The organism is Microbulbifer guangxiensis, from assembly GCF_021729075.1.
Lineage (GTDB): Bacteria > Pseudomonadota > Gammaproteobacteria > Pseudomonadales > Cellvibrionaceae > Microbulbifer > Microbulbifer guangxiensis.
The window spans coordinates 114,541-172,211 of the sequence record NZ_JAJSAQ010000006.1; the positions used below are offsets into that span (position 1 = coordinate 114,541).

Consider the following 57,671-nt stretch of genomic DNA (forward strand, 5'->3'; position numbering starts at 1 on the left):
ACGATGTTTTCCGCCATGTCGTGCTCACCGGCGGAGATAAAGATCTTGGTACCGGTGATGGCATAGGAGCCATCCGCGTTGGGCTCGGCCTTGGTGCGCAGAATCCCCAGGTCGGTACCGCAGTGCGGCTCGGTCAGGCACATGGTGCCGGTCCAGGAGCCCTCGACCAGCTTGGTCAGGTAGGTGGCCTTCTGTTCGTCGGTGCCGTGCGCCTGAAGGGTATTCATGGCACCGTGGGAGAGGCCCGGATACATACCCCAGGACCAGTTGGTGGTACCCACCATCTCGCTCATGATGGTACCGAGGGACGGTGGCAGACCCTGGCCACCGTGCTCCGGGTCATGGGCCAGGGAAGGCCAGCCGGCCTCCACGAACTGCTGGTAGGCTTCCTTGAAACCTTCCGGTGTGGTGACTTCGCCATCTTTCCAGGTACAACCCTGCTGGTCGCCGACGGCGTTCAGCGGTGCCAGGACGTTTTCACAGAACTTGGCGCCCTCTTCCAGGATGGCATCCACCAGGTCCGGTGATGCTTCGTCATATCCCAGGGAGGCGTAGTGCTGGTCCCAGTCCAGCAGCTCGCGCATGGCAAAACGCATGTCACGCAGTGGAATCTTGATATCGGTCATCCTGCTACCCTCAGTTCGCTGTTTTTTCTCCGACCCGGCCGAAACCGTCCGGTCAGTTTTGTGACTAGTATCTAGGTTTCGTTCATCATAGTAGTAACGGACAAATTCGCTCTATGGCGAAATCCGTCCAAAGCAATGACAAATAGAGGCGTGACCAAATGGTTGCGCAGACAGTGAGCAGCGCCAGGGGGATTGGCACGGCAGTGGGTGGATCATCCCGCCTTGCGGCTGCGATATTCCCCCGGCGTGATACCGGTCCATTTCTTGAAAGCGCGGAAAAAAGCGCTGGATTCATCGAACCCAAGCATCTCCGCAATCTGGGCATTGGAGAGATCCGGGCAGCTCAGGTAGTGGAAGGCGGCCTCCATACGGCACTCGTCCTTCAGCTTCTGGTAGGAGGTGCCCTCCTGCTGCAGGCGGCGCCGCAGGGTGGTGACCGACATATTGAGACGCTCAGCCACCACTTCCGCCGCGGGCATGGACTCGCTCACATCGCGGTTGAGAATGGTTTTGACCTTGGTCTTGATGCTGTTGGCGCTGCCATCACTGATCACCAGATGATAGGGAGCGGTGCGGATAAAGTCCTCGACGGTCTGTGGATTCTGCACTACCGGATAGTCGAGATAGCGGCTGTCGTATTCCAGGGCATTGCAGGGCTGCTCGAACAGCAGCTCCCCCGCCTCGCTCTGTGCCAGGGTCTGGAATTCCTCCGGACAGGGAAAGGAAAAGTGCAGCCTCGCCAGGGGAATTTCACGGCCCACCAGCCAGCAGTAGAAGCGATGCCAGACGGCCAGAGTGGTACGGATAACACTGGGCGTGGTATCGGCGATCAGCCCTTCAAATTCGCCCTCTTCCAGTAAGCTGATACCACGGATCGCCACGCGTTCACGGCCATCGCCGACGGGCTCCAGTACCGGCTTGACCTTGAAGCCGCGGCAGATTTCCATGAATTCGGCACTCAGAGTGATCGCCTGCCTGACCGTCGCACAATTGACCACCGTCAGGCACAGCAGGCGAAAGGAGCCGGAACGCACCCGGCCGCCACTCAGCATACCGAACCACTCGTCCTGCACTTGCCACATGACGCGCTGGTAGAGGCGCCCGTACTTGAGCGCGGAAAAGGCCGCGGCACCAACGAGTTCGTCCTCGGTGATGTCCACCGCAGCAAGCAGCTCTTCCCGGCGACAACCATGCCGCCCGGCCTCATCGAGCAGGCGCTCGAGGTAGGCAATGGGGATGCGAATATCCTTATCCGGCTCGGCCATCTACTTTTTGCGTCCGCGCAGCCAGTTCAGCAGGGCACCGAATCCGAAAGCGGCGGCGATGATGACGGCGAGAAAGACCAGCAACAACACCAGATAAGAAAGAACATCCCGCACCGGCAGATCCCAGCTCCAGATCGCAGCTGCGACGAAGGCGGCACAGGCGAGAACGCTGGTCACAAACGAACGTCGACTTTTCTTTGCCATGGTCTCGCCCCACTGCCGGATTGAATGTGAACACTTGGTCGCATCTTGGTCGCGACACTAAACTCAGAGTATCGAGGAAGATACCCGTGCGGCGCGGCATCGTGATGCATCGAGCTGATACTGTCAACGCCGGAGGAGGCAAGCATGGCCAAGAGACTTCTTTATCGCAGCGACGACCGCCTGGCCCTGCGGCGGCTCTTCCGCGTTTGCGAAGTGCTGACCGCGGTCATTGCCACCATCATCGTCGGCCTGCTGGTGCTGACCTGATTGCCGACCTCCCGCTTGCGCCGCCGACAGCAGCCTACATGCTAGCCTTTTCCACTCCCATCCCCAATCAGGCCACCGGCGGCGAGCCGGGCGGGATCAAGCAGGGTCCTCAGCTTTTCCTCATCAAGATCGGTCATCTCTTTCGCTACTTCGATGACTGGCCTGCCCGTGCGATAGGCCTCCTTGGCGATTTCGGCCGCTTTTGCATAACCGATAACCGGATTGAGGGATGTCACGAGAATCGGATTGCGGGACAAAGCCCTGTCGATATTGCCTTTATTCACTGAGAAAGTGGCAACTGCCTTGTCCGCCAGCAACCCGGTGCTGCTGGTCAGTAAACGGATACTTTCCAGCAGGGTGTACGCGATCACCGGCAACATGACATTGAGCTGGAAATTGCCGCTTTGCCCCGCCACGCCGATGGTCGCATCATTGCCCATCACCCGGGCGGAAACCATCGCCACAGCTTCCGCAATCACCGGATTGACCTTGCCAGGCATGATACTGCTGCCCGGCTGCAACGCCTGCAGTTCAATTTCCCCCAAACCGGCCAGCGGACCGCTATTCATCCAGCGCAGATCGTTGGCAATTTTCATCAGTGCTACTGCCAGCACACGCAACTGCCCGGAGAGCTCCACCGCCGTATCCTGACTCGCGATGGCTGCGAAGTGGTTGTCGGCAGGGGCAAACTGGTGGGTGGTGTTCGCGCTGAGCTTCTGTGCAAACAGCGCGGCGAATCTGGGGTGGGCATTGAGTCCCGTGCCGATTGCCGTACCGCCCTGTGCCAGTTGCGCGAGCCTCGGCAACGTCCCGCGGATTCGTTCCCGGCACTGCTCGATCTGCGCCGCCCACGCCTCTACTTCCTGGGTCAGGGTGAGTGGCAGTGCATCCATCAGGTGTGTACGGCCGGTCTTGACCACCCCGTTGACGGACATGGCCTTTTCGTGGAGGACACTGTGCAGATGGCGCATGGCAGGAAGCAGCCCGTCGCGCACCCCAAGCAGTGCAGAAACATGGATCGCCGTCGGGATTACATCGTTACTACTCTGGCCCATGTTGACATGGTCGTTGGGGCTGATCTCCAGGCCGCTGTCGCACCGGGCAATGTGCGCGAGCACCTCGTTCACGTTCATGTTGGTGCTGGTGCCGGAGCCGGTCTGGTAGACATCGACGGGAAACTGGCGCTGGTAGTCCTCCTCAGTCAGGCTGTCACAGGCCTCGACAATGGCCGTCACCATTTCCTCGGACAGCTGTCCGAGATCACCATTGGCCTGTGCCGCCGACTTCTTGATCAGTACCACGGCGCGGATGAACTCCAGCGGCAGCCCCTGCCCACTGACCGGGAAATTGTCGACCGCCCTCTGCGTTTGTGCACCATAAAGTGCGGAGTCTGGTACCCGGATCTCTCCCAGGCTGTCTTTCTCTGTGCGGAATGTTTCGCTCATAAATTGAGTGAGCCTTGTTGGTAGAAGAAGTAAAAGACTAGCAAGCAAAAGCCAGAAATCAGAAAACCCGCATGATAAAGCGGACTTCTGGTACCCATGGCGAGAAGGCTTCCAACGATGAAAAACAGATTGAAATATACATAAAGGCTACCCAAGGCGATCAGGTAGTTCCCGCCCTTCAGCAGGGTATCACCAAAATCGATGACGAATACCAGCGCCAGCACCGCAAAAAACCACTTTCTCCTCAGGTAAAACAGCACAAAGTAGTCCTTGGGATCGCTGCTCTTCTCAGGAAAAAGAAGCGCACAGAGCACATAGAGCAGAGAGGCGTAGCTGATCAGGTACAGATAGGTGCCCAGGCCAATTTCACTGGTTTTCGTGAAGCGGAACTCCCACCACCAGAACTGAAGCAAATAAAACAGGACAAAAGCCACCCAGCCAAGATGAACCCAATACACACGGTCAGACCTCGGCTCTTCGACAACTTTGACGAGATTCCGCAGCAGGTGCGTCAGGCCAAGCCCCACCACAATGCCGAGGATGACCCGGATGTGCATGTACAGGGCGGCGTAATTGACATTGCCGGTAGCGAGGGATGGGGCTGAGTCCAAGCGATTCTGCTCCTCAAGCCATCAGAAGAAAGTTCGACAGTTGGCGGCCGAAGATAGCTAAAGCATAGCAGGAGGAAAATAATGCCAGGTGGTGGGAAAAGATTCGGAAGGGTACTCGATAGCCGCTTCTCCGGGCAGTAAACCCGGTTCAGGCGCAGATCAAATACTGACCCTTCCCTCCTGGGTCCACTCGCAACGAACCTGCATATCACCGCAGCCGGGCTCGTGGTAGAGGCCGGGGGCCTCCCAGGTAAAGGAATGGGTTCCGGAGAGTTCGGTTTCCAGGTGCACCGTTGCAGACACCCAGTACATTTTCTGTAGCAGCTCCTCGAACTTCTGGATCCAGTGACGCCACTCATACTCCACCGCGCGGTAGGAAGCGCCGAAGTGGATCACATCGGTCTGGTACTGGGATTGTTTCAGCTTGATGGTAGGGATAGAGAACATATCCCGGCACAGGAATGGCCATTCATCGGCGCTGGGCAGGGACAGCACCGCCTCGCGATTGACGCGCCGACGGTCGGCACCGCCCGCAAGACTGTTACTGTCTTTGATGCATCCGTAGACAATGGATTCCTGATCGCCCACCTGTTCCTTCCTCAGCACCGCTCGACCGGACAAAAAATATCCGGTCAAAATTCTCAGGAGCATCCACTTTAACGGGGCAGCGACAATAAAGCTACAACCGGCATCGCACAGCGGAGAGATTGCCGACGCGCTTCAGATTTCCACGCCCCGCTCACGCAGGAAGTCCAGGAACTGGTCCTCGTCCATCACAGGAATATCCAGCTCCCGCGCCTTGTTGAGCTTGGAACCTGCACCGGGCCCGGCTACCACTGTATCGGTGTTGGCAGAAACACTGCCAGCCACCTTTGCCCCCAGCCGCTGCAGGTAATCCTTGCCCTCACTGCGGGACAGGGTTTCCAGCTTGCCGGTCAACACCCAGGTCTGGCCGGCCAGCGGCTGCGACTCACCTCCGGTCTCCTCCGGCTGCCAGTGCACCCCGGCCTGGCGCAGCGCCTCGATCTCTTCCTGGGCATGGGTTTGCTGGAAAAACTCGGCGACAAAGTGCGCCACCACAGGCCCGACATCCTCGACCTCCTGCAGGGCCTCTTCACCGGCCTGCATCAGCGGCTCCAGGTCACCGAAGTGACGCGCCAGGTTGCGCGCAGTGGCCTCGCCTACTTCACGGATACCAAGGGCATAGAGGAATTTTGGCAGGGTCGTATCTTTACTGCGCTCCAGGGCATCGAGCAGGTTCTGCGCAGACTTCTCCCCCATGCGCTCGAGTCCGGCCACCTGGTCTTTTGTCAGGTGATAGAGCCCGGAAACCGAATGGAGCAGTCCCTCGTCCACCAGCTGCTCCACCAGCTTGTCACCGAGACCATCGATATCCATCGCCTTGCGCGAGGCAAAGTGCTTGATCGCCTGCTTGCGCTGGGCGCTACAGATCAGGCCACCGGAGCAGCGGGCCACGGCTTCGCCCGGGGTGGACTCAACCGGGGAACCACAGACCGGGCAATGATCCGGGAACACAATCTCGCGTGCATCGGCCGGACGTTTGTTCTCCACCACAGAGACCACCTGGGGAATCACATCCCCCGCCCTGCGCACCACGACGGTATCGCCGATCTTGACGCCGAGGCGATGGATTTCGTCGCGGTTATGCAGCGTGGCGTTGGACACGGTCACGCCGCCGACGAAGACCGGCTTCAGCCGCGCCACGGGTGTCACGGCGCCCGTGCGTCCCACCTGGAACTCCACATCCTGCAGTTCCGTCATCTCTTCCTGGGCAGGGAACTTGTAGGCCATTGCCCAGCGCGGGGCACGGGCCACAAAGCCCAGGCGACGCTGCAGGGGAATACTGTTGACCTTGAATACGATGCCGTCGATATCGTAAGCGAGCCCCTCGCGTTTCTCGCCCAACTGGCGGTGGTACTCGATACAGGCCTCGATATCCGGCGCAACGAGCATTTCGCTGTTGATACGGAAACCCCAGAGGTTCAGCTGCTTGAGGATTTCCGTGTGCCGGTCCGGCAGTTCAGCGCCCTCGACGAGCCCCACCCCATAGGCACAGAGTTCCAGCGGGCGCTGGGCAGTCACGCGGGAATCCAGCTGCCGCAGGCTGCCCGCAGCCGCATTGCGCGGGTTGACGAAGGTTTTCTCTCCCGCTTTGCGGGCCTTCTCGTTCAACTCAGCAAAGCCGGCCCTGGGCATGTAGATCTCGCCGCGCACCTCCAGCACCGCCGGCACATCTTTCTCCCGCAGCCGCAGGGGCACTGAGCCGATAGTGCGGACGTTCTGGGTGATATCCTCTCCGGTGGTTCCGTCGCCGCGTGTTGCAGCGCGCTCCAGCACGCCATCCCGATACAACAGGCTGATGGCGATCCCGTCGAGCTTCGGCTCACAGGCATACTCCACCGCACCAGGGCTGTTGAGCCGGTCGTGCACGCGGCGATCAAATTCCCGCAGTTCGTCATCATCGAATGCGTTGTCGAGGGAAAGCATTGGCACCTGGTGCCGTACTTCAGCGAATTCCGTCAGCGGCGCCGCCCCGACCCGCTGGGTAGGGGAGTCGGCGGAAACCAGCTCCGGGTACTCCGCCTCAAGGTCCTGCAATTCCCGCATGCGGCGGTCATACTCCGCATCCGGAAGCTCCGGTGCATCGAGCACATAATATTGATAGTTGGCACGCTGCAGCAGGTCGTGCAGTTCCTGCGCACGCTCACGTTTCTCTACGGGGACTTTCTTATTGGTCATCGTGTCTCGGCAAAACAGGAGTATCTGGCAGGGAGCGCCGGCCCGTCAGGAATTGGGCCGGCACCGGCCTGAACCGGCAGGGGTTTCAGGCAAGCGCGCGGGCGAGGGCCTTGCGGCGCCGGAATTCGACCACGCGCTGACGGTAATGCTCGGCGGTCTGGGCAGTGAAAACACTGCGGTTTTCATCCTTGAGCTCTCCGCCCAGCTGGGTGGCGATTTCACGGGAGACCGACAGCATCAACTCGAACGCCCGGATCGCTTCCATCTCCACCGGCAGCGCCAGGAACAGGCTCACACCCGGAGTAGTGAAATCTTCCATCTGCCCCAGGTCGAAGACGCCCGGCACCACCATATTGGCCAGGCTGAAGACCACCGGCCCATCATCACTGCCATTTTCGTGGTAGTGGAAAATGTTCATTTCGCCAAAGCGCATCCCTGAAGACAGCAGGACCCGGAGCAGATCGTTGCCCTCGAAATGATCGCCTTCCGGCGCCATGATATTGATGATCAGGACTTCTTCCACGTGGCTGCGCTCGCGACGGGTGGTTTTGGGCTTTTTGCGTGGCTCCGGGCGCGGAGCAGGCTCAGGCTCCTCGGCGGGTTCCTGGTGCGGCTCCGCCACGGCCTGCCGGGCTTTTGGTTCAGTGGTCTCAGCCTGCTCAACGGAATCACCGGATTCGACCGTGCTCTCCAGCACACCGAGGCTCGCGGATTCGTCCAGCTCCGGCTCGCGACGGCCCTCATCCACTGGCACTGAATCCATCAATGTCGGCACCTGGTCATCCAGGTTGAGGGACGCCTGTTCCGGTGCCTCCCGCTGCGGGCGACTGCCGGCCAGGGGTTTGCGTGAGGACTGGAAACTCTCCTGCACCTGCCGGTTGACGTTGAACGCCTCTTCCAGCGCGCGGCGCTGTACTACCCGCACGCGGCCGGGCAGCTCGGCGGCAATCTGCTGGCGCCGTGCTTCCTCCTCCGGGTCAACGAAATCGTCCGCCTCCGGCTCTACACTCCGCGCCGGCGACAGCACGTCCTCGTCATCATCGTATGCATCCTGGCGCATGGCCCGGGAAAGGTCGTCCGATTCCCGCAGCGACGCACGGTGACGCAGGTAGGCCCTGCGCGCGCCGTCCAGCACGGCCAGCAGCAGAATCAGAGCCAAAATTGTGATCAGCCAGTTGCCCATGATCGCGTCTCTCCCTTACGCGTCCTCAAGCCGAAGCCAGCTCGGCGGCCTCTTCCACGTTGACGGATACCAGTCGGGATACACCCGGCTCGTGCATGGTCACCCCCAGCAGCTGGTCCGCCATCTCCATGGCGATCTTGTTGTGGGTGATGTAAATGAACTGCACGTGCTGGGACATTTCCTGCACCATGCGCGCATAGCGACCCACGTTGGCGTCATCCAGCGGTGCGTCCACCTCATCGAGCATACAGAACGGGGCCGGATTCAGGCGGAAGATGGAGAATACCAGCGCGATCGCGGTCAGCGCCTTTTCCCCGCCGGACAGCAGGTGAATGGTACTGTTCCGCTTGCCGGGGGGCCTGGCCATGATCGCAATACCGGTATCCAGCAGGTCCTCGCCGGTGAGTTCCAGATAGGCATGGCCGCCGCCGAACACTTTCGGGAACAGTTCCTGCAACCCGGTATTCACCTGGTCGAAGGTCTCTTTAAAGCGGGTACGGGTCTCGCGGTCGATCTTCCGGATCGCATTTTCCAGCGTCTCCAGCGCGTCGGTCAGGTCGCCGTACTGGCGATCCAGGTAGTGCTTGCGCTCGGCTTCCTGCTTGTATTCATCAATGGCCGCCAGGTTGATGGCACCAAGGCGTGAGATACGGGCAGCGACTAGCTCCAGGTTCTCCTGCAGCTGGGCAATGGTCAGGTCGTCCGGCAATTCTTCGAGCAGCTGCTCCACGTCGTGATCGCTTTCCCGCAATTGCTCCACCAGCCCATTGCGCTGCACTTCCAGGGTCTGGGCACCCAGGCGCTCCTGCTCCAGCTGGGCACGAACGCCCTGCAGTGCAGACTCCACCTTGTGGCGCTCCTGTTCCTGCTCGCGCAGGCCGCTCTCCACCTCTTCCAGTTTCTTGCGGGCGTCGGCCAGCTCTGCCTCCACATCGAGGCGGGTGGCCAGTTTTTCTTCCAGCTCGGCCTGGTAGTCCTGGGACGGATCCTGGGCTTCAGACATCTGCTCCTGCAGCAGCTCGCGGCGGCTGCTCAGGCGTTCCACCTGCTCGCGCATCACCTGCAGGGTGCGCTCGAGGGAAATTTTCTGGGTGCGGACCGACTGCTCGCGCATGGCAAGCTCGTGGGCCCGGTCCTTGTCCTCGCGGGCGCGCTGGCGGGCCCCATCGAGAGCTTCCCGCAGCTCGTCACGGCGGGCCAGCATGGTCTCCCGGCGATCCGTATCCTCGCTCATCGCCTCGACCGCTTCCTGCAGCAACAGGCGGGCCTCCGAGAGGGATTCCGCCTCCAGCTCCAGCTGCTCACGCACCTCTGCCAGCTCCTGATCGATGCGGGTGCGGCGCTCATTCATCTGTTCGGCGCGGGCACGGCGGGCGGACAACTGGCTGCGCAGCTCTGCCTCGCGGCGGCTGAACTGCTCCACCTCAGAACGGGCCTGCTCGATCGCCTCATCCAGCTCCGCCAACTTGCCGCGTACCTCTTCCCGTTCGCCGGCAAGTTTCTCGATCTGATCCTCGCAGCTGGCAATCGCCTGCTCCAGCTCTTCCAGCTCCTGCTTGCGCGCCAGCACGCCGGCTTCCGCATCGCTGGCGCGGCTCACCCGCAGCCAGTTGGGGCCCAGCCACAGACCGTCACGGGTAACGATGGATTCGTGGGCTTTCAGCTGGCTGCGCATGCCCAGCGCCGCGTTCAGATCCTCGGCGGTATAGATTCCGGCAAGCACACCCGAGAGCGCCGCGGGACCATCCACCACCTCGGCCAGTTTCGGCAGGGAACCGGCTTCGGACGGGCTGACCGCAGCGCCGTCCACAAACACTGCCTGACCACTTTCCAGGCTGGCCAGGCTGTCAGAGAGGCTGTCCAGCTGATCGACGCAGATGGCCTGTAGCTGGGAGCCGAGCACGGTTTCCACCGCTTTCTCCCAGCCGGCACGGGCACTGATCTGGTCGGCAAGGCGCGGCTTGTCCGCCAGCGCCTGCTGCTGCAGCCAGTTCTCCACTGCCTTGCCCTGCCCCAGCGCCGCCTGCTGCAGCGCCTCCAGTGAAGCCTGGCGACCGCGGGAGGTCTGCAGTTGCAGCCGCAGCTGGTCCAGCTCGCCGCCCAGTTCGCGATCGCGGGTGCGCAACTCGCTCAGCTGTTCGTTTTTCTCGGCAACGGACTCGCGGCGCTCCAGCGCCTGCAGCTCCAGCTCCGCCAGCTGCTCACTGAGCTGCTCGGACTCGCTGTCGTCGCCACTGTCCTGCAGGCCGGACTGTTCCGCCTGCAGCTTGTTGATACGTTCCTGCAGGCGCTGGCGCGAAGTTTCCAGGTGCTGGATACGGGACTGCTGCACCTCCGCCTTCTGGCGGGAGCCGGAGGCACCCTGGTTGAACTGGTCCCACTCGTTCTGCCACTCGCGCATCTGCTCTTCGGCAGCCAGCAGGGCCTCGGCGGACTCCTCCTCCGCTGCCTGGACCATTTCCAGGTCCGGCAGGATGACTTCCAGTTCCGCCTCGAACTGTTCGGCCTTCTCCCGGTCTGCCTCGAGGCCGGTCTCCGCCTCGCGGAACTCCTGCTCGGTCTGCTGCAGGTCGGACTGCAATCGGGTATTGCGCTCGCGGGCGTGGGCGATGCTCTGCTCGATACGGGCAATATCGGCCCCCACGGCGTAGAAACGCCCCTGGACCTCGTTGAAGCTGTCGGACAGCTCGTGGTAGCCCACGCGCTTCTGCTCGATCTCGGAATCACAGGTCACCTGGCGGGTGACCAGCTCTTCCACGGTCAGTTCCAGCTCACCGATCTGCTGCTCTTTGGTCTTGGCCTGCTCGTTCAGGTCGCGGTACTTGAGCGCCTGCAGGTGCGCCTTGTGAGAGCGCTCTTCCTCTTTGAAGCGGCTGTACTTCTCCGCCGCGGCGGCCTGGCGCTCGAGTCGCGCCAGCTGGCGATCCAGCTCGTCACGGATATCGGTCAGGCGCTCCAGGTTCTCTTTGGTGCGGCGCATGCGGTTTTCGGTATCGCGGCGGCGCTCCTTGTACTTGGAGATACCGGCTGCCTCTTCGATATAGACCCGCAGCTCCTCGGGCTTGGCCTCGATCAGCTTGGAGATCATCCCCTGCTCGATGATGGCGTAGCTGCGCGGACCGAGGCCGGTACCCAGAAACAGGTCGGTCACATCGCGGCGGCGGCACTTCTCACCGTTCAGGAAATAGGTGTTCTGGCCGTCGCGGGTCACGCGACGCTTGACGGAGATCTCGGAGAAAGCGGCGTAGGCGCCGGTCAACTTACCCTCGGAGTTGTCGAACACCAGCTCGATGGAGGCCTGGCCCACCGGCTTGCGGCCGCTGGAACCGTTGAAGATCACATCGGTCATGGAGTCGCCGCGCAGGTTCTTCGCGGAGGACTCCCCCATCACCCAGCGCACGGCATCGATGGTGTTGGACTTGCCACAGCCGTTGGGGCCCACCACGGCACTGAGGTTGGACGGAAAATGGACAGTGGTCGGGTCAACAAAGGATTTGAAACCCGCAAGCTTGATGCACTTCAGACGCATGTATTCTGTAACTCGGTATTTGTTTTATGCCGGCGAGCTGTGGCCACACCAACGGCTGATTGTACATGGGGGCGCCGGCGGTTTCAGCGCAAATTTACCGCCGGCTGCGGGGTCCTGCCCCGGCTTCCCGCTACAGTTCGTGATCGATGCGGATGGCCTGCGGCTCTCCCCAGCGCGCCTCCGGCAAAATCTCGATCATGCCCTGCCAGTCTCCCGGTGCCGGCCGCGCGTCGCCGTGCAATGCCAGGCGAGCCACCAGCTGCACGGAATCCACCGTGGCGAGGGAGCGGCCGGGCATCATCGCCCGCGACTCGTCCAGCACCACTTCTGCCGGCAACTGCCCCGCCTGCAGGCGCACGATCGCCAGCGGCATGGGGCTCTCCGCAGAGCGGGCGTAGACAAATACCGGCGTATCCGCGGCCGCAGAAACGCTGTCTGCCAGACTGACACTGACCCGTATTGCCGGCCCCTGATCGGCAACTGCTGCCGCGGTTGCCGCCGGCTTCGCACTCGACTCACCGCCGGCTTCGGCCAGGGAGCGCTCTGCACGAGCGACACCGGCAGCCAGAGCCTGCGCGGCCATGGAGTCCGGACTCAACTGGCGCAGGGCGAGTTGCCAGTGGTCGCGGGCCGCACGGTAATCGCCATCTTCAAACGCCGCGATACCGGCCAACCCCAGTGCGGTGCCGTTATTGGGCTGCACCGACAGGGACTCTTTCACCAGGCTGCGCACTTCATCGGTAATCTTTGAGTTGGCCGCAAAGAACAGGGCCTGGGCCAGCTGCGCCTTCACGTCGGCGGCCTGGGGCTCACGTTCGGCCACATAGCGGTAGGCCGCAACGGCACCCGGCAGGTCGCCGGTCGCCATCAGGCGCTGGGCAAGCACAAAGCGGCTGGTCAGGTCATCCGGGTTGGCCTCAGTCCACACCTGCAACTGTCTGGTCAGCTGCTTCTCCGCAGCGGCATCCATCCCCCCCTGCTGGCTGACCAGCAGGCTCTGGTGCAACCGGAGGCCCTCATAGTGCCCTGAAACCAGGTACAGCCCGCCTGCCGCCAGCGGCAGTACCAGCGCCAGGCCGATCAGGAGTCCGCGTCCGCTGGCGCGACCGGAGACGCGACCAGAGTCGCCTTCTGCAGCCAGCAGGTTGCGGGCCATTTCCGCCTCGAGCGTTTCGAACTGGTCCCGGTCAATAGCACCAGACTCCAGTGAGGCCCGCAGCTCCGTGTGCTGCTCGTGGTACAGGGCAGCCAGCGCCTCGCGCCTGGCCGCCGCCCGCGCAGTGCCGGCTCCGCGAAGCGCAGGCCACAGAACAACGAATGCCAGCGGCAGCGCCAGCAGCGCCAGGCCCAACCACAGCTCAGTCATTGCGATTCTTCTCTTCTTTTGTGTTCAGTTCTTCCGCATCCGCGCCCAGCAGCTGCTGGAGGCGCCGGCGCTCCTCATCGGTGAGCCCGGGGCTCGCATCCGCCTGAGCGGCACCGCGGCCACTGCGTGAACGCACCACGATCACCACCAGGGCCAACAGGCCCAGCGCGGCAAACACACCCGGCGCCAGCCAGAGTGCCACCGTATTGCGTTGCAGCGGCGGCCGGTAAAGGACGAAATCCCCGTACCTGGCCACCATGTATTCGGTGATCTCCGCATCGCTGAACCCCTCCTCCAGCAACCGGCGGATTTCACGCCGCAGGTCGTTGGCCACCGGGGAGTCCGACCCCGCCAGGTTCTGGTTCTGGCACTTGGGGCAACGCATCTCCTCGATCAGTACCTTGTAGCGCGCCTCGAGTTCTGGCGTCGACAGGGGTTCGGCATCCACGGCGGCGGCCGCAGACAGGGACAGGCACAGGGCGACGAACGCCGTGAACATCAGGGCTGGCCAGCGGATTGGCATCAAGGGGGCCTCCCTCTCTGGGGTTGCGGTGGAAATTTGCGCGATTATAGCAGTGCCGCCGCGGCCGTCCCATGCCCAGATAACCATGGAAAACAACGCAAGCCCTTGAAAGACAAAAAAATTTTCACACAAGCCGTTGACGCGCCGGAAAATATCATTACTATACGCAGCTCCTGACGCGGGGTGGTTAGCTCAGTTGGGAGAGCGACGGCCTTACAAGCCGTAGGTCACAGGTTCGACCCCTGTACCACCCACCACTTCCCTCCTCCTGCCCGGCAGGAAGAAACAAGGGAAGCAAGGAATGCGGACCGGTAGTTCAGTTGGTTAGAATGCCGGCCTGTCACGCCGGAGGTCGCGGGTTCGAGTCCCGTCCGGTCCGCCATATACGAAAAAGGCCCACACGAAAGTGTGGGCCTTTTTTGTATGTGTTGGATCGGCGTGACAGAAGCCCAGTTCGACAAATCGGCAGGACAGCCGATTTGGACAATGCCGCACAGCGGCGTTGCCCGAAGGGCGAGGGACAGGGATGGCCCGAGTCACTAATTTGCCCAAGGTAATTTTGGACGCCGAACCCCCGCGACGGCACCCGAAGGGTGAGCGGCAAAGCCGCGAATCAACCCCGTCCGGCCCACCCCAAATCCTCCTATGTGCTTCTCAGCCCCTCACCAAATTGAGGCTTCTGCCACATGAAGCGGCCCAAGAAATCTCACGGGAATACGGTAACTACCCCTCAGCGCCCCCAAACACCTGCCCAATCAAAATACTCCCCCGCGCCACGGGATCTTTGCGAATCAATGCCTCTTCTTCACCAATACGACTAAACAACTTCGCCATACTCTGATCGATCACGTAACGCTCCAGGTCCAGCTCCGGCTTGCCGGCCACAGGGAGCTTCTCATAGGCCGCCAACAGGCTTTTGTACTCACTGTAAAACCCGGTCTGACGCAGGTTCGACTCCACGATCGGCTGGTATCGCATCCGCAGCGCGCTCTCGGTCTGCCGACGGAAGTACTCTGTCGCCGCTGTCTCGCTGCCACGGACAATGCCCAGCGCATCATCGATCGTCATCTCCGCAATCGCCTGCTTGAATACCGGCGCGGCTTCTACCGCAGCCTGCTCGGCACCGCGATTCATGGCATTTTGCAGCTGGTCGACGTAACTGCCGAGCCCGAACTGACGCAGCCCATCCGCCACCGGCTGCGCGCTGGCGGGCAGCGGCAGGTTGAATGCACCGGCTTGAGACAGGCCATTGCCCGCACGATCGGTACTGGTGGAAAGCATCTCCTTGATTCCCCGCGCGAGCCTGGAGTCGGTGTCATAACCGGCATTCTTCGCCACCTGATTACCCAGATCGACCCAGGGAGACGCGGCATCCATATTCTGGCATCCCGCCAGCATTACCAAACTGGCCAACACGCTCATCAATTCCCGCCACTGCTTCATGAACAATCTCCTCAACTGAAAGCAAGCCGATGTTACCTCATAGCCGCGACGTGTCAGTGACCGCTTGCAACTTCCTGATGCACGGACGCCCACAGGAAAGCGCTTCCGCCCCTTGCCTCTGCCCACATTTACCATCTCGATCTTTTTGATCCGGAAATATTGACTCGAAAAATTTTGGCAGTAAGATACGCAGCCCTTCACGGGTGGTTAGCTCAGTTGGGAGAGCGACGGCCTTACAAGCCGTAGGTCACAGGTTCGACCCCTGTACCACCCACCACTTCCCTCCTCCTGCCCGGCAGGAAGAAACAAGGGAAGCAAGGAATGCGGACCGGTAGTTCAGTTGGTTAGAATGCCGGCCTGTCACGCCGGAGGTCGCGGGTTCGAGTCCCGTCCGGTCCGCCATATACGAATAAGGCCCACACGAAAGTGTGGGCCTTATTCGTATATGGGGGATCGGCGGACGAGAGCCCCAGTTCGACAAATCGGCAGGAGAGCCGATTTGGACAATGCCGCACAGCGGCGTTGCCCGAAGGGTGGGCGCCAGGGACGGCGCCCATCAGTCCCACCTCGATGCCACCCATGCACCCGCTAACCCCCACTCGCAAAAGTGGGGCTTTTTTGTATGTGTTGGATCGGTGTGCGAGAGCCCTAGTTCGACAAAATTGCCAGAGGCAATTTTGGACGCCGGAGCCACGCGACGGCGCCCGCAGGGTGAGGGCCAGCACGGGCCGAATCAGTACCCCCCGTTCGACAAATCGGCAGGACAGCCGATTCGGACAATGCCAAACCAACCTATTCCGACGAAATCACCACCTCCAGAGATACTTCTCCAGAAAGCGACGCCGTCACCAGACAGTGGGACTCGGCTTTCTCAACCAGCCGTCGGGCCTTGTCTGGATCCTCACCTTCGGGAATCACCAGTTCAGCATGGACGTTGAACGCCGTAAATTTCACGCCGTCCGAGCCTTTGTCCAGAATACCGTCCACATCACATACAAGACGCCGCCATTCCAGTTTGGAATGACGGGCGATGGCTCGGAACGTCAGCACCAGGCAATCGGCGATGGCACCCACAAGGAGATCCTCAGGGGACCAGCGATCTCCGGGTCCGTCGAATTGTTTGGGCGGGGCACTGATGATGGGCTCCAGCCCTTCGGCTGTCACCTCAACATCGCCATCGCTGTCCGCGCTGGCGGCGACACGATAATGGTGGGGAAATTCCTGCATGGCACATACCCGGCAAACTGTCTGACGCAGCTTAGGACCGGCGTGACACCATCACAAGATACTTTTCAGGTAGCCCTAAACTCAGGCAAGGGGACAGCGGTCATTGACTCAGGTGGCAACCTAGCGGGCTGACAACAGGGTAACCACCGCATCGAATAACCCGCGCTCCAGCTCGGCATCCCGGAGGTGATTGCCCTGCAGGTCGAAGTTGTCATGGAACTTGGAGATCGAGAGACTGGCAAGCACCTCGGCACCAAAGTGCGGTGCAGAGGATTCCGCTGCAGCCAGCACCCGTTTGGCTCCACCGGGGCCAGGGGAAGCTGCCAGATACACCGCGGGCTTACCCTGGAACACCCTCTGGTCGATACGGGAAACCCAATCGTAGAGATTCTTCCACGCCGCGGTATAAGAGCCGTTGTGCTCGGCAAAGGAAATCAGCAGGGCATCGGCAGCGCCGATCTTGTCGAAAAAGCGTTGTGCCGCCGGCGGGTGGCCCAGCTCCTGCTCCCGGTCCACGCTGAAAAGAGGTAACTCGAAGTCGTTGAGATCAAGGATCTCAACCTCGACACCCTCGAGGAGCCCCGCGGCATAGGTTACCAGGGCCTTGTTGATGGATTGCTGGCTGGAGCTGGCGGCAAAGGCAAGTATCTTCACGGAATTCCCCGGCTGTGAAAGTTCGATTGCGCCCAGGGCGCTACTGATTATGGTTCACGTGAGACATACGAAACCAGAGCAAGGGCAGATTAATCCTGCTCGTCGGAAAGGCCAAAGCCCTCCGCCTGCAACTGCGCTTTCAACTCTGGCCAGCGATCTGCCGGCAGGCTGAGCGTTACACTAACCCCGCTGCTGTAAGTGGCCTCCTTACAGAGTCCTCCAACCTGCCCCACGAGGAAACGCAGGCGGGCCTCCTGGGCGAAATCACAACTTACAGAAACATCGATGGAGGCAATGAATGGCCTGAGCTCTGCAACCTGCAGCGCGGCACCCACGGCGCCCCGGTAAGCCCGCATCAGGCCACCGACACCGAGCTTGGTACCGCCGAAGTAACGGGTGACGATTGCCCCCACATTCCCGACTTCCTGCTTCAGCAACAGTTCGAGCATCGGCCGCCCTGCGCTGCCGCCGGGCTCACCATCGTCGTCGGAGATCATCACATCAGGATTGGAAGGATTGCCGATCACCAGCGCAGTGCAGTGATGGCTCGCATCGGGATACTGGTTGCGTACCGCCTCCAGTTGCTGAAGAAATGCCGCCCTGTCCTCTACCGGGCCCAGCCAGCAGATAAAGCGGCTTTTCTTTTCTTCAGTTTCACTGACAACGGGAGAGCAGGGAATCCGATAACTCACCGGAAAATTCGCCCCAGGTCTGGTTTTGCAGTTTTTCGTAGAGCGGCTGCAGCTTGGTCTGCCAGACACGGTCATCGACCACACCGACGTGCTTGCAGCGAATCACGCCCTGCGCATCCACAAGGAAAGTTTCGGGTGCACCGAAGACACCGAGATCCAGCGCCAGCTTGCCCTCGCGGTCTGCAACACTGAACAGGTAGGGATTATGGAACTGCTCCAGCCAGCGCCGCGCCTCCACATCGTCATCTTTCAGGTTCACGCCGACGATGGGGACACCCTGCTCTGCCAGCTGGTTCAGGTAGGGGTGCTCCACCCGGCAGGCAATGCACCAGGTGGCCCAGACATTCATCAGCAGCGGCTTTGCCGGCAGGTCCGACTTCTGCGCCAGGGTTTTACCGTCGGAGACTTTCGGCAGTGAAAATTCCGGCACCGGCTTGTTCAGCAATGCGGAGGGCATATCCTGCGGATTGAGTGACAGCCCCCGCCAGAACAGCACTGCCAGCGCGGCAAAGATAATCAGCGGCAGAAAGAGTTTCAGTCGCGCCATGGTTCCCTCCCCAGTTCGATTGATCAGGCTGCCGCCGGTATCCCGTCCACCGCAGCGGCTCGGGCCGCTTTCACCTTGCGATAGCGCTTGTCCGCCACCGCAATGCCGCCGCCGAGGGCCATCAGCACCGAGCCCAGCCAGATCCACACCACGAAAGCCTTGTACTGCAGCCGCACCGCCCAGTCCCCGTTGGGGTTGGCCTTGTCGAGCGGCTCACCCAGGGCCACATAGAGATCCCGAAACAGGCCGGTATCGATGGCGGCCTCGGTCATGGTGTTACCACCGGAGAGGTAGTTGCGCTTCTGCGGGTGCAGCTCCGCCACCGGCTTGCCATCACGGCTCGCGAACAGCACGCCCTCGATTGCACGGTAATTGGGCCCCTGTACCTGGCGAACACCGCCGAAACGGAAATCAAAGCCCGCTACCTGGTGTGTATCGCCGGGAGACATCCGCACATCCTTCTCGACGCTGTACACGGAGGTCAGTGCCACACCGAGGACGGAAACTGCCAGACCAATATGGGCCAGGTGCATCCCGAAGTAACTGGCCCGCTGGCGGCGCAGGCCCGCCACCAGGCTGGGCGCATTGCGACTCTTAATCAGAATGTCCGCCGCGCTCGCCGCGGTGACCCAGACACCGACAAATACACCCAGCGCCGCACCCCAGTGGAAGCCACCGAGTACAAAGGGCAACACCAGGCCCGCTACGACGGCCACCACCAGCGGCAACTGCCACACCGAGAGCAGCCGGTCCCAGCGGGTGTCTTTCCAGTTGGCGTGAATGCCGAGGCCCAGCAGCAGGCAAAGCACTGCCATCAGGGGCACGAAGAACAGGTTGAAGAACGGCGGGCCCACGCTGATCTTGCCCCAGTTGAGCGCATCCGCCAGCAGCGGGTACAGGGTGCCGGTCAGCACCATCCCCATGATCAGAACCAGCAGGATGTTGTTGCCCAGCAGGAAGGTTTCCCGGGAGCGGAAGGAAAACACACTGCCCGCGCTCACCGCCGGCGCCCGCAGGGCGAAGATCAGCAGTGACAGCCCGACCACGATGGCCAGGAAACCCAGGATAAAGCCGCCGCGCAGCGGATCCGTGGCAAACGCGTGCACAGAGGTCAGCACACCGGAGCGCACCAGGAAGGTACCCAGCAGGCTCAGGCTGAACGAAAAGATCGCCAGCAGGATGGTCCAGCTCTTGAACAGGCCTCGCTTTTCCGTCACCGCCAGGGAGTGCATCAGCGCCGTACCGACCAGCCAGGGCATAAAGGAGGCGTTCTCGACCGGATCCCAGAACCACCAGCCGCCCCAGCCGAGCTCGTAGTAGGCCCACCAGCTGCCCAGTGCGATACCCAGGGTCAGGAAGGACCAGGCCACCGCGGTCCACGGCCGCGCCCAGCGCGCCCAGGCCGAATCCAGCTGGCCACCCAGCAGCGCTGCTATGGCGAAGGCAAAGGCCACCGAGAAGCCCACGTAGCCCATGTAGAGCAACGGGGGATGGATGATCATGCCCGGATCCTGCAGCAGAGGATTCAGGTCATTACCCTCTGCGGGCGGGAATGGCAGCAGTCGGTCGAAGGGATTCGACGTAAGCAGGATAAACAGGAAGAAGCCCACCAGCACCACACCGAGCACCGACAGCACCCGCGCGACCAGCTCTGCCGGCAACTGGCGGCTGAAGAGGGCCACTGCCGCCGCCCAGCCGGCCTGGATCAGCAGCCACAGCAGGATCGAGCCCTCGTGGCCACCCCACACAGCGGTGATCTTGTAGTAGACCGGCAGAATACTGTTGGAGTTGTGGGCCACGTAGGCCACGGTGAAATCGCTCTGGATGAACACCACGGTCAGGCACACATAGGCCAGGGCGGTAAAGCCGAGCACCCCCAGCGCCAGCGGCCGGCCCGCCGCCATCCATAATGGGCGGGCGGCATAACTGCCAGCCATCGGCACCACGGTCAGGGCCAGTGACAGCAACAGACCAATCAGTAGCGAGAAGTGCCCGAGCTCAGCAATCATATCTTGGCTCCGCCAGCGCAGCTCGCCTCCGCCGCCATGGACTCGGCCACTTCCGGCGGGGTGTAGTTTTCATCGTGCTTGGCCAGCACCTGGTCCGCACGCACCCGGCCATCCTGCAGCAGGCGCCCGGTCACGACGGCGGCCTCACCTTCGGCAAAGAGGTCAGGCAGGATCTTGTCGAAGACCACTTCCAGCTCTGCCTTGCCATCGGTCAACGCGAAGCGAACGTCGAGACTGTCACCGGCCCGCACCACGCTGCCCGGCACTACGCAGCCACCGGCGCGGATGCGTTTTTCAAACGGCACCTCACCGGCGGCAAAGGCGCTGGGGGCATAGAAATAGTTCATGTTGTTGCGCATGGCATAGGTGACCAGCGCCACCGCGGCGGAAGAGAGGCCCACCAGGACCAGAACCAGAATCAGGCGCTGTTTGCGAACGGGATGCATCGTTATCTACAAACTCCGGGTAAAAATAGAAATCCTTGCCGACGGGATCGCCGGGACCAGCATCAGGCCGGCTCTGCCGCCCTGGACCGCTGTGCCTCCACCGAACGGCGTCGGGCCTCGATCCGCTGCTGCCGTTCGAGCTCCCGCTTCAGTCGGCGGCGTTGCAGCCGCGGCTGGAACGCGAGGGCGGCCAGCGCAACAAAAGTCACGGCATACGCAGCCCAGACAAAGGGCCCGTGGCCGTCCATGTGCAGAAAAGCCGCCAGGCTTTCGAACTGAAACTGCATCGCCCTACCCCGCCTTGCTCTCGGTCATGGATTTGCCGCGCATCAACTGCTGTACCCAGCTGGTACGCCACTCCCGCTGCAGTATCTTCTCCCGGGTGTGGGCCATCAGGGTCCAGGCGTACAGACAGTAAAAGCCGATAATCATGGTCAGCAGCGGGTAGAACATGCTCGGGTCGATACTGCTCTTTTCGGTGAACTTGATGGTGGCCGGCTGGTGCAATGTGAACCACCAGTCCACCGACTTGTAGATGATCGGGATGTTGACCGTTCCCACCAGGGCCAGCAGGGCGCAGGCCTTGTCCGCAACCTGTTCACGACTGAACGCCCTCGCCAGGGCGATGACACCGATATAGAGGAACAGCAGGATCAGCATCGAAGTGATCCGGGCGTCCCAGACCCAGTAGGTTCCCCAGGTGGGCTTGCCCCAGACCGCGCCGGTGAAGAGGGCAATAAAGGTGAGAACCGCACCGATCGGTGCCGCCGCACGCATCACCACAAAAGACAGCTTCATCTTCCAGATCAGGCCGATAGCACCGCTGATGGCCATGATGTAGTAGCCCGCCAGAGCCAGGAAGGCGGCAGGCACATGGATATAGATGATGCGGTAACTGTTGCCCTGCTTGGCGTCTTCAGGCGCAAAGCCGAGCCCCCACACGGAACCCGCGCCGATCAGCAGAACACTGGCCAGCGCCAGCCACGGCATCCAGGCGCTGGTCTTCTGATAGAACCAGCGGGGTGAACCCAAGCGGTGAAACCATTGCCAGGCCAAAGGGCGTACCTCCAGGTTAATTGTCTAGGCTGATGCGGATCGCACCCGCAGCCGCCAGCGGTGCCAGGGCCGTTCCCCCGGCGAGCAGCGCCGCGAGGATGGCCAGTTGCGGGCCGTAAGCATAGCCGTCGACCGCCGCCTGCACGGCGCCGGTGCCGAAGATTAACACGGGCACATACAGCGGCATAACGATCAACGCCAGCAGCAGGCCCGCCCGCCGCAGCGCCACAGTCAGTGCGGCGCCGACAGCACCGATCAGGCTCAGGCTCGCCGTCCCCAGCAACAGGGACAGCAACAGTGACAGATAGCCACCCTCGGGCAGGTTCAGCATCATGCCCAGCAGCGGCGACAGCAGCGCCAGCGGCAGCCCGGTGACCAGCCAGTGCACAGCCACCTTGGCCAGCACGGCGAAATACAGCGGCTGCGGCGTGAGCGCCAGCTGCTCCAGGGAGCCATCCTCGAAATCCGCGCGGAACAGGCTCTCCTGGGACAACAGGGTCGCCAGCAGCGCCACGACCCAGATCATCCCCGGGGCCAGGCGCGCCAGCAGCTCGGGTTCCGGGCCGACACCGAGCGGCAGCAGGGCCAGCACGGTGACAAAAAACAGCAGAGGGTTGGCAATATCGGCGCGGCGGCGCAGGGCCAGCAGCAGCTCACTGCGGAACAGCGGCATGAACCCCGGCACGGCGCGGGCAGCGGGCGTGAAGGAATGGGCTGCGGTTTCAGGCGAGGACATCGATAGTCTCCTCAGCAAAACCTGCAGGTTCCGGACTCGCGAACTCACTCAGGTTCAGCGTGCGCAACCCGGCCAGTGCTACCGGCTGGTGGGAAGTAAACAGGATGCTGCCGCCGCGGCTCAGGTGACAGGCCATCTGCCCCTGCAACCCGGAAACTCCGGCGATGTCCAGCGCGGCCAGTGGCTCATCGAGAATCCACAGTGGCGGTGCACCGGCCAGAAACAGGCGCGCCAGCGCCACGCGGCGATTCTGTCCTGCTGACAGCTGCTGACAAAGGCTGTCCTCAAACCCGAACAGGTCCACCTGTTCCAGTGCCCGCAGTGCCTCGTCGCGAGCGGCACCATACCAGGCCAGGTTCTCCAGTGGTGTCAGACCGCGCCGGACCCCGGCCCCGTGACCAATATAGAGAAGGTGAGCACGCAGCTCCGGCAGTGCTGCCGGGAAGGCACGGCCATTCCAGAGGATTTCACCGTCAAAATCACCCGCACTGCCGATCAGGGTGCGCAGCAGGGTAGTCTTGCCGGCACCATTGGCCCCCTCGATCTGCAGCGCCTGACCGGGCCCCAGGTCGAAGTCGAGCCCAGCGAACAATACGCGACCGTCCCGCTCACAAGAGAGCTGGCGGACCCGCAGCAACTGGGAAGGTGAAGCCTGTAGAGCCATCATGAAGGCGTGCCGGATTGATGAAAAACTGAGCGACATTATACCGGCTATGGCGGCAAATGCATTGATTTGAGGGCGTCAGGCGGGATTTTCCGCTGCCTGTATCCCGCGATCGACGGGCCGCCCCCAATCGATCAGGGCCCGGACGCGACTGCTGCCATATTGCAACTCCAGAGTCCGGCAAACCGACCGCAGCAATGGCAGGCCCCGTCCGGCATAGCTCCCGCTCCGTGACCAGCTGGCCGGAAAGCCGGGACCACTGTCATCCACCACCACTTCCAGCACCCCACCCGATCCCCGTCCGTGGCACTTCACGGCGACCTGTATCCAGCCCTCCCGCAGGGCGCGCCGCCGACGGTGCAACTCGTGGTAATACTCGGCAAACCCCTGCTCTGAGGACTTGATGCTGCTGTCGAGACCGATCACACCATGCTCCAGCGCGTTGCGGAACAGCTCGCCCAGCACGATTGTCAGCGTGTCGCGGAACCAGGCCGCACCGGGCGCCTGGGCCAACACGTCCAGCAATGGCGGCAGCGGATCTGCATCGCGGAGCTCTCCCGGGCCCAGGGTGAACCGGGCAGACCATTCCCCCACCCGGTAGTCGGGCAACCGCGTTCTGACCGGTGCCCGCGAGGTCGCCTCCGCGACTGCCCGATCGAGGTCCAGCTCTACCAGCGAGAGGTCGTCGGCCTGACACGCAGCAAACCGAAAAGCCTCGTCGAGAACACCATCGAAGCGCCCCTGCCCCTCTTTGATGCGGGTAATTACCTCCACGATTCGCCGCTGCCCAAACGGCTCACCGCCAGAAGAGTACAGCTCTGCCAAGCCGTCGCTCCACAGGTACAGCGCATCGCCCTTCTCTACAGGCACATGGACGATGGCCGGTGCCACATCCAGTTCCGCCAGCACGCCGAGCGGCAACTGGCGGGACTCGAACTGCCGGACACGGCCAGAGGCCCTGCGCAGGCATGCGCCCGGCATCCCGCCATTGAAGATGCGCAGTCGGCGCTTGTGCGTATCCAGTTCCAGCAACAACACGCAGCAGAACATGTTGGCCGGCAGCAGCCGGTGCAGCTTGCTGTTCAGCTCCTGCAGAATGCGGGGCAAAGCAAAGCCCTTGGGAACCATCGAATAAAACGCAGCGGTGAGAGGCACCGTGCCGACAGCAGCTGCCAGTCCGTGACCAGTGAAATCCCCAAGCAGCATGATCAGCTTGCCACCGGGCCCCCAGGCAGCTGCGGCAACGTCACCATTCAGTAGCGCCTGCGGGGAAAGGTGATGACGAATTGCGGAGCTCTCGTTGAGACAGCTTTCACGGCTCAGGTTACCGAACATTCGTCGCACCGATGCCTGCTCACCCAGCAGGCCGTCATGACTCTGGCGAATCCGGTCCCGCTGGCCCAGAAGCGATGCACCGAATCGTGCAAGCCTTGCCAGTGCACACAGCTTGAGGTGGACTTCCCTCAAGTCATAGGGCGCAGCGAGGGTCTCATCCGCTCCCAGCGCCAGCGCGCGGTCCAGCAGCTCATCCCGGTCCCCTCCTGCGAGAATGGTGGGAATCGGCTCCATACCGGCGAGCGCCCGCAGTCGATCCAGGTCACTGGGTACAACATCCGCCGCGGCACCCGGACCGATCAGCACCAGATTGGGTTTACTCGTGGCAAAAGTGGTCAGGGCGGCTGACATGGAGCGCTCAGAGACAATGGCCATTGTTGGCAGATGGGGGGAATCTTCCGAAACCGTGCGCAGCATACTGGCGAGCAGGTCGGCCTCGCTCTCAGCGGGCTCCACGACCATCAGGCTGAGCATGGCAAGCGCGCTCAGCGGATGTCGAACAGCTGGTCGAAATTGGAAACTTCGAGAATCGTCGCTACGTGCTCATTGGCATTGAGAAGAGTGACCGCGTCCGAAGGGACTTCCACCTCTGCACCAAAGCAATGATCGCGAAGCAGCAGGAGCATGCCCAGGGCGGCGCTGTCCAGATGTGTTGCCTCAGCGAGATCGATGCTGAAACGGGTCGGTGGCTGCGGGAGGCTGCTGTAGCTATCGAGAAAATCCCGATGCAAATTGAAGTTAAACGGGCCGTATACCCGGATTGTCAGGTGGCTCCCGCAAGCGGAGAGTTCCGAGGTGACCCTCGAAGTATCTGATCTGAGATTCGCCATCCGGAAGTTCCCTTTCCCAGGCCGTTTCACTCTTGAGCTTTACATTATTGTTATTTTGGGCGGGCACCGTCTCTGCCAGGAATGGGCCGATAAGACCACAATCCCTCCGGATCTACACCGTCTACCCGGGCCACCCGGCCAAAGGCCTGCGATGCCCATGAAGCAATGCCAGATCCACTGCAGCTGCCGGTAAAGCACCCACCATACTCATAGAACGAATGGGAAAAGGAACCCCTCAAGTCTCCAAACGACAAAAAGATTTTGCCGGCTGGAAAAGATAAGGGGGTACCGTCTCCGGCACCCCCTGCTCTCTCATCAAAACTCGAAGTCGTAGTCCATCAACTCGCGCCGCAGGCGCATTTCTTCCAGCTTGTCCTCAACCATCCGGCGGGCATCCGTGGGTGGTTGGGAAGTTGCCTGACGAAGGATCTCGTTGGCAATCTGGGGGATGTCATCGTGATCAAAATCAAAGTCTTTTTCGCTAACGTTGCCGCTCATACGAAACTCCACAATCTCGATCTGCAAAAAGCAGAAACACCCTTGTCGTTTTTGTTGTTCCACTGCAGATTAATCAGCTCCGCGAGGCCCGGTCAAGAAAAATTTTCGACTAGGAAACAACTTTTTTTGCCCCCGGAAAGCACGTCAAGAAGGCGGGAAAAACTTCCTCATTCCAACGCCCCGTCTGGCGCCAAAATAGCGCTATTCCGTGACGAAATGGCGACAGTTTCTCTGCTTCGGCGTGAAGAATCGGAGTCTGTGCATGCGTTACCCTTCTGCCCCAGCTGTTACCACGAGTTACACCAGCCGAGAGAGGCACCCGCCCATCCGAACTTCTCCGGCAAAGAGTCCCCGAACACCTACCACACCCCCAACCCTTTGAGCCCCATGACACGGGCAGCGGGTGACGCTAGAATGTACCCCCTCCGCGACCCCGGGCACCGCCGCCTTGTCGCCAAAAGCCAGTCTTCGCCCCCGTCGGTTAACGGGATAAACCACGGACCTCCTAAGTCCGGACTGCAGGTTCGAGTCCTGCCGGGGGCGCCAAATTCCTCCCCAGTCAGCCAAAGTCGCTTTTTTCTTCTGCCAGCCCAACCCAGTCACCCAAAGGCAAGCCACAGTGCATTGACACAACAACAGCGCCATCCTTAGGATTCCTTAGTTGAAAAAAATCGAAATGTAAGCTCCTCCGGCAGAGGTAGGTGGTAACGGGGTTTATCCGGTCCGCTTGCGTAACTCTGATACAGGGGCGCCATGTACTCCCATCATTTCTATCTCCGTCCAGCCTCCCGATACTACCGGCTAGCCAGTCCCGTTTTAGCCCTCCTACTCCTGAGCGGCTGCGGCGCTGAAGAGGGCGATGCCCGCCAAGCACTAACCGACAGCGCTCTTCCCTCACCTGACCCTCGCCAGGAATTGGTCATCGGCAACTACGCCGAACCCACCTCTCTGGACCCGCATTTCGTTGCCGGTTTCACGGATCTGGCCCCACTCAACGATCTATTGGAAGGCCTGGTTCTACATGGTGCCGATGGAAAACTGATCCCCGGGGTGGCGGAGCGTTGGGAATCGAGGGACTCGCGTAACTATACGTTTCACTTGAGGCGTAACGCCCGCTGGTCCAATGGCGAACCGGTGACCGCTGGAGACTTCGTCTACGCTTGGCGCCGCGCGGTGGATCCGGCCACAGGCTCAGGTTGTGCCGAAGCACTGGCGGATTCCGGGGTTGCCAACGCGACCGCGATAATAGCTGGCGAACGCCCACCAGAGGCCCTGGGGATTCACGCGGCAGGTCCACACACAGTGGAAATTACTCTTGAGCAACCCCTGAGCTTCTTCACCAGCCTGCTGATTACTCCGTGCTACCTACCCCTATATGCCCCGGCAATCGAACAGCACGGGGAAGCATGGACGCGCCCGGGGCACTATATCGGCAATGGCGCCTTCACTCTTAGGGCATGGACAGTCAATGAATCACTGGTGCTCGCTCGTAGCCCGTCCTATCGGGCCGCAGAAGAAGTCGGCCTGCAACAGGTCAGATACCTGCCCATAGCCTCAACGCACGCTGAACTGCGTCGCTATCTGGCTGGCGAAATCGATATAACCTTCACAGCGCCATCCGAGCACCTCGACAGTCTACGCACCGAGCGATCGGGCGAGCTACTCGAACTGCTGGAACCAATGACCTTCGGGATAGAAATCAACCAGGGTAAGCCACCATTCGATAACAAGGATCTACGTCGTGCGTTGGCGCTCGCGCTCGACCGAGAGCTACTGGTAGACAAGGTACTCCAGATCGGTGAACCCGCTTATCACCTCACGCCTGTTGCGATTCGCATAGATGCCAACATTGATCCTTCTTGGGCAAGCCAAACACAGGCCGAACGTGAGGCATTAGCCCGGGAACTCTATAACCGCGCTGGCTATTCCCGGGAAAATCCGTTGCGCTTTCGCATCTTCCATAAAAACAACGACAATACCCACAAGATGCTCCTCGCCGCAGCCGCCATGTGGAGACAGGTACTCGGCGCCGAGGCGAGCGTACAGGGCTTTGAGCTAAAAAGCCTGGTTCCCTTGGTACAGGAGGGAAACTATGATCTGGCCACTCGCGGACGCACAGCTGTTTATCCTGATTCATCCGCCACCCTGTCGGGGATGCGCAGCGGCACTCCCTACGCCAACGGCTATGCGAACCCGGCCGTCGACGACCTACTCGATCAGGCCCGGGCAGAGCTGGACCCACACCTCCGCATGCAGTTGTATGCTCGCGTCGAGCAGTTACTCGCCGAAGACATGCCCTTCATACCCCTCTATAACCGGGGTGTTGCCAGACTGATTAAACCCCATGTTATGGGCTACCGTCCCAGCCCACTGGGCTACCGCTATAGCAGGGATTTGGCAATTCAAACGGACGTGCAGCCGCCATTGGAATAGCAATTGGCGACATAAAAGTTTTTTGGAAGTGCCTTTCGCAGAGGAATTGCGGGTGCTCCATGATGAGCAGCTTGAATGGCAACCCGAAATGGCGGCAAAAGCCACACCTGATGACCTCACCCGCCCACGAACCCTCGCTGTCACTAAGCGCCAAAACCATCCCGTTGACATCAGGACAGAAGCATCTTTACGATTCACTAATCCAAAGTATTTGAAAAGTGAGCTCCTCCGGCAGAGGTAGGTGGTAACGGGGTTTATCCGGGCCGCTTACATCACTCTGCACAGAGGCGCTATGTACTCCCACCGCTATTATTCCCATAAAGCCTGCTTGGGCATTCCCCTATTTGGAATCCCACTAACCGCCCTATTGCTTGCTAGCTGCGGGAATGAACAAAATGATTCCCGTCACGCATTCGCGACGAACGCACTAGCAACGCTTCCCACCCGTCAGGAAGTGATCATCGGCAACTACCACGAGCCCGTCTCTCTGGACCCTCACCACAGCAGCAGCTCGAATGACACAGTAGTGATCCGTGACCTATTGGAAGGCCTGGTACTGCATGGTGCGGACGGCGAGCTGATCCCAGCGGTGGCAGAGCGCTGGGTGACAGCAGATGCTCAGCGTTACACATTCCACCTGAGGCGAGATGCCAAATGGTCGAATGGTGATCCAGTAACGTCTGCGGACTTTGTTTACGCCTGGCGCCGAGCGGTCAATCCTGTAACAGCCTCCCGCTGTGCCGAGGAGCTCGTGGATACCAAGGTCGCGAATGCGAAGAGCATTGTTGAGGGAAAACTTCCGCCGGAACAAATTGGCGTCCGGGCAACCAACGCGTATACCCTGGAGGTTACGCTAGAACAGCCGGTTGGTTACTTCGTCGAGGCGCTAATCAGCCGCTGTTTCCTGCCCCTGCACTTGCCCACCATCGAGCAATACGGCTCGAGCTGGACAGGACCTGAACACTTCGTTGGCAACGGCGCTTTCTTACTGGAATCCTGGTCGGTCAACGAATCGCTGATTCTCAAGCGCAATCCACTATACCGGGAGGCTGACAAGGTACACCTGGAGAAGATTACTTACCTTCCCATCGCCTCAGCCCACACAGAGCTGCGTCGCTATCTCGCAGATGAAATCGATATTACCTATAGCGCTCCGTCCGAACAGATTGAGAATCTACGCCGCAAACGGCCAGACGAGCTGCTTGAGCTGGTGCAGCCGAGCACCTTTGGAATCGAGATCAACCACACAAAGCCGCCCTTTGGCAACCCGGATGTAAGGAGGGCACTGGCACTTGCTCTCGACCGCGAGCTGCTGGTTCATAAAGTGCTAAAAACCGGCAGTCCGGCCTATCGCCTAACGCCAGCTGCAATTCATGCAGAGACCGGCCAGGACCATCCCTGGTTGAGGCAATCCCAAACCGAAAGGGAGAGGCTGGCCCGCGAACTCTATACCAAAGCTGGATACTCCCTGAAAAACCCCCTTCGCTTCCGCGTATTTCACAAGAACAACGACGACACCCATAAGATGCTGCTCGCCGCTGCCGCCATGTGGAAAGAGGTACTTGGGGCAGAAGCTACGGTACAAAGTTTTGAACTGAAGAGCCTTATCCCGCTGATAGAACAGCGTGACTTCGATCTCTCTACCCGTGGTCTCGGGGCTAGCTATCCGGATTCATCTGATGTCTTGAGCCGAATGTTAACCGGTCGGCCAACTACGAACGGTTACAGTAATCCCCGGTTTGATGAATTACTGGAACAGGCCATCAGCGAACAAGATAAATCTGTCCGGGCGGAGCTTTATGCCGAGGCAGAGTACCTGCTCGCCGAAGACATGCCCTTCATCCCCCTTTACAACCGAGGTCTCGCCAGGCTCGTAAAACCCCATGTGCGCGGCTACCAACCTAGCCCCCTTGGATACCAGTACAGCAAGGATTTGTGGATCAACACCGAGGGCAACACCCCCGGTAAACCACAGGAAGAAGCTGCCAGGCAGGGAGCACAGTTGTGAACAATCTCAGAATCCCGGTGGCACTTGGCCTCACTCTAATCCTCCTAAGTTCCGGGTGTTCAAAGAGGGACGAACAGGCGGCAGCTCCCGGTGACACATCCGCACAGGCGCAGACACCAATACAGCCCATGCAAGCTTTAGTGCGGGCCAATGACGCGGAGCCCCAGAGCCTCGATCCACACAAGATGGGTATCGCCTATGAAGCGACCATCATCCAGGACCTGCTGGAAGGCCTGGTAACAATGAGCGCGGATGGCAGCGTGGTACCTGCCACCGCCGACCGCTGGGAACACGATGACGGCCTGGCTTACCGCTTTTACCTCCGCACAGACGCACGCTGGTCCAATGGCGATCCTGTGACTGCATGGGACTTTGTCTACGCCTGGCAGCGTGCCGCAGACCCGCAGACGGCCAGTTATTGCGCTGAAGGATTCAGGAACACAGGCATCCAATACGCAGCATCGATTATTCGCGGAGACATACCACCAGCTCAACTGGGGGTAGTGGCCATCGACGCACACACACTGCAGGTGCGCCTTGAAAAACCCTTGCCCTACTTCCCAAAGCTGCTGCATTCACCCTGCTTCGCCCCGCTCCATAAGGAGACCATAGAGGCTCACGGCGAACAATGGGCAAGGCCTGAAAGCTATGTGGGTAACGGTCCGTTTGTACTGGCAGAGTGGAGCGTGAACGAAAAAGTCGTGCTCAGCCGCAATCGGCACTACTGGGACAATGCCAACGTCCGGCTTGAAAATGTCACCTTCCTGCCCATCACCTCCGACAAGGTAGAACTGGACCGCTACCGTGCCGGTGAGGTGGACGTTACCTCAGGCATCCCCGATGCGGCACTGCCCGAACTCATGAGGCAGGCGAGTAATGAAGTAGTAGTTCACCCACGCCTCACAACCCTGGGCATTGAATTCAACACCCACAAACCACCTCTCACAAGCCCCCTGCTACGCCAGGCCCTGTCCTACGCGCTCGATCGGGACGTCATTGCGAACAAGGTATATGGTATCGGCAACCGGCCAGCATACAGCTTTAACTCGGCGGAGCTTCCCGACTTTATCCCCCCCACAGTGCCAAGTACTGACCTGGCCCAGGAACAGCGTGAGCAGTATGCCCGCAAGCTGCTCCAGGAGGCACTGAGCGAGCAACCGGCGTCCAACCTGCGGCTGATCTACATCAACGCCGATACCAATGCAAAGTTCGCGCTATCCGCAGCGGCGATGTGGAAGAAGATCTTGGGGCTCGAGGTCGAGCTGCAGGGTCTGGAGTGGAAGGCATTTGATTCGGAAAGCGCCTCAGATAAGTTCGACATGCGCATCATGGGCTACAACGCCTGGTACAGCGACCCGTCTGCTGTTCTAAGCCAGTTCATCGCCGAACAGACCGCGCGTTCTGGCTACCACAGTGAGCAGATTCGATCCCTGATGGAGAGCGCTCGCTCAATGCAAGAGAGCGCTGAGCGCGCGGTAGTCTATACCGAAATCGAGCGGATACTGGCTGAGGATGCCCCTTTCATCCCCGTGGTGCACCGGGCCTACCCCAGGCTGGTGAAGCCCCATGTGCGCGGGTTTACCCCAAGCCCCTTTGGCCAACCGTATAGCAAGGATTTGTGGATCGCGACAAACACGCCACTTACCGAGCAAGAGGCCCGACCTGATGAATAGACATCATGCTCATGAATCTTCGATACAGCGCTATTGGCTGGCACTGGCCTGCTCGCTCGCGCTACTGTCAGGATGTGAACGAAACGATCCCTCGTCGCTGGACCAGCCACATAATACTGCTGAACCAGACCAGCCGAAAAATCGTCAAGAACTGGTGAGAGGCAATTACTCCGGACCCTTTTCCCTGGACCCGCATCATGCCATAGGCATGGATCCAAATATTATCAGAGATCTCTTCGAGGGCCTGGTAGCCGCAGCACCTGGAGGGGGAATTCGCGCAGCCGCCGCATCCAACTGGGAAATGCCGGACAGTAAAACCTATGTATTCCATCTACGGCCAACGGCCAGATGGTCAAATGGCGATCAAGTTACCGCCAATGACTTTGTCTACAGTTGGCAAAGATTAGTCGACCCCGCTACCGCCTCACCCCACGGAAGCTACCTATCCGACATCAAGGTGCTCAATGCAGCGAGAATCAGTAGGGGTGAGTTACCCGTAGAGAATCTTGGTATCCGCGCGATCGATAGCCATACCCTGGAGATATCACTGGAAAGCCCCGTTTCTTACTTCCTGCAGACACTGGTCGATAGCGCAACCTACCCAGTCCACGAAGAAACAATATCAAGATATGGTGAAAGCTGGACTTCGGCGGGCAATCTTGTGGGGAATGGTGCCTTTACTCTCGATATTTGGCGAATCAACGAACGGGTTGAACTTGCTCGAAATCCCTTATACTGGGATTTTTCAAATGTTCGCCTAAATAGAGTTACCTTCCTTCCTATCGCCTCGGAGAGCGCGGAACTGAATCGTTATCTCGCTGGTGAAATCGACATAACCGCAGGAATTCCCACCTCAATGATTTCATCATTACGTCAAGAGCGTCATGAGGAGATTGTTATGTATCCTACCCTGCAAACAAAGATCCTCGAGATAAATACTGCCAAAAAGCCCCTAGATAACGTCAAGGTTAGAAGAGCTCTGGCTCTAGCTATCGATCGGGATTTGATCACAGAGAAACTTTGGCAACGGGGGGATATACCCGCATACAGTCTGGTGCCGCCGAACGCCAGCCGAAGGAGACTATTCACACCCGACTGGTCTGAATGGCCTCAGAGTCGACGAGAGGAAGAGTCCCGGAATCTATTGACTGAAGCCGGCTACTCAAAAGACTCCCCCTTACGTTTTTCCTTTAGCTATATCTCCAGCAGTCATAACAAGAAAATGGCACTAGCACTCGCGGCCATGTGGCAAAAGGCTCTTCCTGTTGAAGTCGACTTTAAGAACACCGATGGAAAAGCGTTGATGGAAGATATCAAAAATGGGGATTTCAATCTTTTCAGTTCAGGACTCCATGCCACATACAACGAGCCTTCAGGCATGCTAAACGGATTCTTGAGTACTGCAGGGCTAAATCTCACCGGCTTCAACAACCCAGACTATGACCGGGTGTTGCAGCTAAGCACAGGCAAACAGGACACAAACGATCGACAAGCCCAATATGCTATGGCGGAGCAAATACTTTCCGAAGATATGCCAGCAATTCCCCTTTATCACAAAACTGAAGCAGTGCTTGTCAAGCCCCATGTGCGAGGATATGAGCCGAACATGATCGGCCATGTTTACAGTCGCGATTTGTGGGTTGAACCCCGCCAGCACTGAAACATTCATACAGACACATAGAGAAACGACTATGCCCGCCCAATCACGCACGATGTTGTATTTACAATATCTTTGTCTGACGGCAGCTTTTAGCTACCTTGTTGGCTGCAGCGAGTCCAAAAATCAAGATATACATCCTGAACAGGTCTCGAGCGCACCAGTGGATAGTCAGATAAAGGAGTTGGTACGCGGTATTGTTCTCGAACCGGACTCGCTGGACCCGCACAAAGCCATGCTGCAATCAGAAGCATTGGAAGACCTGTTAGAAGGACTGGTAGTACCAACGCAGGACGGAGGCATGGCTGTGGGGGTCTCCCAGTCCTGGATTACCGATGACGGGCTGACCTATCATTTCAAGCTACGCCAAGATGCTAAATGGTCCAATGGAGACCCAGTCACTGCCCAAGATTTCATTTACGCCTGGCGGCGCGCTGTCGACCCAAGAACTGCCTCATCCTGTATTAAGTACTTTACCGATTCTGGGATAGGCAATGCAGGCTCAATCGCCAATGGAGAAGTCGATTCACAGACTCTGGCTGTCGAGGCAAAAGGCCCCTACTCCCTCTCCGTCACTCTCGAACGGCCCATGGGCTACTTCCTTCAATTACTGACGCACAAATGCTTTCTACCGCTACACGAGGAAACCATAGAAAAACACGCTGATGCATGGACACGCCCGGAGTTTTTTGTAGGTAATGGTGCCTTCAGCCTCTCAGAGAGGAAAATCGGTGAGCGGATCGCCCTGGCTCGAAATCCCACCTACTGGAATGCCGGCAATGTGCGGCTGGACATGGTGACCTACCTCAGCGGAAGTAATACCGCGCTACTGACGCGCTACATCGCCGGTGACGTGCACATTACCGCAAGTCTACCAGACGACCACTTTCCCCAGATACAGGCGGAGTTGCCTGACGAGATCGCATGGGTAAGGCCCAACGGCGTCTTTGGCTTCCAGGTCAATTCGCAGAAACCACCGCTTGACAGCCCACTCGTCCGCCGGGCGCTAGCTTATGCGCTAGACAGGCACACGATCAACAGCCGGCTCTTCAACGTCCGTAAACCGGATGCCTACACGCTCTCACCACCAGAGTTACTTGAACTACCAACAGGAAAGCCAGAATGGCAGCAATGGTCTCAAGCACACCGGGAAGATCGTGCCCGCCAGCTGCTCTCCGAGGCTGGCTACTCTCGTGAAAATCCCCTTCGAGTTCAGCTGAGCTATACCCGATCCGAAAACAACACCAAGCTGGCATTGGCTGCCAGCGCAATGTGGAGAGAGATTCTAGGGGCTGAAGTGACAATTCAGCAGCAGGAATTCAAAGCCATGGTCGAACGCTTCCAAAATGCTGACTTTGAACTGATCCACTGGGGGCATGGTACCCAGCTCAAGGAGCCTGCCGAAATCTATGCTTCCTGCTGCATCAGTAATGATCATTACAGCAGCGACAATCTTGCGGATTTGATCCACAGCGCCAGAAGTGCGCAAGACGAACATAACCGCCGAGAATACTATATCGAGGCGGAGTCCCTCCTCGCTCAGGAAATGCCCTTTATCCCAATCAGCCATGTCAGGAAGCCAAAACTAATCAAACCACACGTTAATGGTGTAGAGGCCAATCACACCCGTTTGCCATTGAGCAAGGACCTTTGGCTGGCTGAGAAATAACGCTACATCGATGGAAAAGGAAAATTCTACATGGCGTATCAATGGATTCGAGCCCTGTCTATCACAGCTGCTTGCACCGTAATCACGAACTGCAGTGATGTTGGTGATAATGCCGCACTAAAGGATAGATCACCGGCTGAACGCACCAGTCAACACCTGGTTCGCGGCAATGCTGTCGAGCCGGGCACGCTGGACCCCCACCGCGCTCACGCAAACTTCGAAGGCAATATTATGCGTGACCTGTTGGAGGGGCTGGTGATTATCTCACCAGCGGGCAAGGCGGAGCCCGCGGTGGCCGAACACTGGGCCTCCGAAGACAACCGCGTTTTTACCTTCCACCTGCGGGACGACGCCCGCTGGTCCAACGGAGATCCGGTATTGGCCAGCGACTTCGTGTACAGCTGGCAGCGACTCGCCGCCCCAGGCACCGGCTCCACTTGCGCCAGCTTTTTGACGGAGGCCGGGATCGAGCATGCGCGAGCCATCCAGTTGGGCAACGAGCCACTGGTAAATCTCGGGGTAAAGGCGCTGGATAGCCATACTCTGGAGGTTACGCTGGAGGTACCGAATGCGCTGTTTGTCTCCATGCTGGGTCGTACCTGTGCGCTGCCGCTGCACCCCGCGACCGTGGAGCAGTACACGGCTTACTGGACAAAGCCCGGACGCTTTGTGGGCAATGGAGCCTTCATTCTTGATAAGTGGACCGTCAATGAGCGCGTCGAGTTACGCCGCAACCCCCACTACTGGAACGCCGAAAAGGTCAAGCTCGACCGAGTGACCTACTTGCCCACCTCCCCCACGAGCGGCGAACTGAATCGCTACCTGGCCGGTGAAATAGACATCACCAGTAGCGTCGCGAATGACCAGTTGTCCCGGTTAATGGCCGAGTACCCAGACCAACTCACCATCATCCCGACACTGGTGACCTCTGGATGGACTGTCAATACACTGCGGCCACCTTTCACTGATGAACGACTACGCAGGGCATTATCTTACGCAATCGACCGGGACGTCATGGCAGACAAGGTTGCGGGACTCTCGGCGCGAGCCGCGTATACCCTTTCACCGCAAATGGGCGCCGATAACGTCTTAAGAAACTCTGAGTGGCAGCGCTGGCCGCAATCAGAACGTGAAGCGCATGCTCAGGCCCTCTATAAAGAGGCTGGATATGGTCCGGAGAATCCGCTGGAAGTTCGGATGCAGGTTCTGAAGGATGGTGGCAGTGAGCGCTATGCACTTGCCACCGCCGCCATGTGGGAAGAAGTGCTGGGCGCCAAGGTTGCGCTGGAGCGCTATGACTGGAAGACCCTGGTCGAGCGCCTGCAACAACAGGACTTCGACATCTCGATTTATGTCTACGAGGCACACCACAGTGAGCCGCTAGCATTTCTCGCTGGTCTGGTCTCAACAGCCCCGGACCCCAGTGCCTACTCCAACCCTGAGTATGACGACCTGATCGAGACAGCTCGGGAGGCCGTGGCGCCCGAGCATCGCAACGCTCTTTATCGGCAGGCGGAGCTATTACTGGCCGAAGACATGCCGTTTATCCCGTTGCTACAGGGCGCCCTCACGCGCATGGTCAAGCCCCATGTGCAAGGCTACAAGCCGAATCCGCTGAGCTATGTATACAGCAAAGACCTCTGGGTTGCAGATGATGGGCAAACCAGCGATCAGGGAGGCACATAGACCATGAAAAGCATACTCCTCCTTTGGCCTCACATAGCACCCGTCTATGCCCTTATCGCGACAGTGTGTCTTTCGGGAGCTGCCGTGCTTTTTACAGTAAAGACAACCAGGTAAGCATACTGACGAGAGTATTAGCTCTATGGAATGGAAATTGTCATTGGGAGAGCGCTGGTGCAATGGTTTCGCATTACTGGCCGCGCTTTTGATTTTCACCGCTTGCTCCCGCTCTGGATCCTCCGGCGAACCCCCTGAGCCAGCAGTGCCCCCTAATGCAGAACAGCAAGTGCTGACCCGAAGCCTGTTTTCGGAGCCGGCCTCACTGGATCCGCATGTAGTCAATAATTCAGGCATCCACGTCATTCTCGATACATATGAGGGCCTTCTGTCCTATAACCGGGAAGGTGATCTGATCCCCGCGGTTGCCGAGCGCTGGGAATCCGAGGATGGCCGTGTTTATACCTTTTACCTCAGGATGGACGCGCTCTGGTCCAATGGCGACCCGCTGACCGCGAGCGACTTTGTCTACAGCTGGCGCCGGTTAATGGATCCTTCGACGGGCTCCCCCCACGTAACGCAATTCATCAATGTAGGGGTTTTAAATGCGGCAGACATCGTGCGCGGCGTCAGGCCACCTGAAAGCCTGGGGGTCGAAGCCCTCGACCCGCATACTCTTCGTGTCACACTGGACAGCCCCTCAGCCTATTTCCCGCACCTGCTCGCTAAAAGCATGACGTTTCCAGTTCACCGAAGCTCTATAGAGAAACATGGCAACAACTGGACTAGCGCAGAGCATAGCGTCAGCAATGGACCTTTTAAGCTCCAAGAATGGTTGATCAACGAGAAGATAGTCTTGGCCAAAAATGAGAATTATTCTGCCAGCGAAGATACGGTTTTGTCGCAGGTAATCTACCTGTTGATTCCATCATCAAATACGGAGACTAAACGCTATCTCGCCGATGAACTGAATATTTCCTACCAGATCCCTATGGCACAGGTCGACAGGATCAGAGAAATTCATAACGAAGAATTCTTCTCAAGCGAGAGGCTTGCCACGAGGGTGCTGGAGTTCAATATCACGCGGCCACCGTTTGATAACGCGAAGCTTCGCAAAGCGCTGGCCTATGCCGTAGACAGAACGATACTGACCCAGTCACGCAGAAGGCTGGGTGAGCGCCCGCTTTTTCATTTCACTCCCTCGGGTTTGCATGGTTTTACACCGGAAATGCTGCGCTGGGCCGAGTGGAGCCAGGCAGAGCGTGAGGCGCGCGCGCGGGAATTATATGCAAGTGCAGGGTACTCGGAAGACAATCCGCTGGAAGTCACCCTGCTCACCCCCGCCAGCGGGGATTACCCGAAGGAGGCCCTCGCCATAGTGAGCATGTGGAGGAATGTGCTTGGCGCCCGTGCGCGGGTCGACGTTAGGGAGATGCAGGCCATCTACGTTGCAGGAGAACAGGGTGACTATGAAGTGAATCTCGGCAGTTTCGGCGCTGACTATCTCGATGCATCGGCCATGATCGGCAGGCTCGTCTCCGGGAGCGGCGATAGCTGGAGCGGTTTCGCGAATGCGCGCTTTGATGCGCTGGTAGCAGAGGGCAATAGGACGCTCGACAGCGAGCGTCGAAGCACACTGTATAACCGGGCCGAGCGCATCCTCGCAGAGGAAATGCCAGTCGTGCCGCTATACCAGACCGCGTCTGCGCGCTTGGTCAAGCCCCGTGTGAGCGGCTATTGGCAGTCACCCTTCGACACTATTCCAAGCAAGGATATCAGTATTGGGGAACCAAAATGATGCGCCACTCAAAAAACACATCTGTGCTTTCTCTTATTGTCATACTGGGTTTTCAATCCCTCCTGACCGGCTGCGAACCCCAGAATCCGGATATCGCGGGCCCATCAACAGGGAACATGTCATCAATTGATCAGGAGCTAGTACGCGGCAGCTACGACGAACCGACATCGCTCGACCCGCAGATCGGGATGGGCAACGAGATCTACATCCACCGCGACCTGCTCGAGGGCCTAGTGAGTGTCGACGCTGACGGAGAGCTGGCACCCGCTGTGGCAGAGCGATGGGAAACAGCAGACGGGCTCACCTATACCTTCACCCTACGGCGCGATGCGCGCTGGTCCAACGGCGACCCGGTGACCGCACATGACTTCGTCTTCAGCTGGCAGCGGCTGGTGGACCCGGCAACGGCCTCGCCCTATGGCTGGTATCTGGGGGCTGCGGGCATTGCGCACGCCGCGGCGATCAACCGCGGAGAGGTACAACCAGAGTCACTGGGGGTCGCCGCGCTGGATGACCATACCCTGCAGGTCACTCTGTCAGAGCCCACAGGCTACTTCGTGGACATGCTGACTCACACCAGCACATTCCCGCTCCCCGCGCGCACCGTGCGTAAACACGGCAATGGTTGGGCCCGCCCCGGCAAACACGTGGGCAATGGCCCCTTCCAGCTTGCGGAATGGGTCGTCAATGAGCGCATTGTGCTGGAATCCAACCCGTATTACTGGGACCGGGAGTCCGTGAAACTGCAAAAGGTCACATTCCTGCCGATTCGAGATGCAGCTGCCGAACTCAAGCGCTACCTTGCCGGCGAACTCGACATTACCTACCAGATTCCCGAGAGTCAGATATCACGGCTACGCGAGGAATTCCCAGACCATCTCCACCTCGAACCCTTTCTGGGTACAAGGTTTATCTGGTTCAACACCCGTCATCAGCCCCTCAATGACCCGCGTGTGCGCAAGGCCCTAGCTTATGCCATTGATCGTAAAACTATCACGCAACAGGTTATGGGAACCGGTGAGGTGCCGAGCTTCACGCTGACGCCCCCGGGGTACCTTGGGAACTCGGATTTCGAAGCTGGCTGGGGTCAGTGGACGCAGGTAGAGCGTGAAGAGCGCGCGCGCGAACTCTATGAGCAAGCCGGATATTCAGCCGACAATCCACTACACATTGAAATGATCGGCAACGGCAGGATCTCCATCGCCCTGGCAGCAATGTGGAAGCGCGTACTCGGGGTCGAAGCAACACTGGGCGCTGCCCAGGAGTTCAAGGTCTATCTGAAAAACCTGGACGAAGGCAACTTCCAGGTGGCCACCGGCACCTGGTGGGGCGACTACATCGAACCCTCGACCATGCTCAACCTGATGCTCACAGGAGCGGGAACCAACTCAAGCGGCTACGCCAACAGGACATTTGATGCGCTGATGAACGCAAGCAAGCATGAGCAAGACGAAAAGAAACGCATGGCACTTTATCAGCAGGCGGAAGAAATCCTCGCCGAGGATATGCCCATCGCGCCCCTATTCCAGTTCACCAGTGCGCGCCTGGCCAAACCCTATGTCGCAGGCTATCGCGCACATCCGCTGAACCATCTGAGCAGCAAGTCGCTCTGGATTCAGGGCAGCAAAGAGCAATATCCAGACTGAAACGATGTCCGCCGAGGTATCACGCGGGATGCGGGAGATACGATGAAACTAATTAAAACCAGAAGGCTTACAGAACAGTCTCTTACGGTGGTATTGCTTGCCACAGGAGCCATCTTCCTCGCCGCCTGTGGCGATGCGGTGAACGGAAGGGGCAAGCAGGACAGCAATATTCCCGGCCCTGATTCGATCTCGAATAGTCGGACACTCGTTCGCGGTAACTCTGCCAGCCCGACATCCCTTGACCCCCAGCACCCGGGTGGGCTGCCGCAACAGCTGGTCATACGGGATCTCTTTGAAGGGTTGACTGTACCGGCTCAGGACGGCGGTGTGATACCCGGCGTCGCTGCTCGCTGGGAGAGCAAGGACGGGCTGGTGTACCGGTTCCATCTGCGTGAAGATGCACGATGGTCTAATGGTGATCCGGTGACCGCACATGACTTTGTCTTCAGCTGGGGACGGCTGGCAGCAGCGGACAGGGATCACCCGGAGTCCAGTCTCAGCCGGATTTTGCCAGTAAAAAATGCACGAGAGATAGAGGCGGGAGAGCTGCCATTGGATCGGCTCGGCATCCAGGCAATCAATGACCTGACGCTGGAAGTTGAGCTATCGGAACCCTTATATAACTTTGTAAGGGCGACCTCCTGGACCTCACTGGTTCCGGTTCACCGCCCAAGCATTGCCAGGCATGGCAAGGCATGGGCAAAGCCCGGCAATCTGATCAGCAACGGTGCTTTTACCCTGTCGAAATGGGTAGTGAACGGGCGAATCGAAGCAGAAAGAAACGCAGAGTACTGGGATCACGACAATGTCCAGCTGGACCGGGTCGTGTATTTGCCCGTTACTTCCCGCAAGCAGGAGCTGGATCGCTTCCGTACCGGGGAGCTGCACATCACCTATGGCGTCGCCCCGGAAGGGGTTCCGGAGCTTGAGCAGCAATTTCCGCAGGCAATGCAGGAGATCCTTGTCGATGGCATTGTCGGCCTCAGCGTGAACACTACGAAACCGCCCCTTGATGATCCCCGTGTTCGTCGCGCACTGGCCTATGCGCTCGATCGGGAGGTAATGGCAACGGGCGTTGCGGGCAGGCCCTCCAGACCAGCTTACAGCTATGGGATCGGTGTCGTGCCACTAGGGTCCAACCAAGAGGCGCAGTGGCACCTGCTGCCGGAGCAGGAGCGGGAGCAGTGGGCGAAGGAGCTGTACGGCCAGGCTGGGTACAGCAAGTCATACCCGCTAAAAATCTCGATTCTTTTTAGTGCCAGCGATGAAAATAAAAATATCGCCATGGCGGCAGCGGCGATGTGGAAGAAGGTTCTCGGTGCTGAGATTAATCTCGACGGCGTCGAATGGCAGGTCCGGAACCAGCGATTGTTGGCGGGGCAGTTCGATGTAGCCATCTTCAAGCAACAACAGGGCCCGGAACCCGCGAACCAGTATCAGCAACTATCCGAGCGCGGCTTCCAGAATTTTGGGGACTTCCGTCATGCCGAGTATGAGGCGTTGGCGGCCATGACCACCTCCACGCTGGATGCTGGCGCACGGCAGGCGATCTACTCCCAGCTAGAGGCGATCCTCGCCGAGCAAATGCCCTTCATTCCTATTTATCAGATGGGTCAATACCGGCTGGTGAGTCCGGAAATCCAGGGATACGAGACGACGCAATTGACCATACCTGCGAGCAAGTTCCTGTCCTTCGGGAAGTAAGGCGGGCCAGACAACCAATGCGGGCGTGGAAATGGGAGCTTCAAGTTGATGCTGTCCTTTTACCATTCCCATCGAGGATATTACCCATGTTTGAAAGAAGACTACCCTTGCAATATGTCCTCATTTGGATATTGGCACTCTCGGCCTGTTCAGACTCGGGCCAGCCTGAAGTCGATCATGTCGAGAAGGGCGATCGACGCGAACAAACGCCTGAAAGAGCACTGGTGCGCGGTAACTACATGGAGCCGGTGTCCCTGGATCCGCACAAGGTCCAGGCTTATGAAATCTACATTTTGCTCGACCTGCACGAGGGCCTGGTCAACCTCTCGCCCAGCGGTGAGATAGTGCCCGGCGTGGCGGAGCGCTGGGAGACAGAGGATAACCGGGTTTACCGCTTTTACCTGCGGCCCGATGCCCGCTGGTCCAACGGCGACCCGGTGACCGCGGGGGACTTTGTCTACAGCTGGCGCCGGCTGGTGACACCCGCCGTGGCATCGCCCTATGCATCCTACCTGGAGGATGCGCGCATCCAGAACGCCGCCGCGGTGATTTCCGGCAAGCTGCCACCGGAGCAGCTTGGCATCAAGGCATTGGACGATCACACCCTGGAAGTATCCCTTGACCAGCCACTCGGATATTTCGTAGAGATGCTTACGCTTCATGTGACCTTTCCGGTACACCGCCCTACCGTCGAAACGTTCGGGGACGAGTGGACCCGCCCGGAGCATCATGTCAGCAACGGCGCCTTCCGTTTACTCGAATCGCAAGCAAACTCCCATGTGACCCTGGTAGCCTCCCCGAGTTACTGGGATGCAGACAATGTCCAGCTGCAGAAAGTCACCTTTCTCCCCATCGAATCGCCACAGGCGGAAATGAACCGCTACCTGGCAGGTGACATGGACATCACGGCCCAGGTTCCGTCCAATCACCTTGAGAGACTGGGCGACCAGCGCCCGCGAGAGCTGCAAGTCTTTCCATTGGCGGGAATGCAGTACCTGACGTTCAATACTCGACAACCCCCGTTTGACAACACAGCGCTGCGCAAGGCACTCAGCTACGCCATCGACCGCGAGATTCTTGCGGAAAAGATCGTGGGCCTCGAAGAGCTCGCGAGTTATACCTATACGCCTGCGAGCCTGCTGCCGACTTTACGAGACGAGATCCCGCTCGCCACCATGGGGCAGGCGGCGCGTGAGGCCCAGGCCAGGGCCCTGTATGCACAGGCGGGGTACAGTGCAGAGAACCCGCTCAAGTTCGAGGTTCTGTTCCCTTCGGGGGATAACAAGCGAAAGGAGGCGCTTGCCGTGGCTGCGATGTGGAAGCGCGTCCTCGGCGCTGAGGTGACTTTGCGCAGTCTCAGAGCCAAGGATCGGCTTCAGCAGGTACAGAGTGGCAATTTCCAGGTGAGCTTCTCGGTCTGGCTGGCGGATTATCAGGACGGGGCCAGCATGCTGGGCCAGTTACACTCCGATTCGAGCCTGAACCTGTCGGGTTACAACAGCCCAAGATTTGACCAGCTGCTAGAAACGAGTGCAGGTCTCAGCGATGCCGATGCCCGCAAACTGGGTTACCTGGAGGCCGAGCGGGTTCTGGCAGAAGACGTCCCGGTCACCCCCCTGTACCAGTATGCCGCCATCCAGCTGGTCAGTGAGCGCGTTGGGGGATATGCGTTCTCGCCAACTTTCCTGATGTACAGCAAAAACCTCTGGATCAAGGATGAGGCTCTGAGCGAATGAACTTCACACGTGCCCGGAGCCACCCTGCAATCTCTGGCGCAGGCGTGTTTCTTGCAGTGGCCAGCTTTCTCCTCGGCTGCTCTGACCACACCCCTGATACGGAGCAGGCACCGGGCAGCGCTAAAGGTCCCGTCGCGCAGGTTTCGGATACGATCTTGGTCCGCTCTATCGATGGCGAGCCAGAAACTCTTGACCCGCACCTCTCCGCGGGTGTCGTCGAGTGGAACGTGCTGGTGGACCTGTTCGAGGGGCTGGTGGAAATCGACTGGGATGGCGATATCAAGCCAGCGGTTGCGCGGGATTGGTCCTCCGTAGACGGCCAGACTTACCTGTTCAATCTGCGCGAAGATGCGCACTGGTGCAATGGTGACCCGGTCACCGCGCACGACTTCGTATTTTCCTGGCGCCGGCTGGTGGATCCGCAGACAGCGTCCAAGTATGCCAGCTACCTGACCACCGCTGGCGTTTTGAACGCGGCAAAGGTCTCTAGCGGGGCGATGCCCACGGAAGCGCTTGGCATCGAGGCGGTTTCCAATACCACACTGCGGGTCCAACTGGAGCGACCTTCCTACATGTTCCCGGCGATGCTCGACCACTTTGCGGTCTTTCCGGTACACGCAGCCACGCTGAAGGCACATGGCGAACAGTGGTCCCGGCCTGGCATCCATATTGGCAACGGTGCCTACTGCCTGGAGGAACGAGTTCTCCGTGAGAAGATCGAGTTGCGGCGCAACCCCCACTACTGGGATGCCGACGCCACCCGGATTGAACGGGTAACCCACCTGTCGATGCCTTCGAGTGCCAGTGACCTGCAGCGCTACCTCGCCGGTGAGGTTGACATCACCTATGACCTGCCACCCGATCGGGTGAAGGACCTCAGCGAATCAGTAAAAGGAGCCATACACGCCGAGGTGCTGCCTCTCGCCGCGCGTTACTACAACATCTACACCCAGAGGCCGCCCTTCAACGACCCGCGTGTCCGGCGGGCGCTGGCGTATGCCATCGACCGGCGTGTGATTGCCCAGAGGATCTATGGTCGCGGTGAGCGCCCTGCCTTTTCGCTCATACCGCTGGACGACCTGCCAGATATCGACTCCGCCGGGCACTGGTCCAGCTGGGCGCAGTCGGAGCGTGAGTCCCGTGCGCGACAGCTTCTGAAAGAAGCCGGCTTTTCAGCAGAGGCGCCGCTCCATGTACGCCTGCTGCATTCCGACAAAGACCTCAGCAAGCGCGAGGCAGTGGCCGTCGCATCCATGTGGAAGCGTGTGCTCGGGGCCGAGGTCGAATTACAGCAAAATGAGTGGAAGGCCTTTGTCGACTTGCAGGCAAGCGGCAACTATGACGTGTCCATCACCGGCTGGTGGGCGGACTATTATGAGCCTTCGAGCCTGCTGCGCCCCCTGTCCTCCCGGGATTCCTATAACCACCCACGCTACGCCAACGAACGCTTCGATCGGATACTGGAGCGGGCCTTGACCGAGCAAGACGCACAGAAAAGGGCCAAGCTCTACACCGACGCCGAGTTGCTGCTGGCTCAGGACATGCCGGTAATTCCGGTATTCCACTATGCCGTAAGCCGGCTTGTGAACCCGCGCGTGGGCGGCTATCGGGCTCATGTCCTGGACACCATAAGGAGCAAGCACCTGTGGATAGAGTCACCTCAAGATATGTAAAGAACCATCAACGAGCGGGTGCGTCACGCTACGCCCGCCTCGGTAACTATTGCCCTGCCCCTTTAGCTGTGTGCAGGCCGCCGTTACCGGAAAAATACGCGCTGGCCCAATGGCAACCCGGTTGGTCCCCTATGACGGCAGGCACCCTCAGCTTGGTTAGGGCTGAAGACCCCAACTACCCACTCCAGCTACATGCTTCTTATGGCTTTTTGACCCACAGTACGCGGGCCACAGCCAGATTTTAGAGATCATTTGCAGCCCAAAGAACAATGGATCGAAGATACGCTCAACAATGAAGACCACAGCAACCCAAGGAAGTTACATCAAAGCTTTGCTAACAGCACCAGCACTGGCTTTGCTAATGCTCATGATGTCATGTTCGGAGAAAAATTCTCCCCCAGTGCAGTCTGTTAACAAGCATACGCAGTATGAAATGAATGGGATACCAACACTTACCCGCTCCAACCCAGGAGAGCCGGCATCACTCGATCCACATCTTGGTGCAGGTGTTACTGACGGTGAGATTCAGCGTGACCTTTTTGAAGGACTGGTAAACATCGGTCCAGATGGCACCCCCGTACCTGGCGTTGCTGAATCCTGGAGTTCAAATGAGGGTATGGAATATGTCTTTCACCTGCATGAAGATGCACACTGGTCCAATGGCGACCCCGTGACAGCTCAGGACTTTGTATTTTCCTGGCGCAGATTGGTTAATCCGGCTACAGCTTCACCCTTCGCATGGCTACTGGAGGCTGCATCGGTCACAAACGCTGGCGATATTATTGCAGGGAAGAGATCCCCAGAGACACTGGGTGTATGGGCGAAGGACGAACATACACTGGTGGTCACAGTGGAGCGGCCAGTGAGCCACTTTTTATCCATGCTTGTTACCACAGCGCTCTCCCCACTGCATCAAAAGACTCTGGAAATGCACGGAGATCGCTGGACGCGTCCGGGAAATCTGGTCGGTAACGGAGCATTCGTCCTGGCTGACTGGACAGTGGGAGAGAGCATTGAACTCGAAAAGAACCAGCATTATTGGGCAAAAGACAGCGTAAGACTGCAACGTGTGAAATTCCTCCCACTCTCCAATGCTAAGGCCGCTTTAAGTCGCTATCTGACGGGAGAAATTGACCTGCTCTTTGAACTGCCAGCGGATAATATAGATTCCCTCCGGAATGAGCGCCCCAAAGAATTCGTTGGCGACCCGATTCTCTCGACACGCTATTACTATATCCAGACGAAAAAGGAACCGCTCGATAATCCAAAATTGAGGCAAGCTCTGGCCTATGCCATCGATCGTGAAGTGATCGCAAACAAGGTTTATCGTGATGACAAAGTACCCGCATATAGCGTTGTCCCACCAAATCTACCCGGTGCAACGAGCACACATTACCGAACAGAATGGTCAACACTATCGCAGGCAGAGCGAGAAAGACGCGCCAAATTACTGTATGCCGAAGCAGGCTTCAGCCCAGAAAAGCCGATCACAATCCGACTTCTACACACGGACTCGGATCTGAGTGCCAGAGAGTCCATTGCGGTAGCCAGTATGTGGAAGCGGGTATTGGGCGTTGAATCCATTCTTGAACAGCGAGAATGGAAGTCATTCTGGGAAAAGTTGACAAGTGGGGATTATGAGATAGCGATGTCTGGCTATACCGGTGATTACAATGCACCGTCAACTATGCTGTTACCGCAGACCAGCGGCAATCCCTCTAACTACGCACATTATAGCAATATCGAATTTGACCGATTAATCAACGAAGCTTCAATCACATATGATAAAGTCCAACAGGAAAAACTTTATCTTTCCGGTGAAGAAATTCTTTCCCAGGACATGCCGTTGATACCTATTTTCCATTACTCCAATTTACGATTAGTAAAACCCTATATACGTGGATACCGGACAAATGCATTAGATAAAATGTATAGCAAGGACCTCTGGATCGAGAAATGATGAGAATAACCAAAGATAACAATGAAAAGTAAACAGAATGACACTGCTTTTCCATACTTCAACATGCCATCATTGCAGAGGCCAATCTGTCAATTGCTTATTACAGAACGGTGATTCCGATGTCGCAAGGGACAGCTGATTCCAACAGGCTCATATGCGCCGGTACTACCCACGTACTGACACCGAGAAGAGAAAGGACCTATGGGTAAAGTTGCCCTCAGGCAGCGATACAGCCACCCGTGGCTCTGTCTGGGCCGCGCTCTCAAATGCCTCGGGAGCATCGCCCTGCTTCTCTGCCTTTCTGCATGCAGCGACCCACCGATGAATAGCGCCAACCGGCCTTCAATTGATAACCCCCAGGGAAAGAGCACTAACAGGCTGCTCCTACGAGGCAACTACGCGGAACCCAATTCGCTAGACCCGGCGGCTCAACCCGGAGAGGGAATCTTTATTCTTTGGGACATGTACGAGGGACTGGTCCGCTCGGGGCCAGACGGACAGGTTCAACCCGGTGTAGCCCAGCGTTGGGAATCCGAAGATAACCAGGTCTATACCTTTTACCTGCGCGAAGATGCCCGTTGGTCAAATGGTGACCCGGTCACTGCGCAGGATTTTGCCTATAGCTGGCGCAGATTAGCTTCCCCGCTTTCCCCGGAGCGTCAAGGCTGGTACCTGGATAGTATCAAGGTCAAAAATGCGAAACGCATCAATTCCGGGGATCTGTCACCGGAACAACTCGGCGTGGCAGCACTTGATCCGTATATTTTTCAGGTCCAACTGGAGCAGCCATCGGCATTCTTCATTAAATCCTTGACCCACTACTCGCTGTTACCCGTGCACCGAGAAACCGTCGAGAAATACCCGGACCATTGGACACGCCCCGGCTATCATGTCAGCAATGGCGCCTTTCAGTTGGATCGCTGGTCTGTCAATGAGCGAGTAGAGCTGGTACCTAACGAGTATTACTGGGACAGAAGCAAAGTTAAGCTGGACAGGGTTGCCTTCTTACCCATCAGCTCGCCGAGTGCCGAACTTAATCGCTATCGGGCCGGCGACCTTCATATCACTCGATCCATTCCACCGGCACAGTTTATCCAGCTTCGAGAAACCACTCCTACAGAGCTCAAGGCACCGTTGGTGGCTGCCACCTTTATGTTGGACTTCAATGGGAAAAAAGCTCCACTAGATAACGCCGACCTGCGCAAGGCCCTTGCTTACGCGATTGATCGGGAAACACTCGCCTACAAAGTCCTTGGCCGAGGCGAGCGCCCTGCCTACACGCTTACGCCAGCCAGCATGCAGGAGTATCCGTTCCCGCGCAGCCACTGGTCGCAATGGAGCCAAACAGAAAGAGAGAGGGAGGCGCTGCGGCTATACCAGAGGGCTGGTTATTCCACGAGTAAACCACTGAGAATTGAGCTGAAGTACCCGGCTAACGAGGCCGATCGCGCCAAGGCCGTAGCAATAGCCGCCATGTGGAAACGTATACTGGACGTTGATACCGAGCTCACCCATCTGGAGGACAATGTTCTTGGCGACCATATCCGTAGTAGCAACTACCAGATTGCGGTCTGGAACCTATGGGCTGAGTTCAATGATCCCTATTCCACATTGTCAGTCATGCTCAGTGAGTCTGCGGGTCCAGTAAATGGATACCGGGATGACGAATATGATCAGTTATTGGCTCAGGCAATGCGAACAGCAGAAGAGTCTTCGCGCAACGCTATCTACATGCTGGCGGAAATGCACTTCGCGAAAGATATGCGCTCAACACCGGTATACCAATTGACGGACAGGAAACTGGTCAAGCCCATTGTCAGCGGGTATTCTGATCACTTGCTCGGCTTTATCTATAGCAAGGATTTATCTTTTGATGACCAACGGTTGGAATAGAGTGGTCGACATGGAGTTCACCCAAGAATAAGAGCCCCGACAGCCATGCTGAGCTTTATCCTGCGCAGGATTCTGGAAGCGATTCCCACCCTGCTCGTTCTGATTACCATTTCGTTTTTCCTGATCCGCTTCGCGCCGGGCAGCCCGTTTACCAGCGAGCGGAAGATGCCCCCCGAAGTACTTGCCAACATCGAGGCCAAGTACGGGTTCGACAAGCCACTGTATCAACAGTATTGGTCCTATCTGTCGGGGCTGGCCCGTGGTGATCTCGGTCCGTCATTCGTTTACAAGGACTATTCGGTGAGCGAACTGGTGGGCAAAGCATTCCCAGTATCACTGAAAATCGGCCTGACCGTATTCGTTGTCTCAGTTACGCTGGGTATTCTCCTCGGAATTCTCGCAGCCCTTTACCAGAATACCTGGGCCGATTACACGATCATGTCCTTCTCTGTAGCGGGCATCGTGATACCCACCTACGTCATCGCTCCACTGCTCGTCCTCTTCTTTGCCATCCACCTCAAATGGCTTCCAGCCGGGGGCTGGAACGATGGTGGCTGGCAGTACATGTTGCTGCCGGTGGCAGCCATGGCCAAGGGTTTCACCGGTTATATCGCCAGGATCATGCGCGGCAGCATGATTGAAGTGCTGAACCAGGACTTTATCCGTACCGCTCGCGCAAAGGGTTTACCGACACGCACGATCATGCTGCGCCACGCCCTGCGCCCCGCGATGCTGCCTCTCGCCTCAGTACTCGGGCCAGCAATGGTTGGCATTATTACCGGCTCTGTTGTGATCGAGAATATTTTTGGCATTCCCGGCATGGGCCAGTTGTTCGTCAACGGTGCGCTGAATCGGGACTACTCCATGGTGCTTGGCCTGACAGTTCTTGTGGGGGCTCTCACCATCGCCTTCAATGCCATCGTCGATATCGCTTATGCCTATATCGACCCGAAGATTCGCTATTCCTGAGGAGGGTGACCATGCTCGCCACAGCAAGGAAGGGGCTCATCGAGAGCCTGCAGGACAATGTGGAGGTTAGAGGACGGAGCCTCTGGGAGGACGCATGGCAGCGCTTCCTGGGCAACCGTGCGGCGATTGTCAGCCTGTTCGTGCTCGCCTTTATTGCTCTGTTCGTCATGGTCGCACCAATGCTCAGTAGCTACGCCTATGATGAGCCGGACTGGGGTGCCATGCATGCTCCGCCGTCATGGGAAAGCGGGCACTATTTTGGCACCGATGCACTGGGACGCGACCTGTTTGTGAGGGCGGCGTTGGGTGGGCGCATTTCACTGCTGGTAGGTATCCTCGGTACGTTAGTGGCAGTGCTGATCGGCACAGCCTATGGTGCCATCGCAGGGTTCATCGGCGGCCGCCTGGATCGGCTGATGATGCGCTGGGTAGAGATCCTCGATTCCATGCCGTTCATGTTCTTCGTGATCGTGCTGGTAACCATCTTCGGCCGCAATTTCCTGCTGATCTTTGTCGCAATTGGCGCGGTCAGCTGGACCGGCATGGCCAGGGTGGTACGGGGCCAGACTTTGAGCCTCAAGAACAAGGAGTTCATCGAGGCAACGCATATCTACGGTCTGCCGCGATTGCTGATCATTTCACGACACATTGTGCCCAATGTGCTGGGGCTGGTTGCCGTTTATGCGACGCTGCTGGTACCGGGCATGATCCTGTTCGAGTCCTTCCTCAGCTTCCTGGGCTTGGGCGTGCAGGAACCCATGACGTCGTGGGGTGCCCTGCTGAACGAGGGTGCACAGACCATGGAGGTGGCAGTATGGCAGCTGGTGGTGCCCGCCATGCTGATGGTTTCCACCCTGTTCTGCTTCAACTTTATCGGTGACGGCCTGCGCGATGCGCTCGACCCCAAGGACCGCTAGAAGGAGGTTGTCCAGATGGACCTGCTGGAAGTCAGAAACCTGCATGTACAGTTCGATACCCCTGACGGTACTGTCGTTGCGGTGAATGGGCTGAATTTCTCTATTGCCGCAGGTGAGACACTCGGTATCGTCGGAGAGTCCGGTTCCGGCAAGAGCCAGACCGCCTTCTCCCTGCTGGGTCTACTGGCACGCAATGGCCGGGCATCAGGCAGTGCCCGCTTCGAAGGCAATGAGATCCTGAACCTCCCAGAAAAACAGCTGAACCAGATCCGTGCGCGAGCGATCGCAATGATCTTCCAGGATCCGATGACCTCTCTGAACCCCTACCGCAAAATCGGACCACAGCTATACGAGGTGCTGGTGCACCATATGGGCAATACCCAAAAAGAGGCGCGTATCCAAGCACTGGCGATGCTTGATGCTGTGAAGATTCCCGAAGCAAAAAAGCGCCTGGAGAGCTACCCGCACGAACTCTCTGGCGGCATGCGCCAGCGCGTGATGATTGCCATGGCCCTGCTCTGCCAGCCGAAACTGCTGATTGCAGACGAGCCGACCACCGCGCTGGACGTCACCGTGCAGGCGCAGATCCTCAAGTTGCTTGACGAGCTCAAGCGGGAATTCAATACAGCCATCGTCCTCATCACCCATGACCTGGGGGTAGTGGCAGGTCTGTGCGACAGGGTGCTGGTGATGTACGCAGGGCGAACCATGGAGTATGGACCGGTGGAGGACATTTTCTACCGGGCCAGCCACCCATATACCCGCGGCTTACTACATGCGGTGCCCCGCCTCGACAGCCCCGGGGCAACGCTGGCGACGATACCGGGAAATCCCCCGAATCTGCTACAACTGCCACCGGGTTGCCCATTCTGGCAACGCTGCACATCAGCCACCGAGCAGTGTCAGGCTGAGGCGCCTCCACTGCGACCGATCGGAGACAACCGCCTGCGCGCCTGTCACCTGGAGATTCCTGAACTTTCGGAGGTGGTGTGATGAACATGCCTGCCGATGCCGAGCCTCTCCTCGACGTTTCTGACCTCACGGTGCAGTTCGAGATCAAGAGACAGGGCGCCCTGCCCTGGCGTGGATCAGACTCCCTGAAGGCTGTTGATAGGGTCAACTTGCAGCTGCACGCGTGCGAAACGCTGGGAGTAGTAGGAGAGTCGGGCTGCGGCAAGTCCACACTTGCACGCGCATTGATGGGGCTCGTCAGCACAGCTGCGGGGCACATAACCTGGCTCGGGAGGGACCTTCTGAGGCTTTCACCGGCAGAGCTGCGTCGCTCACGGCGAGACATGCAGATGATCTTTCAGGATCCCATCGCCTCCCTCAACCCACGGATGACCATCGGGAATAGCATAGCGGAGCCTTTACGCAGCCTTTGCCCGGAACTATCCAGGGATGAAATCCGGATGCGTGTCAAAGCGATGATGGAGCGCGTGGGCCTGCTACCAAACCTCATCAATCGCTATCCGCATGAATTTTCCGGTGGACAGTGCCAGCGTATCGGGATTGCCCGCGCACTGATTCTGGAGCCAAAGCTTGTGATCTGTGACGAGCCAGTATCGGCTTTGGACGTATCGATTCAGGCCCAGATAGTCAACCTTCTACAGGAGCTGCAGCGGGAGATGGGTCTGGCACTGATATTCATCGCCCACGACCTTTCCGTAGTACGGCATATCGCCGACCAGGTTCTGGTGATGTACCTGGGCAATGTGGTGGAACATGGTGGTACCGAGTCCGTATTCAGCAATCCGCGTCACCCCTACACACGCGCGCTGTTGTCAGCAGTACCGGTGCCAGACCCGCAAGTCGAACGTACAAAAAAAATACAATTACTCGAAGGTGATCTGCCCTCCCCCATCAACCCACCAAGCGGTTGTGTCTTCCGGACTCGATGCCCGGAGGCCACAGAGCTCTGTGCAGAACAGAAACCCAGCCTGGGGGCCTCCAACCCACATCGGGCCGCCTGTCTCTACCATCAGTGATTCCGATGCAAGGTACTTCCATGCTAACCAGTTCCGTGCGCGCAGGCTGTCTCATTACGGTGTGCTTCTTTGCAGTAGGCACGCAAGCCGATACCTTCCCCCGACCTGAGGATGTAGCGACAATTGATGGGATCATGAAAGCTTACTACGAAGTCATCTCTGGTCCTGCGGGAGGTATGGACGACTACGAGCGGGATAAATCACTCCACCACCCAAACGCGCGAATAACCATCTTATCCAGTGATAAGGACGGCCGGACAAAACTGGAGATTAAGGTACTAGAAGACTTCCACACCCCCCGAGAACCCAGGAGCAAGGATTTCTGGGAGTGGGAGACTGAACGTCATGTTGATCGGCATAAGAATATTGCCCATATCTGGAGTCACTACAAAGCCGGCCCTGTTAAAGGTGGAAGAGCAGATTCGGAAGGCGTAAATAGCGTTAAGCTATTCTGGGATGGGAAACGATGGTGGATCATGAGCTGGATGACAGATTATTCTGCTCAATTCACCACAACCGCTAAATGATCCCCGCGATCCCGAAAATAGCAAAAAGAAACTAAATTCGGAGAATTCAATGCGCACTTTTCTGGCCACCATCTTGGCCATCGTAGGATCCTTCTATGCCACCTATACGATCGGCATGGAAGATTCGGCTTTTGAGCAAGCCTTTAGCAACCTTCCAAAAAACGATAATCCAAATTACATTAGCGCCATACAGGATCTTCGTCTCCGCTGGATTCTCGAAAGTCACCCAGAGGCAGCCACGTTTTCCGGCCAACCCGGGCCGGTGCATGCCTGGACCGATTACTCACTAACTGCAATCGAACGGCGCCAGTCTCAGCTCAGGAGAATGCTTGGATTGATACGCAATCTGGACCCAAGCACGCTGTCGTCGGATCAGCGCATCGACTACCAATTGCTATACCATGACCTTCGAACTGAGGTTCAAGGATTTGAATTCCCCAACCATCTCATGCCGCTCAATAAAATGGAGGGCATCTACCGCGATGTGCCACGGGTATTCGGTGCGATGCCCAGGCGTAATACCCAGGATTTTGAAACGATCCTTCAGCGACTCGAGGCCTTGCCGAACCTTATCCAGCAGGTCGAAGCCCTAATAAGGGAAGGTCTGTCCCAAGGTATCACACCTCCACAAGTCACTCTGCATGGGCTACCGGAGCAGATCCGTGGCTTAATACCGCAAGAACGCTCAGAGAGTCCTCTTTTGGCGCCATTTCGCGATATGCCAGATACCATCGCACAATCCGAGCAGGAGCGTTTACGAAAGCGTGCGAATGCAATTTATGCTGAGTCCGTGGCGCCGGCCTGGCGCGCATTGTCTGATGTGATCGAGCAGGAATACATTCCCAATGCCCGAGTCGAGACGCCATTTACCAGCCTCCCTAATGGAAAGCGCTGGTATGCCCATAAGATTTTTGAAAACACTACAACGAGCCTTGGTGCCGAAGAAATACACAGGATCGGTCTTTCGGAGGTTAGTCGTATACGTGACAAGATGGATTCCATAATTGCGCGAACGAATTTCAAGGGCAATTTTCTTGAGTTTACTGAGTTTCTCCGTAACGACCCACGCTTTTACTATACGCGTGAGGAGGAGCTGCTCCGAGGTTTCCGAGATATCGCCAAACGTATCGATGGTGAACTTCCAAAGCTGTTCGGTACACTTCCCCGGCTTTCCTACGGAGTAAAGCCAATGCCAGCCTACCGAGCGAAAGCCGAAACTAGTGCACGCTACTTATCAGGCTCACTCGAAAATGGTCGCGCCGGGTTGTTTTGGGTCAATACTTATGACCTCCCTAGCCGTCCTAAATGGGGTATGGAGTCACTGACAATTCATGAGGCTGTACCCGGTCACCATTTGCAGATCGCGATCGCCAATGAACTACCACTACACCCCTTACGCCGCTGGGGTCAATACACTGCCTTCACTGAGGGCTGGGCTCTTTACGCTGAGAGCTTGGGATATGACCTGGGCCTTTACACCGACCCTTACAGCGAATTCGGAGCCCTCACAGATGAGATGATGCGTGCAGTGCGTTTAGTGGTGGATACCGGGATGCATCAGTTGGGATGGAGCCGAGAGCAAGCCAGGGAGTACTTTCTCGCCAACACTTCGAAACCTGTGCACGAGGTGTCGGTAGAAATCGACCGTTATTTAGTGTGGCCGGGACAGGCTCTCAGTTACAAGCTGGGCCAGCTCCAGATTAAAGCGTTACGCGCCCAGGCTGAGGCACAGCTTGGTGGAGACTTTGATATTCGCGCCTTCCATGACCACCTGCTGAGCGCAGGGCCACTGCCACTTAAAGTATTGGAAGCCCGCATGGCCAAATGGTTAATAGTCGAATCTGAGCGACGTGGAATAGACACCTAAAGCATCTGATTGACACCCAACTTTCCCCTTACCGACGAAGACCAATAGTGCGTGGAGCAGCGCACTTCCATCAACATTATGTTTGTTGGGGCCTTACGCAACCAAAACCAACCAATATAGGCCCCAACGCTAGCTCTTTGGCGCCTGCCCGGGGCGCCAATTCAACTCCTCTCACCCGTTGTGGCTCCCTAATCCCCACAGATCCCCGTAGCGTCTTCTATCCTGTTCAAGCCCCTCCATCCGCCCGGAACGCGGGTCTGCCCCTCTGTGCAGGGACCAGTTCGATGGCAGCAACTACGGAGGGGAAAACAGCGAAAGGACTTCGATCATGGCTTTACGGTTTCGGGGAATGGGCGCCCTGTTCGCCCTCACTCTCTCGTTCTCAGGCACTTCCCTGACGCAGGAGCAGGACTCCGGGGACTACTTGTTCCACGACTCCCATTTTCACCTGACCAACTATGTGCAGAAAGGCACGCCGATCGAGAAGTATCTGGAGATCATGGGCGACAAAGTTGGGCGCTCGACATTGTTCGGCATCCCGTTGCAGCAGACCTGGTCCTACGAGAATTCCGGGGATTTCGCACCGACCTATTACCTGCATACCGATGCCCCGCTGTATTACTACTCCTTCACCGACGCTTTTATTGCCAATGCTTACCTGTCCCTGCCGGAAGAGCAGCGAACGCGCCTGGACCCGATGATTACCGGCTTCAACCCGGCGGACATGTATGCGGTCGACCATATCCGCCGCGTACTGGAAACCTATCCGGGCGTTTTCAGCGGCATCGGTGAATTCACGATTCACAAGGAATTTGTCTCTCCCAAGGTCGCCGGTGATGTCGCCAGCCTCACCGATCCGGCACTGGATCGGGTATTCGACTTTGCAGGTGAAGTGGGCCTGGTGGTCATTCTTCACAATGACATCGACATTCCGTTCGCAAAGGAGGGGGCGACACCTGTCTATCTGGAACAGATCAAGGAGACTCTCAGGGACCACCCGGAAACCTCCATCATCTGGGCCCACACCGGGCTGGGACGGGTTGTCCACCCGGCCCAAGCCTCGGCCAGTGCCACCGAGCGCAGCCCGCGCCACCTGGAAATCATCGAAGGCATGCTACGGGACCCGAAGCTCAAGCATGTGAACTTTGACATCTCCTGGGATGAAGTCGCGAAGTATGCCATCGCATCCCCGGAAGCCATTGAGCGCACCGCACGGATGCTCAACAAGTACCCCGATCGCTTCCTCTTCGGCACCGACAATGTGGCTCCGGCCGACCAGGAAACCCAGCTGAAAGTTTTCCATATGTGGGATCCGGTTTTTGCCAAACTGTCTCCTGAGGCGAAAGAGAAGATCCTCAAAGGCAACTATGAGCGCCTGTTCGATGAAGCCCGTAAAAAAGTACGCGCCTGGGAAGCCAAGAACGTCAAGCAGAAAGGAAGCAACTGATTCGCTGCAGCAGGGAGTGCTTATGCGACGCAAAACCCGATCACCCGCACTGTTGCTCGCGATCCTCACAATCGCAGGCACCCATACATGGGCTGCTCAAGAGCAGCGCCAGGATCAGGAGACAGAGGACCGGCTAAGGGAACTTGAAGCCCGGCAGCAGCAACTCGAAGTTGAGGTTCGACGGCGCGATGTGCGCATCGAGCAGCTGGAGCACGAGGCGGCGCATCGCGGCAACACGACGCCCGCCCAACCTCGAGCATCACAAATCAGCTACGAAGAGCCGGAGCAGAAAACCTGGGGCGCCTATGAGCCCGGCAAGGGCTTTGTTCTGGTGCGCTCCGACCTGGGCGAGGTGAATTTCTCCCTCTTTTCCTATGTCCGCTACCTGGACCAGGACGATCTCGAGGACGAGTATACCGACACCTTCGGTCGCACGTTCGATGTGAGCATCCTCAACCAGATGCAGGTACAGAAGGTCAACCTGACTTTCAAGGGATGGCTGTTCGACCC

At 58.4% G+C, this 57,671-nt stretch carries 47 protein-coding genes and 5 tRNA genes (2 of these 52 only partly in view); 27 read left to right on the plus strand and 25 right to left on the minus strand.

The features are described 5' to 3' along the window. From LVD12_RS13720 to LVD12_RS13730, 3 genes are all read right to left on the minus strand, one after another. Positions 1-626, minus strand: the 5' end (the start) of a protein-coding gene (locus LVD12_RS13720) for an acyl-CoA dehydrogenase C-terminal domain-containing protein (protein ID WP_237068303.1). 1,168 nt of this gene lie to the left of the window's left edge; only the first 626 of its 1,794 coding nucleotides appear in the window; the start codon lies at positions 624-626; its stop codon lies beyond the left edge, outside the window. 212 nt (positions 627-838) lie between these two features. Then, positions 839-1,891 carry an AraC family transcriptional regulator gene (locus LVD12_RS13725; protein ID WP_237068304.1) on the minus strand — a complete coding sequence of 351 codons (1,053 nt, stop codon included), beginning with the start codon at positions 1,889-1,891 and terminating at the stop codon, positions 839-841. After that, a complete protein-coding gene (locus LVD12_RS13730) occupies positions 1,892-2,095 on the minus strand; it encodes a hypothetical protein (RefSeq protein WP_237068305.1) in 204 nt (67 codons plus the stop codon). It lies immediately after the preceding gene. Between the two features lie 144 nt (positions 2,096-2,239). Between LVD12_RS13730 and LVD12_RS16130 the strand changes: the two genes are divergently transcribed. Continuing rightward, the gene (locus LVD12_RS16130; RefSeq protein ID WP_255771927.1) at positions 2,240-2,362 is read left to right on the plus strand and encodes a hypothetical protein; all 123 of its coding nucleotides are present in this window, start codon (positions 2,240-2,242) and stop codon (positions 2,360-2,362) included. Between the two features lie 41 nt (positions 2,363-2,403). On the opposite strand, the gene LVD12_RS13735 is transcribed toward LVD12_RS16130, so the two are convergent. The 8 genes from LVD12_RS13735 to LVD12_RS13770 all read right to left on the minus strand — a co-directional run bounded on the left by LVD12_RS13735 (position 2,404) and on the right by LVD12_RS13770 (position 13,779). Further along, entirely contained in the window at positions 2,404-3,807 is a 1,404-nt protein-coding gene (locus LVD12_RS13735; RefSeq protein WP_237068306.1) for a class II fumarate hydratase, read from the minus strand. Continuing rightward, a complete protein-coding gene (locus LVD12_RS13740; RefSeq protein ID WP_237068307.1) occupies positions 3,804-4,418 on the minus strand; it encodes a hypothetical protein in 615 nt (204 codons plus the stop codon). The genes LVD12_RS13735 and LVD12_RS13740 overlap by 4 nt, the downstream gene beginning before the upstream one ends. Positions 4,419-4,577: 159 nt before the next feature. Continuing rightward, positions 4,578-5,039, minus strand: a complete 462-nt coding sequence (locus LVD12_RS13745) for a hypothetical protein (RefSeq protein ID WP_237068308.1) — start codon at positions 5,037-5,039, stop codon at positions 4,578-4,580. A gap of 99 nt (positions 5,040-5,138) precedes the next feature. Further along, positions 5,139-7,178 carry an NAD-dependent DNA ligase LigA gene (ligA, locus tag LVD12_RS13750; RefSeq protein WP_237068309.1) on the minus strand — a complete coding sequence of 680 codons (2,040 nt, stop codon included), beginning with the start codon at positions 7,176-7,178 and terminating at the stop codon, positions 5,139-5,141. Between the two features lie 85 nt (positions 7,179-7,263). Continuing rightward, positions 7,264-8,361 (minus strand): cell division protein ZipA, encoded by a 1,098-nt coding sequence (gene zipA / locus LVD12_RS13755; RefSeq protein ID WP_237068310.1) that lies wholly within the window; start codon positions 8,359-8,361, stop codon positions 7,264-7,266. A 25-nt stretch (positions 8,362-8,386) separates the two neighbouring features. Continuing rightward, positions 8,387-11,890, minus strand: coding sequence for a chromosome segregation protein SMC (smc, locus tag LVD12_RS13760; protein ID WP_237068311.1), 3,504 nt, complete (start codon positions 11,888-11,890; stop codon positions 8,387-8,389). Between the two features lie 130 nt (positions 11,891-12,020). Next, on the minus strand, positions 12,021-13,256 hold the full coding sequence (ccmI, locus tag LVD12_RS13765) for a c-type cytochrome biogenesis protein CcmI (protein ID WP_237068312.1): 1,236 nt from the start codon (positions 13,254-13,256) through the stop codon (positions 12,021-12,023). Next, entirely contained in the window at positions 13,249-13,779 is a 531-nt protein-coding gene (locus tag LVD12_RS13770; protein ID WP_237068436.1) for a cytochrome c-type biogenesis protein, read from the minus strand. Before LVD12_RS13770 ends, ccmI begins: the two co-directional genes overlap by 8 nt. A gap of 181 nt (positions 13,780-13,960) precedes the next feature. Here LVD12_RS13770 and LVD12_RS13775 point away from each other — a divergent pair. Both LVD12_RS13775 and LVD12_RS13780 read left to right on the plus strand, forming a co-directional pair. Then, positions 13,961-14,036: transfer RNA gene (locus tag LVD12_RS13775), tRNA-Val, on the plus strand. Positions 14,037-14,084: 48 nt separating this feature from the next. Next, a tRNA-Asp gene (locus tag LVD12_RS13780) sits at positions 14,085-14,161 on the plus strand. 341 nt (positions 14,162-14,502) lie between these two features. Here LVD12_RS13780 and LVD12_RS13785 read toward each other — a convergent pair. Further along, positions 14,503-15,222 carry a DUF4197 domain-containing protein gene (locus LVD12_RS13785; RefSeq protein ID WP_237068313.1) on the minus strand — a complete coding sequence of 240 codons (720 nt, stop codon included), beginning with the start codon at positions 15,220-15,222 and terminating at the stop codon, positions 14,503-14,505. Between the two features lie 201 nt (positions 15,223-15,423). Between LVD12_RS13785 and LVD12_RS13790 the strand changes: the two genes are divergently transcribed. Both LVD12_RS13790 and LVD12_RS13795 read left to right on the plus strand, forming a co-directional pair. After that, positions 15,424-15,499, plus strand: a tRNA-Val gene (locus LVD12_RS13790). A 48-nt stretch (positions 15,500-15,547) separates the two neighbouring features. After that, a tRNA-Asp gene (locus LVD12_RS13795) sits at positions 15,548-15,624 on the plus strand. A 390-nt stretch (positions 15,625-16,014) separates the two neighbouring features. Here LVD12_RS13795 and LVD12_RS13800 read toward each other — a convergent pair. The 13 genes from LVD12_RS13800 to LVD12_RS13860 all read right to left on the minus strand — a co-directional run bounded on the left by LVD12_RS13800 (position 16,015) and on the right by LVD12_RS13860 (position 25,916). After that, complete coding sequence (locus LVD12_RS13800) at positions 16,015-16,449, minus strand: OsmC family protein (RefSeq protein ID WP_237068314.1); 435 nt, start codon at positions 16,447-16,449, stop codon at positions 16,015-16,017. A 120-nt stretch (positions 16,450-16,569) separates the two neighbouring features. Then, positions 16,570-17,103 carry an NADPH-dependent FMN reductase gene (locus LVD12_RS13805; RefSeq protein ID WP_237068315.1) on the minus strand — a complete coding sequence of 178 codons (534 nt, stop codon included), beginning with the start codon at positions 17,101-17,103 and terminating at the stop codon, positions 16,570-16,572. Between the two features lie 89 nt (positions 17,104-17,192). After that, positions 17,193-17,795, minus strand: a complete 603-nt coding sequence (locus LVD12_RS13810; protein WP_237068316.1) for an IMPACT family protein — start codon at positions 17,793-17,795, stop codon at positions 17,193-17,195. Next, positions 17,758-18,342, minus strand: coding sequence for a DsbE family thiol:disulfide interchange protein (locus LVD12_RS13815; protein ID WP_237068317.1), 585 nt, complete (start codon positions 18,340-18,342; stop codon positions 17,758-17,760). Before LVD12_RS13815 ends, LVD12_RS13810 begins: the two co-directional genes overlap by 38 nt. 23 nt (positions 18,343-18,365) lie before the next feature. Next, a complete protein-coding gene (locus LVD12_RS13820; RefSeq protein WP_237068318.1) occupies positions 18,366-20,351 on the minus strand; it encodes a heme lyase CcmF/NrfE family subunit in 1,986 nt (661 codons plus the stop codon). Then, entirely contained in the window at positions 20,348-20,797 is a 450-nt protein-coding gene (gene ccmE / locus LVD12_RS13825; protein WP_237068319.1) for a cytochrome c maturation protein CcmE, read from the minus strand. The genes LVD12_RS13820 and ccmE overlap by 4 nt, the downstream gene beginning before the upstream one ends. Positions 20,798-20,859: 62 nt before the next feature. Continuing rightward, positions 20,860-21,084: a heme exporter protein CcmD gene (gene ccmD, locus LVD12_RS13830; protein WP_237068320.1), complete on the minus strand. Its 225-nt coding sequence runs from the start codon at positions 21,082-21,084 to the stop codon at positions 20,860-20,862. Positions 21,085-21,088: 4 nt separating this feature from the next. Further along, a complete protein-coding gene (locus LVD12_RS13835; protein WP_237068321.1) occupies positions 21,089-21,853 on the minus strand; it encodes a heme ABC transporter permease in 765 nt (254 codons plus the stop codon). Positions 21,854-21,869: 16 nt separating this feature from the next. After that, positions 21,870-22,526, minus strand: coding sequence for a heme exporter protein CcmB (gene ccmB / locus LVD12_RS13840; RefSeq protein ID WP_237068437.1), 657 nt, complete (start codon positions 22,524-22,526; stop codon positions 21,870-21,872). A 49-nt stretch (positions 22,527-22,575) separates the two neighbouring features. Next, positions 22,576-23,256, minus strand: a complete 681-nt coding sequence (gene ccmA / locus LVD12_RS13845) for a cytochrome c biogenesis heme-transporting ATPase CcmA (RefSeq protein WP_237068322.1) — start codon at positions 23,254-23,256, stop codon at positions 22,576-22,578. Positions 23,257-23,331: 75 nt separating this feature from the next. Then, positions 23,332-25,062 (minus strand): SpoIIE family protein phosphatase, encoded by a 1,731-nt coding sequence (locus LVD12_RS13850; RefSeq protein WP_237068323.1) that lies wholly within the window; start codon positions 25,060-25,062, stop codon positions 23,332-23,334. Positions 25,063-25,073: 11 nt separating this feature from the next. After that, the gene (locus tag LVD12_RS13855; protein ID WP_237068324.1) at positions 25,074-25,418 is read right to left on the minus strand and encodes an STAS domain-containing protein; all 345 of its coding nucleotides are present in this window, start codon (positions 25,416-25,418) and stop codon (positions 25,074-25,076) included. 315 nt (positions 25,419-25,733) lie between these two features. Beyond that, positions 25,734-25,916, minus strand: a complete 183-nt coding sequence (locus LVD12_RS13860; protein WP_237068325.1) for a PA3496 family putative envelope integrity protein — start codon at positions 25,914-25,916, stop codon at positions 25,734-25,736. Positions 25,917-26,386: 470 nt separating this feature from the next. On the opposite strand from LVD12_RS13860, the gene LVD12_RS13865 reads away from it, so the two are divergent. The 22 genes from LVD12_RS13865 to LVD12_RS13970 form a co-directional block, all read left to right on the plus strand. Next, a tRNA-Arg gene (locus tag LVD12_RS13865) sits at positions 26,387-26,462 on the plus strand. Positions 26,463-26,669: 207 nt separating this feature from the next. Then, complete coding sequence (locus LVD12_RS13870) at positions 26,670-28,349, plus strand: peptide ABC transporter substrate-binding protein (RefSeq protein ID WP_237068326.1); 1,680 nt, start codon at positions 26,670-26,672, stop codon at positions 28,347-28,349. Positions 28,350-28,641: 292 nt separating this feature from the next. After that, positions 28,642-30,357: a peptide ABC transporter substrate-binding protein gene (locus LVD12_RS13875; RefSeq protein WP_237068327.1), complete on the plus strand. Its 1,716-nt coding sequence runs from the start codon at positions 28,642-28,644 to the stop codon at positions 30,355-30,357. A gap of 128 nt (positions 30,358-30,485) precedes the next feature. After that, on the plus strand, positions 30,486-32,030 hold the full coding sequence (locus LVD12_RS13880) for a peptide ABC transporter substrate-binding protein (protein ID WP_237068328.1): 1,545 nt from the start codon (positions 30,486-30,488) through the stop codon (positions 32,028-32,030). Next, positions 32,023-33,690, plus strand: coding sequence for a peptide ABC transporter substrate-binding protein (locus LVD12_RS13885; protein WP_237068329.1), 1,668 nt, complete (start codon positions 32,023-32,025; stop codon positions 33,688-33,690). Before LVD12_RS13880 ends, LVD12_RS13885 begins: the two co-directional genes overlap by 8 nt. A gap of 31 nt (positions 33,691-33,721) precedes the next feature. After that, positions 33,722-35,356 (plus strand): peptide ABC transporter substrate-binding protein, encoded by a 1,635-nt coding sequence (locus LVD12_RS13890; RefSeq protein ID WP_237068330.1) that lies wholly within the window; start codon positions 33,722-33,724, stop codon positions 35,354-35,356. Between the two features lie 231 nt (positions 35,357-35,587). Next, on the plus strand, positions 35,588-37,042 hold the full coding sequence (locus LVD12_RS13895; protein ID WP_237068331.1) for a peptide ABC transporter substrate-binding protein: 1,455 nt from the start codon (positions 35,588-35,590) through the stop codon (positions 37,040-37,042). 139 nt (positions 37,043-37,181) lie between these two features. Next, positions 37,182-38,834, plus strand: a complete 1,653-nt coding sequence (locus LVD12_RS13900) for a peptide ABC transporter substrate-binding protein (protein WP_237068332.1) — start codon at positions 37,182-37,184, stop codon at positions 38,832-38,834. 116 nt (positions 38,835-38,950) lie between these two features. After that, on the plus strand, positions 38,951-40,480 hold the full coding sequence (locus LVD12_RS13905) for a peptide ABC transporter substrate-binding protein (RefSeq protein WP_237068333.1): 1,530 nt from the start codon (positions 38,951-38,953) through the stop codon (positions 40,478-40,480). A gap of 42 nt (positions 40,481-40,522) precedes the next feature. Then, positions 40,523-42,184: a peptide ABC transporter substrate-binding protein gene (locus LVD12_RS13910; protein WP_237068334.1), complete on the plus strand. Its 1,662-nt coding sequence runs from the start codon at positions 40,523-40,525 to the stop codon at positions 42,182-42,184. Between the two features lie 86 nt (positions 42,185-42,270). Beyond that, positions 42,271-43,920, plus strand: coding sequence for a peptide ABC transporter substrate-binding protein (locus LVD12_RS13915; RefSeq protein WP_237068335.1), 1,650 nt, complete (start codon positions 42,271-42,273; stop codon positions 43,918-43,920). 155 nt (positions 43,921-44,075) lie between these two features. After that, entirely contained in the window at positions 44,076-45,593 is a 1,518-nt protein-coding gene (locus tag LVD12_RS13920) for a peptide ABC transporter substrate-binding protein (protein WP_237068336.1), read from the plus strand. A gap of 292 nt (positions 45,594-45,885) precedes the next feature. Beyond that, positions 45,886-47,553 carry a peptide ABC transporter substrate-binding protein gene (locus tag LVD12_RS13925; RefSeq protein ID WP_237068337.1) on the plus strand — a complete coding sequence of 556 codons (1,668 nt, stop codon included), beginning with the start codon at positions 45,886-45,888 and terminating at the stop codon, positions 47,551-47,553. Between the two features lie 321 nt (positions 47,554-47,874). Then, entirely contained in the window at positions 47,875-49,446 is a 1,572-nt protein-coding gene (locus LVD12_RS13930; RefSeq protein WP_237068338.1) for a peptide ABC transporter substrate-binding protein, read from the plus strand. 45 nt (positions 49,447-49,491) lie between these two features. Continuing rightward, positions 49,492-50,415: an oligopeptide ABC transporter permease OppB gene (gene oppB / locus LVD12_RS13935; protein WP_237068339.1), complete on the plus strand. Its 924-nt coding sequence runs from the start codon at positions 49,492-49,494 to the stop codon at positions 50,413-50,415. An 11-nt stretch (positions 50,416-50,426) separates the two neighbouring features. Continuing rightward, positions 50,427-51,332 (plus strand): oligopeptide ABC transporter permease OppC, encoded by a 906-nt coding sequence (gene oppC, locus LVD12_RS13940; RefSeq protein WP_237068340.1) that lies wholly within the window; start codon positions 50,427-50,429, stop codon positions 51,330-51,332. 15 nt (positions 51,333-51,347) lie between these two features. Next, positions 51,348-52,325 carry an oligopeptide/dipeptide ABC transporter ATP-binding protein gene (locus LVD12_RS13945; protein ID WP_237068341.1) on the plus strand — a complete coding sequence of 326 codons (978 nt, stop codon included), beginning with the start codon at positions 51,348-51,350 and terminating at the stop codon, positions 52,323-52,325. 5 nt (positions 52,326-52,330) lie between these two features. Next, on the plus strand, positions 52,331-53,320 hold the full coding sequence (gene oppF, locus LVD12_RS13950) for a murein tripeptide/oligopeptide ABC transporter ATP binding protein OppF (RefSeq protein ID WP_305080545.1): 990 nt from the start codon (positions 52,331-52,333) through the stop codon (positions 53,318-53,320). A 20-nt stretch (positions 53,321-53,340) separates the two neighbouring features. Further along, entirely contained in the window at positions 53,341-53,847 is a 507-nt protein-coding gene (locus LVD12_RS13955; protein WP_237068343.1) for a hypothetical protein, read from the plus strand. A gap of 49 nt (positions 53,848-53,896) precedes the next feature. Then, complete coding sequence (locus LVD12_RS13960; protein WP_237068344.1) at positions 53,897-55,714, plus strand: DUF885 domain-containing protein; 1,818 nt, start codon at positions 53,897-53,899, stop codon at positions 55,712-55,714. Between the two features lie 328 nt (positions 55,715-56,042). Beyond that, complete coding sequence (locus LVD12_RS13965) at positions 56,043-57,161, plus strand: amidohydrolase family protein (RefSeq protein ID WP_237068345.1); 1,119 nt, start codon at positions 56,043-56,045, stop codon at positions 57,159-57,161. A gap of 22 nt (positions 57,162-57,183) precedes the next feature. Further along, a protein-coding gene (locus LVD12_RS13970) for a hypothetical protein (RefSeq protein WP_237068346.1) crosses the window boundary here: on the plus strand, positions 57,184-57,671 show its 5' portion. 1,003 nt of this gene lie beyond the right edge of the window; 488 of the gene's 1,491 nt are visible here — the first part of the coding sequence; the start codon lies at positions 57,184-57,186; the stop codon falls past the right edge of the window.

What these genes read in the sequence shown, in the direction of transcription:
- ccmI (WP_237068312.1), bottom strand. Translation starts at nt 13,256, where the DNA reads ATGACTGAGCTGTGGTTGGGCCTGGCGCTGCTGGCGCTGCCGCTGGCA.
- LVD12_RS13890 (WP_237068330.1), top strand. Translation starts at nt 33,722, where the DNA reads ATGCCCGCCCAATCACGCACGATGTTGTATTTACAATATCTTTGTCTG.
- LVD12_RS13895 (WP_237068331.1), top strand. Translation starts at nt 35,588, where the DNA reads ATGCGTGACCTGTTGGAGGGGCTGGTGATTATCTCACCAGCGGGCAAG.
- LVD12_RS13905 (WP_237068333.1), top strand. Translation starts at nt 38,951, where the DNA reads ATGTCATCAATTGATCAGGAGCTAGTACGCGGCAGCTACGACGAACCG.
- ccmD (WP_237068320.1), bottom strand. Translation starts at nt 21,084, where the DNA reads ATGCAGTTTCAGTTCGAAAGCCTGGCGGCTTTTCTGCACATGGACGGC.
- LVD12_RS13725 (WP_237068304.1), bottom strand. Translation starts at nt 1,891, where the DNA reads ATGGCCGAGCCGGATAAGGATATTCGCATCCCCATTGCCTACCTCGAG.
- LVD12_RS16130 (WP_255771927.1), top strand. Translation starts at nt 2,240, where the DNA reads ATGGCCAAGAGACTTCTTTATCGCAGCGACGACCGCCTGGCCCTGCGG.
- LVD12_RS13925 (WP_237068337.1), top strand. Translation starts at nt 45,886, where the DNA reads ATGAAGACCACAGCAACCCAAGGAAGTTACATCAAAGCTTTGCTAACA.
- oppC (WP_237068340.1), top strand. Translation starts at nt 50,427, where the DNA reads ATGCTCGCCACAGCAAGGAAGGGGCTCATCGAGAGCCTGCAGGACAAT.
- LVD12_RS13800 (WP_237068314.1), bottom strand. Translation starts at nt 16,449, where the DNA reads ATGCAGGAATTTCCCCACCATTATCGTGTCGCCGCCAGCGCGGACAGC.
- LVD12_RS13885 (WP_237068329.1), top strand. Translation starts at nt 32,023, where the DNA reads ATGAATAGACATCATGCTCATGAATCTTCGATACAGCGCTATTGGCTG.
- LVD12_RS13735 (WP_237068306.1), bottom strand. Translation starts at nt 3,807, where the DNA reads ATGAGCGAAACATTCCGCACAGAGAAAGACAGCCTGGGAGAGATCCGG.
- LVD12_RS13785 (WP_237068313.1), bottom strand. Translation starts at nt 15,222, where the DNA reads ATGAAGCAGTGGCGGGAATTGATGAGCGTGTTGGCCAGTTTGGTAATG.
- LVD12_RS13820 (WP_237068318.1), bottom strand. Translation starts at nt 20,351, where the DNA reads ATGATTGCTGAGCTCGGGCACTTCTCGCTACTGATTGGTCTGTTGCTG.
- LVD12_RS13855 (WP_237068324.1), bottom strand. Translation starts at nt 25,418, where the DNA reads ATGGCGAATCTCAGATCAGATACTTCGAGGGTCACCTCGGAACTCTCC.
- LVD12_RS13815 (WP_237068317.1), bottom strand. Translation starts at nt 18,342, where the DNA reads ATGGCGCGACTGAAACTCTTTCTGCCGCTGATTATCTTTGCCGCGCTG.
- smc (WP_237068311.1), bottom strand. Translation starts at nt 11,890, where the DNA reads ATGCGTCTGAAGTGCATCAAGCTTGCGGGTTTCAAATCCTTTGTTGAC.
- LVD12_RS13900 (WP_237068332.1), top strand. Translation starts at nt 37,182, where the DNA reads ATGGAATGGAAATTGTCATTGGGAGAGCGCTGGTGCAATGGTTTCGCA.
- LVD12_RS13770 (WP_237068436.1), bottom strand. Translation starts at nt 13,779, where the DNA reads ATGCCAATCCGCTGGCCAGCCCTGATGTTCACGGCGTTCGTCGCCCTG.
- LVD12_RS13910 (WP_237068334.1), top strand. Translation starts at nt 40,523, where the DNA reads ATGAAACTAATTAAAACCAGAAGGCTTACAGAACAGTCTCTTACGGTG.
- LVD12_RS13915 (WP_237068335.1), top strand. Translation starts at nt 42,271, where the DNA reads ATGTTTGAAAGAAGACTACCCTTGCAATATGTCCTCATTTGGATATTG.
- LVD12_RS13965 (WP_237068345.1), top strand. Translation starts at nt 56,043, where the DNA reads ATGGCTTTACGGTTTCGGGGAATGGGCGCCCTGTTCGCCCTCACTCTC.
- LVD12_RS13875 (WP_237068327.1), top strand. Translation starts at nt 28,642, where the DNA reads ATGTACTCCCACCGCTATTATTCCCATAAAGCCTGCTTGGGCATTCCC.
- LVD12_RS13860 (WP_237068325.1), bottom strand. Translation starts at nt 25,916, where the DNA reads ATGAGCGGCAACGTTAGCGAAAAAGACTTTGATTTTGATCACGATGAC.
- LVD12_RS13960 (WP_237068344.1), top strand. Translation starts at nt 53,897, where the DNA reads ATGCGCACTTTTCTGGCCACCATCTTGGCCATCGTAGGATCCTTCTAT.
- LVD12_RS13850 (WP_237068323.1), bottom strand. Translation starts at nt 25,062, where the DNA reads ATGCTCAGCCTGATGGTCGTGGAGCCCGCTGAGAGCGAGGCCGACCTG.
- zipA (WP_237068310.1), bottom strand. Translation starts at nt 8,361, where the DNA reads ATGGGCAACTGGCTGATCACAATTTTGGCTCTGATTCTGCTGCTGGCC.
- LVD12_RS13880 (WP_237068328.1), top strand. Translation starts at nt 30,486, where the DNA reads ATGCAAGCTTTAGTGCGGGCCAATGACGCGGAGCCCCAGAGCCTCGAT.
- LVD12_RS13955 (WP_237068343.1), top strand. Translation starts at nt 53,341, where the DNA reads ATGCTAACCAGTTCCGTGCGCGCAGGCTGTCTCATTACGGTGTGCTTC.
- LVD12_RS13945 (WP_237068341.1), top strand. Translation starts at nt 51,348, where the DNA reads ATGGACCTGCTGGAAGTCAGAAACCTGCATGTACAGTTCGATACCCCT.
- oppB (WP_237068339.1), top strand. Translation starts at nt 49,492, where the DNA reads ATGCTGAGCTTTATCCTGCGCAGGATTCTGGAAGCGATTCCCACCCTG.
- ccmB (WP_237068437.1), bottom strand. Translation starts at nt 22,526, where the DNA reads ATGCCGCTGTTCCGCAGTGAGCTGCTGCTGGCCCTGCGCCGCCGCGCC.
- ccmE (WP_237068319.1), bottom strand. Translation starts at nt 20,797, where the DNA reads ATGCATCCCGTTCGCAAACAGCGCCTGATTCTGGTTCTGGTCCTGGTG.
- LVD12_RS13930 (WP_237068338.1), top strand. Translation starts at nt 47,875, where the DNA reads ATGAATAGCGCCAACCGGCCTTCAATTGATAACCCCCAGGGAAAGAGC.
- oppF (WP_305080545.1), top strand. Translation starts at nt 52,331, where the DNA reads ATGCCTGCCGATGCCGAGCCTCTCCTCGACGTTTCTGACCTCACGGTG.
- LVD12_RS13730 (WP_237068305.1), bottom strand. Translation starts at nt 2,095, where the DNA reads ATGGCAAAGAAAAGTCGACGTTCGTTTGTGACCAGCGTTCTCGCCTGT.
- ligA (WP_237068309.1), bottom strand. Translation starts at nt 7,178, where the DNA reads ATGACCAATAAGAAAGTCCCCGTAGAGAAACGTGAGCGTGCGCAGGAA.
- LVD12_RS13870 (WP_237068326.1), top strand. Translation starts at nt 26,670, where the DNA reads ATGTACTCCCATCATTTCTATCTCCGTCCAGCCTCCCGATACTACCGG.
- ccmA (WP_237068322.1), bottom strand. Translation starts at nt 23,256, where the DNA reads ATGATGGCTCTACAGGCTTCACCTTCCCAGTTGCTGCGGGTCCGCCAG.